The 52657-nt window shown below is 43.6% G+C and carries 59 protein-coding genes, 31 tRNA genes, 1 other RNA gene and 1 pseudogene; 75 read left to right on the top strand and 17 right to left on the bottom strand.

The features are described 5' to 3' along the window. Window positions 1–232: 232 nt before the first annotated feature. The 4 genes from LAY57_RS21360 to LAY57_RS21345 all read right to left on the bottom strand — a co-directional run bounded on the left by LAY57_RS21360 (window position 233) and on the right by LAY57_RS21345 (window position 1773). On the bottom strand, window positions 233–694 hold the full coding sequence (locus tag LAY57_RS21360; RefSeq protein ID WP_249068867.1) for a type II toxin-antitoxin system VapC family toxin: 462 nt from the start codon (window positions 692–694) through the stop codon (window positions 233–235). Further along, a complete protein-coding gene (locus LAY57_RS21355; protein WP_249068866.1) occupies window positions 691–963 on the bottom strand; it encodes a hypothetical protein in 273 nt (90 codons plus the stop codon). The genes LAY57_RS21360 and LAY57_RS21355 overlap by 4 nt, the downstream gene beginning before the upstream one ends. A 78-nt stretch (window positions 964–1041) precedes the next feature. After that, window positions 1042–1432: a transfer-messenger RNA gene (gene ssrA, locus LAY57_RS21350) on the bottom strand. Between the two features lie 140 nt (window positions 1433–1572). After that, on the bottom strand, window positions 1573–1773 hold the full coding sequence (locus tag LAY57_RS21345; RefSeq protein WP_338022460.1) for a hypothetical protein: 201 nt from the start codon (window positions 1771–1773) through the stop codon (window positions 1573–1575). Between the two features lie 235 nt (window positions 1774–2008). Between LAY57_RS21345 and LAY57_RS21340 the strand changes: the two genes are divergently transcribed. The 3 genes from LAY57_RS21340 (at window position 2009) to LAY57_RS21330 (ending at window position 4575) form a co-directional block, all read left to right on the top strand. Continuing rightward, complete coding sequence (locus LAY57_RS21340; protein WP_249068864.1) at window positions 2009–2707, top strand: metallophosphoesterase family protein; 699 nt, start codon at window positions 2009–2011, stop codon at window positions 2705–2707. Between the two features lie 191 nt (window positions 2708–2898). Beyond that, window positions 2899–4218, top strand: a complete 1320-nt coding sequence (locus LAY57_RS21335; RefSeq protein WP_249068863.1) for a serine/threonine protein kinase — start codon at window positions 2899–2901, stop codon at window positions 4216–4218. Between the two features lie 126 nt (window positions 4219–4344). Then, window positions 4345–4575: a hypothetical protein gene (locus LAY57_RS21330; RefSeq protein ID WP_249068862.1), complete on the top strand. Its 231-nt coding sequence runs from the start codon at window positions 4345–4347 to the stop codon at window positions 4573–4575. A gap of 261 nt (window positions 4576–4836) precedes the next feature. Here LAY57_RS21330 and LAY57_RS21325 read toward each other — a convergent pair whose 3' ends face one another. Then, entirely contained in the window at window positions 4837–5103 is a 267-nt protein-coding gene (locus LAY57_RS21325) for a TRADD-N-associated membrane domain-containing protein (protein ID WP_249068861.1), read from the bottom strand. Window positions 5104–5267: 164 nt separating this feature from the next. Here LAY57_RS21325 and LAY57_RS21320 point away from each other — a divergent pair, with 164 nt between their 5' ends. The 3 genes from LAY57_RS21320 to LAY57_RS21310 all read left to right on the top strand — a co-directional run bounded on the left by LAY57_RS21320 (window position 5268) and on the right by LAY57_RS21310 (window position 7243). After that, window positions 5268–6593: a pentapeptide repeat-containing protein gene (locus LAY57_RS21320; protein ID WP_249068860.1), complete on the top strand. Its 1326-nt coding sequence runs from the start codon at window positions 5268–5270 to the stop codon at window positions 6591–6593. A 66-nt stretch (window positions 6594–6659) separates the two neighbouring features. Continuing rightward, window positions 6660–6992 (top strand): DUF6883 domain-containing protein, encoded by a 333-nt coding sequence (locus LAY57_RS21315; RefSeq protein ID WP_249068859.1) that lies wholly within the window; start codon window positions 6660–6662, stop codon window positions 6990–6992. A gap of 17 nt (window positions 6993–7009) precedes the next feature. Further along, the gene (locus LAY57_RS21310) at window positions 7010–7243 is read left to right on the top strand and encodes a DUF4926 domain-containing protein (RefSeq protein ID WP_249068858.1); all 234 of its coding nucleotides are present in this window, start codon (window positions 7010–7012) and stop codon (window positions 7241–7243) included. A 68-nt stretch (window positions 7244–7311) separates the two neighbouring features. On the opposite strand, the gene mutS is transcribed toward LAY57_RS21310, so the two are convergent. From mutS to LAY57_RS21275, 7 genes are all read right to left on the bottom strand, one after another. After that, window positions 7312–10002: a DNA mismatch repair protein MutS gene (mutS, locus tag LAY57_RS21305; protein WP_249068857.1), complete on the bottom strand. Its 2691-nt coding sequence runs from the start codon at window positions 10000–10002 to the stop codon at window positions 7312–7314. Between the two features lie 317 nt (window positions 10003–10319). Then, the gene (locus LAY57_RS21300; RefSeq protein ID WP_249068856.1) at window positions 10320–11963 is read right to left on the bottom strand and encodes an SWIM zinc finger family protein; all 1644 of its coding nucleotides are present in this window, start codon (window positions 11961–11963) and stop codon (window positions 10320–10322) included. A 25-nt stretch (window positions 11964–11988) separates the two neighbouring features. Continuing rightward, on the bottom strand, window positions 11989–12213 hold the full coding sequence (locus tag LAY57_RS21295; protein ID WP_249068855.1) for a type II toxin-antitoxin system HicB family antitoxin: 225 nt from the start codon (window positions 12211–12213) through the stop codon (window positions 11989–11991). A 258-nt stretch (window positions 12214–12471) separates the two neighbouring features. After that, complete coding sequence (locus tag LAY57_RS21290) at window positions 12472–15738, bottom strand: WGR domain-containing protein (protein ID WP_249068854.1); 3267 nt, start codon at window positions 15736–15738, stop codon at window positions 12472–12474. A gap of 303 nt (window positions 15739–16041) precedes the next feature. After that, window positions 16042–16911: a GIY-YIG nuclease family protein gene (locus LAY57_RS21285; RefSeq protein WP_249068853.1), complete on the bottom strand. Its 870-nt coding sequence runs from the start codon at window positions 16909–16911 to the stop codon at window positions 16042–16044. A 2-nt stretch (window positions 16912–16913) separates the two neighbouring features. Then, a complete protein-coding gene (locus tag LAY57_RS21280; RefSeq protein WP_249068852.1) occupies window positions 16914–17156 on the bottom strand; it encodes a YgiT-type zinc finger protein in 243 nt (80 codons plus the stop codon). A 4-nt stretch (window positions 17157–17160) separates the two neighbouring features. Then, window positions 17161–17457 (bottom strand): DUF4258 domain-containing protein, encoded by a 297-nt coding sequence (locus LAY57_RS21275; protein WP_249068851.1) that lies wholly within the window; start codon window positions 17455–17457, stop codon window positions 17161–17163. 322 nt (window positions 17458–17779) lie between these two features. On the opposite strand from LAY57_RS21275, the gene vapB reads away from it, so the two are divergent. The 4 genes from vapB to LAY57_RS21255 all read left to right on the top strand — a co-directional run bounded on the left by vapB (window position 17780) and on the right by LAY57_RS21255 (window position 19365). Beyond that, window positions 17780–18007: a type II toxin-antitoxin system VapB family antitoxin gene (gene vapB, locus LAY57_RS21270; RefSeq protein ID WP_249068850.1), complete on the top strand. Its 228-nt coding sequence runs from the start codon at window positions 17780–17782 to the stop codon at window positions 18005–18007. 142 nt (window positions 18008–18149) lie between these two features. After that, window positions 18150–18485, top strand: coding sequence for a hypothetical protein (locus tag LAY57_RS21265; protein ID WP_249068849.1), 336 nt, complete (start codon window positions 18150–18152; stop codon window positions 18483–18485). Between the two features lie 227 nt (window positions 18486–18712). After that, window positions 18713–18943 (top strand): hypothetical protein, encoded by a 231-nt coding sequence (locus LAY57_RS21260; RefSeq protein ID WP_249068848.1) that lies wholly within the window; start codon window positions 18713–18715, stop codon window positions 18941–18943. Further along, window positions 18940–19365, top strand: a complete 426-nt coding sequence (locus LAY57_RS21255) for a type II toxin-antitoxin system VapC family toxin (protein WP_249068847.1) — start codon at window positions 18940–18942, stop codon at window positions 19363–19365. The genes LAY57_RS21260 and LAY57_RS21255 overlap by 4 nt, the downstream gene beginning before the upstream one ends. A 321-nt stretch (window positions 19366–19686) precedes the next feature. Here the strand turns inward: LAY57_RS21255 and LAY57_RS21250 are convergent, their stop codons facing one another. Beyond that, on the bottom strand, window positions 19687–19980 hold the full coding sequence (locus tag LAY57_RS21250) for a hypothetical protein (protein WP_249068846.1): 294 nt from the start codon (window positions 19978–19980) through the stop codon (window positions 19687–19689). A 161-nt stretch (window positions 19981–20141) separates the two neighbouring features. Next, window positions 20142–20480 (bottom strand): hypothetical protein, encoded by a 339-nt coding sequence (locus LAY57_RS21245; protein ID WP_249068845.1) that lies wholly within the window; start codon window positions 20478–20480, stop codon window positions 20142–20144. A gap of 419 nt (window positions 20481–20899) precedes the next feature. On the opposite strand from LAY57_RS21245, the gene LAY57_RS21240 reads away from it, so the two are divergent. From LAY57_RS21240 to LAY57_RS21225, 4 genes are all read left to right on the top strand, one after another. Beyond that, window positions 20900–21445, top strand: coding sequence for an HNH endonuclease (locus tag LAY57_RS21240; RefSeq protein WP_522729854.1), 546 nt, complete (start codon window positions 20900–20902; stop codon window positions 21443–21445). A 16-nt stretch (window positions 21446–21461) separates the two neighbouring features. Next, window positions 21462–21851 (top strand): alr0857 family protein, encoded by a 390-nt coding sequence (locus tag LAY57_RS21235; protein ID WP_249068844.1) that lies wholly within the window; start codon window positions 21462–21464, stop codon window positions 21849–21851. Window positions 21852–21977: 126 nt separating this feature from the next. After that, window positions 21978–22643, top strand: coding sequence for a PspA/IM30 family protein (locus LAY57_RS21230; protein ID WP_249068843.1), 666 nt, complete (start codon window positions 21978–21980; stop codon window positions 22641–22643). 179 nt (window positions 22644–22822) lie between these two features. After that, window positions 22823–23212: a helix-turn-helix domain-containing protein gene (locus LAY57_RS21225; protein ID WP_249068842.1), complete on the top strand. Its 390-nt coding sequence runs from the start codon at window positions 22823–22825 to the stop codon at window positions 23210–23212. Between the two features lie 25 nt (window positions 23213–23237). Here LAY57_RS21225 and LAY57_RS21220 read toward each other — a convergent pair whose 3' ends face one another. Together LAY57_RS21220 and LAY57_RS21215 are read right to left on the bottom strand one after the other, a co-directional pair. Then, window positions 23238–23681 carry a type II toxin-antitoxin system VapC family toxin gene (locus LAY57_RS21220; RefSeq protein WP_249068841.1) on the bottom strand — a complete coding sequence of 148 codons (444 nt, stop codon included), beginning with the start codon at window positions 23679–23681 and terminating at the stop codon, window positions 23238–23240. Further along, window positions 23669–23884 (bottom strand): hypothetical protein, encoded by a 216-nt coding sequence (locus tag LAY57_RS21215; RefSeq protein ID WP_249068840.1) that lies wholly within the window; start codon window positions 23882–23884, stop codon window positions 23669–23671. The genes LAY57_RS21220 and LAY57_RS21215 overlap by 13 nt, the downstream gene beginning before the upstream one ends. Before the next feature lie 383 nt (window positions 23885–24267). On the opposite strand from LAY57_RS21215, the gene LAY57_RS21210 reads away from it, so the two are divergent. The 7 genes and pseudogenes from LAY57_RS21210 to LAY57_RS21180 all read left to right on the top strand — a co-directional run. Beyond that, the gene (locus LAY57_RS21210; protein ID WP_249068839.1) at window positions 24268–25035 is read left to right on the top strand and encodes a DUF928 domain-containing protein; all 768 of its coding nucleotides are present in this window, start codon (window positions 24268–24270) and stop codon (window positions 25033–25035) included. A 113-nt stretch (window positions 25036–25148) separates the two neighbouring features. Continuing rightward, on the top strand, window positions 25149–25943 hold the full coding sequence (locus LAY57_RS21205) for a DUF928 domain-containing protein (protein WP_249068838.1): 795 nt from the start codon (window positions 25149–25151) through the stop codon (window positions 25941–25943). Window positions 25944–26005: 62 nt separating this feature from the next. Continuing rightward, window positions 26006–28198: a CHASE2 domain-containing protein gene (locus tag LAY57_RS21200; RefSeq protein ID WP_249068837.1), complete on the top strand. Its 2193-nt coding sequence runs from the start codon at window positions 26006–26008 to the stop codon at window positions 28196–28198. A 17-nt stretch (window positions 28199–28215) separates the two neighbouring features. Next, complete coding sequence (locus LAY57_RS21195; RefSeq protein WP_249068836.1) at window positions 28216–30858, top strand: CHAT domain-containing protein; 2643 nt, start codon at window positions 28216–28218, stop codon at window positions 30856–30858. Continuing rightward, the gene (locus LAY57_RS21190) at window positions 30855–31016 is read left to right on the top strand and encodes a two-partner secretion domain-containing protein (protein ID WP_249068835.1); all 162 of its coding nucleotides are present in this window, start codon (window positions 30855–30857) and stop codon (window positions 31014–31016) included. The genes LAY57_RS21195 and LAY57_RS21190 overlap by 4 nt, the downstream gene beginning before the upstream one ends. Continuing rightward, entirely contained in the window at window positions 31003–33462 is a 2460-nt protein-coding gene (locus tag LAY57_RS21185) for a two-partner secretion domain-containing protein (RefSeq protein WP_249068834.1), read from the top strand. Before LAY57_RS21190 ends, LAY57_RS21185 begins: the two co-directional genes overlap by 14 nt. Before the next feature lie 24 nt (window positions 33463–33486). After that, window positions 33487–34029, top strand: a pseudogene (locus tag LAY57_RS21180) (filamentous hemagglutinin N-terminal domain-containing protein); the annotation flags it as partial. Window positions 34030–34187: 158 nt separating this feature from the next. Here LAY57_RS21180 and LAY57_RS21175 read toward each other — a convergent pair. Next, entirely contained in the window at window positions 34188–34382 is a 195-nt protein-coding gene (locus LAY57_RS21175; protein ID WP_249068833.1) for a hypothetical protein, read from the bottom strand. 1255 nt (window positions 34383–35637) lie between these two features. Here LAY57_RS21175 and LAY57_RS21170 point away from each other — a divergent pair. The 54 genes from LAY57_RS21170 (at window position 35638) to LAY57_RS20910 (ending at window position 52537) form a co-directional block, all read left to right on the top strand. Then, a complete protein-coding gene (locus tag LAY57_RS21170) occupies window positions 35638–35826 on the top strand; it encodes a hypothetical protein (RefSeq protein WP_249068832.1) in 189 nt (62 codons plus the stop codon). A 14-nt stretch (window positions 35827–35840) separates the two neighbouring features. After that, window positions 35841–35914: transfer RNA gene (locus tag LAY57_RS21165), tRNA-Asp, on the top strand. A 7-nt stretch (window positions 35915–35921) separates the two neighbouring features. Further along, window positions 35922–35999 (top strand) — tRNA-Glu (locus LAY57_RS21160). Between the two features lie 3 nt (window positions 36000–36002). Beyond that, window positions 36003–36075 (top strand) — tRNA-Cys (locus tag LAY57_RS21155). Between the two features lie 11 nt (window positions 36076–36086). Further along, window positions 36087–36161, top strand: a tRNA-Met gene (locus tag LAY57_RS21150). A 3-nt stretch (window positions 36162–36164) separates the two neighbouring features. Then, window positions 36165–36235 (top strand) — tRNA-Trp (locus LAY57_RS21145). A 138-nt stretch (window positions 36236–36373) separates the two neighbouring features. Continuing rightward, window positions 36374–36445, top strand: a tRNA-Glu gene (locus tag LAY57_RS21140). Between the two features lie 7 nt (window positions 36446–36452). Next, a tRNA-Tyr gene (locus LAY57_RS21135) sits at window positions 36453–36534 on the top strand. Window positions 36535–36538: 4 nt separating this feature from the next. After that, window positions 36539–36625 (top strand) — tRNA-Ser (locus LAY57_RS21130). A 6-nt stretch (window positions 36626–36631) separates the two neighbouring features. After that, window positions 36632–36705: transfer RNA gene (locus LAY57_RS21125), tRNA-Phe, on the top strand. Between the two features lie 7 nt (window positions 36706–36712). Next, window positions 36713–36787: transfer RNA gene (locus tag LAY57_RS21120), tRNA-Asn, on the top strand. 10 nt (window positions 36788–36797) lie between these two features. Next, window positions 36798–36874, top strand: a tRNA-Gln gene (locus tag LAY57_RS21115). Between the two features lie 5 nt (window positions 36875–36879). Next, a tRNA-Gln gene (locus LAY57_RS21110) sits at window positions 36880–36955 on the top strand. Between the two features lie 6 nt (window positions 36956–36961). Next, window positions 36962–37038 (top strand) — tRNA-Leu (locus tag LAY57_RS21105). 6 nt (window positions 37039–37044) lie between these two features. Further along, window positions 37045–37122: transfer RNA gene (locus LAY57_RS21100), tRNA-Leu, on the top strand. Window positions 37123–37126: 4 nt separating this feature from the next. After that, window positions 37127–37199: transfer RNA gene (locus LAY57_RS21095), tRNA-Pro, on the top strand. A 34-nt stretch (window positions 37200–37233) separates the two neighbouring features. After that, window positions 37234–37306: transfer RNA gene (locus tag LAY57_RS21090), tRNA-Lys, on the top strand. A gap of 133 nt (window positions 37307–37439) precedes the next feature. Next, complete coding sequence (locus LAY57_RS21085) at window positions 37440–37691, top strand: hypothetical protein (protein ID WP_249068831.1); 252 nt, start codon at window positions 37440–37442, stop codon at window positions 37689–37691. 84 nt (window positions 37692–37775) lie between these two features. After that, window positions 37776–37849, top strand: a tRNA-Leu gene (locus LAY57_RS21080). A 10-nt stretch (window positions 37850–37859) separates the two neighbouring features. Beyond that, a tRNA-Met gene (locus LAY57_RS21075) sits at window positions 37860–37936 on the top strand. A gap of 4 nt (window positions 37937–37940) precedes the next feature. Next, window positions 37941–38015 (top strand) — tRNA-Thr (locus tag LAY57_RS21070). A gap of 86 nt (window positions 38016–38101) precedes the next feature. Beyond that, window positions 38102–38173 (top strand) — tRNA-Thr (locus tag LAY57_RS21065). Window positions 38174–38249: 76 nt separating this feature from the next. Further along, window positions 38250–38320, top strand: a tRNA-Gly gene (locus LAY57_RS21060). A gap of 9 nt (window positions 38321–38329) precedes the next feature. Continuing rightward, window positions 38330–38401, top strand: a tRNA-Gly gene (locus tag LAY57_RS21055). A gap of 12 nt (window positions 38402–38413) precedes the next feature. Then, window positions 38414–38486 (top strand) — tRNA-Arg (locus LAY57_RS21050). Window positions 38487–38494: 8 nt separating this feature from the next. After that, window positions 38495–38569: transfer RNA gene (locus tag LAY57_RS21045), tRNA-Val, on the top strand. Window positions 38570–38576: 7 nt separating this feature from the next. Beyond that, window positions 38577–38649, top strand: a tRNA-Arg gene (locus LAY57_RS21040). A 319-nt stretch (window positions 38650–38968) separates the two neighbouring features. Further along, window positions 38969–39041, top strand: a tRNA-Ala gene (locus LAY57_RS21035). 6 nt (window positions 39042–39047) lie between these two features. Then, a tRNA-His gene (locus LAY57_RS21030) sits at window positions 39048–39121 on the top strand. Between the two features lie 5 nt (window positions 39122–39126). Then, a tRNA-OTHER gene (locus LAY57_RS21025) sits at window positions 39127–39209 on the top strand. Window positions 39210–39364: 155 nt separating this feature from the next. Then, window positions 39365–39844, top strand: a complete 480-nt coding sequence (locus LAY57_RS21020; protein ID WP_249068830.1) for a hypothetical protein — start codon at window positions 39365–39367, stop codon at window positions 39842–39844. Further along, window positions 39841–40449, top strand: coding sequence for a PIN domain-containing protein (locus LAY57_RS21015; RefSeq protein ID WP_249068829.1), 609 nt, complete (start codon window positions 39841–39843; stop codon window positions 40447–40449). The genes LAY57_RS21020 and LAY57_RS21015 overlap by 4 nt, the downstream gene beginning before the upstream one ends. 552 nt (window positions 40450–41001) lie before the next feature. Beyond that, window positions 41002–41634: a Vat family streptogramin A O-acetyltransferase gene (locus tag LAY57_RS21010; protein ID WP_249068828.1), complete on the top strand. Its 633-nt coding sequence runs from the start codon at window positions 41002–41004 to the stop codon at window positions 41632–41634. A gap of 90 nt (window positions 41635–41724) precedes the next feature. After that, window positions 41725–41934, top strand: a complete 210-nt coding sequence (locus LAY57_RS21005; protein ID WP_249068827.1) for a hypothetical protein — start codon at window positions 41725–41727, stop codon at window positions 41932–41934. 255 nt (window positions 41935–42189) lie between these two features. Beyond that, entirely contained in the window at window positions 42190–42465 is a 276-nt protein-coding gene (locus LAY57_RS21000; protein ID WP_338022459.1) for a BrnT family toxin, read from the top strand. After that, on the top strand, window positions 42428–42706 hold the full coding sequence (locus LAY57_RS20995) for a BrnA antitoxin family protein (protein ID WP_249068826.1): 279 nt from the start codon (window positions 42428–42430) through the stop codon (window positions 42704–42706). Before LAY57_RS21000 ends, LAY57_RS20995 begins: the two co-directional genes overlap by 38 nt. Before the next feature lie 76 nt (window positions 42707–42782). Then, entirely contained in the window at window positions 42783–42962 is a 180-nt protein-coding gene (locus LAY57_RS36570; RefSeq protein WP_420839107.1) for a DUF6888 family protein, read from the top strand. Further along, window positions 42959–43180 (top strand): DUF6887 family protein, encoded by a 222-nt coding sequence (locus LAY57_RS20990; protein WP_249068825.1) that lies wholly within the window; start codon window positions 42959–42961, stop codon window positions 43178–43180. The genes LAY57_RS36570 and LAY57_RS20990 overlap by 4 nt, the downstream gene beginning before the upstream one ends. A gap of 22 nt (window positions 43181–43202) precedes the next feature. After that, window positions 43203–43463 carry a YlcI/YnfO family protein gene (locus LAY57_RS20985; protein WP_249068824.1) on the top strand — a complete coding sequence of 87 codons (261 nt, stop codon included), beginning with the start codon at window positions 43203–43205 and terminating at the stop codon, window positions 43461–43463. 9 nt (window positions 43464–43472) lie between these two features. Next, a complete protein-coding gene (locus LAY57_RS20980; RefSeq protein ID WP_249068823.1) occupies window positions 43473–43853 on the top strand; it encodes a PIN domain-containing protein in 381 nt (126 codons plus the stop codon). After that, window positions 43853–44074, top strand: a complete 222-nt coding sequence (locus tag LAY57_RS20975; RefSeq protein ID WP_249068822.1) for a DUF6887 family protein — start codon at window positions 43853–43855, stop codon at window positions 44072–44074. Before LAY57_RS20980 ends, LAY57_RS20975 begins: the two co-directional genes overlap by 1 nt. 131 nt (window positions 44075–44205) lie before the next feature. Then, window positions 44206–44787: a hypothetical protein gene (locus LAY57_RS20970; protein ID WP_249068821.1), complete on the top strand. Its 582-nt coding sequence runs from the start codon at window positions 44206–44208 to the stop codon at window positions 44785–44787. A gap of 127 nt (window positions 44788–44914) precedes the next feature. Then, the gene (locus tag LAY57_RS20965) at window positions 44915–45106 is read left to right on the top strand and encodes a hypothetical protein (RefSeq protein ID WP_249068820.1); all 192 of its coding nucleotides are present in this window, start codon (window positions 44915–44917) and stop codon (window positions 45104–45106) included. A gap of 225 nt (window positions 45107–45331) precedes the next feature. Next, entirely contained in the window at window positions 45332–45550 is a 219-nt protein-coding gene (locus tag LAY57_RS20960) for a type II toxin-antitoxin system HicB family antitoxin (protein ID WP_249068819.1), read from the top strand. 48 nt (window positions 45551–45598) lie between these two features. Next, window positions 45599–45820 (top strand): hypothetical protein, encoded by a 222-nt coding sequence (locus LAY57_RS20955; protein ID WP_249068818.1) that lies wholly within the window; start codon window positions 45599–45601, stop codon window positions 45818–45820. Between the two features lie 356 nt (window positions 45821–46176). Continuing rightward, a complete protein-coding gene (locus LAY57_RS20950; RefSeq protein WP_249068817.1) occupies window positions 46177–47139 on the top strand; it encodes a GNAT family N-acetyltransferase in 963 nt (320 codons plus the stop codon). Between the two features lie 480 nt (window positions 47140–47619). Next, a complete protein-coding gene (locus LAY57_RS20945) occupies window positions 47620–47820 on the top strand; it encodes a hypothetical protein (protein WP_249068816.1) in 201 nt (66 codons plus the stop codon). A gap of 430 nt (window positions 47821–48250) precedes the next feature. After that, window positions 48251–48315: transfer RNA gene (locus LAY57_RS20940), tRNA-Lys, on the top strand. A 407-nt stretch (window positions 48316–48722) separates the two neighbouring features. After that, window positions 48723–48800 (top strand) — tRNA-Met (locus LAY57_RS20935). Window positions 48801–48953: 153 nt separating this feature from the next. Continuing rightward, complete coding sequence (locus tag LAY57_RS20930; protein WP_249068815.1) at window positions 48954–49691, top strand: hypothetical protein; 738 nt, start codon at window positions 48954–48956, stop codon at window positions 49689–49691. A gap of 96 nt (window positions 49692–49787) precedes the next feature. Next, window positions 49788–49858, top strand: a tRNA-Leu gene (locus LAY57_RS20925). Window positions 49859–49926: 68 nt separating this feature from the next. Continuing rightward, a complete protein-coding gene (rplL, locus tag LAY57_RS20920; RefSeq protein ID WP_249068814.1) occupies window positions 49927–50313 on the top strand; it encodes a 50S ribosomal protein L7/L12 in 387 nt (128 codons plus the stop codon). After that, the gene (locus tag LAY57_RS20915; RefSeq protein ID WP_249068813.1) at window positions 50291–50803 is read left to right on the top strand and encodes a hypothetical protein; all 513 of its coding nucleotides are present in this window, start codon (window positions 50291–50293) and stop codon (window positions 50801–50803) included. The genes rplL and LAY57_RS20915 overlap by 23 nt, the downstream gene beginning before the upstream one ends. A gap of 300 nt (window positions 50804–51103) precedes the next feature. After that, window positions 51104–52537, top strand: coding sequence for a vWA domain-containing protein (locus LAY57_RS20910; protein WP_249068812.1), 1434 nt, complete (start codon window positions 51104–51106; stop codon window positions 52535–52537). Window positions 52538–52657: the final 120 nt, after the last annotated feature.

The raw sequence follows: 52657 nt of genomic DNA, 5'->3' as shown, positions 1-52657 counted from the left end.
GTGTGGTAAGGCCAGGGAGTAAAAGTGAAGGATTGTGAGTAAATGTTAGTAAAGTTACAACTGTTGATGAACCCTCAGTTGTATAGTGAGGGGTGCTTATCTTAATACTCTTTTGGGAGATGGGGAAGTGTGGAGAGGTCTGGAATCGGGTCAGAGTCTATGTCAGAGGTGTCTTTGTTGGTGTCAGCCCGTCGGTCAGCAGGTATGGCTTCCCAGTTGCTAATCTGTTTTTTCAATTCTGGCGGGTGTGCGATCGCGGATCGACTGCTACAATTCCCTCATTTGCATAACGAGCAAAATCAGCCGTATTCAGCGTCAAAATGTGACTAATTTTATTTGCTTTCATCGCAGCAACAAGACGAGCATCATGTACTTGAACTCCTGAAACACCAAAGACGACAACTAATCTACGCCACTCTATATAGATTTCAGGTACATCAACGAGCAATGGAAACAGTCTTTCAATCAGACGCAGTAGCCGATCTGCATCATTAGGGGTAAGTCCAAATCCGTTTCTGTCGATCGGGCGTGTTGCAACATTCCAAAACTCAACGCAATTTTGAGGAGCAATTTGTAATTGATGTCCTTCATCTCGGAGTTTTCGGATTGCAGCACGGATCGTCGTGTGGAGAGGATGATTTCGATCTGCAAAGCGCAACAAGACGTTTGTATCTAAAAGATAGATCGCCGTCATGGATGTTCCTCGTAGATCCCTGCACGACTGACAGCATAATCCGATAGTAATGGTAAATTGGTGCCAACACTTTTGGCGAATTCTTCAGCTAGCCGATCTGCAATATCTTCAAAAGTGGGATTAATTTCTGCTGTGGACTCACTGACATCTAACTGATTTTCGCCTTTTTCTTGCCAAGTCAAGAATTCAACAAAATTAAGCACCTCATTTAATTTGGGTTGAGGCAAATGATGTAATTTCTGAACAATGCTGTCTATTAATGGTTCCATACTCAAATGCCATAAACAATTAAAAACCACCCTTTACCTTATAGTATAGGGTGGTTTTTAATTGTTTTATTAGTATCTGGATGGAGCTGGGCAGAGTCGAACTGCCGTCCAAATCGGGTATTAACTTACCGTTCATTCACAGGTTTAGCCATTCTGATCCTCATGGCGGGAACCATCCATTATCCCGGATGACAGGATGCACTGGTTAAGTCTTAGCTAGCAATTTACCAGAGAAATCTTGCTAGAGCATTCCGTTGGGGTTTTGTCTGTCGCCTTTAACGGAGTCGGACTACAGACGCTCGAACCTTGTTATGGGTTATTAAGCAGCAACAGTGGCTGCTTTACGAGCAAAGGGAACGATGTTGTTCGCATTTACTTTTTTTTGAGCCTTTGATTAACGAGAGGAGACTCACTCTCGACCTGTATCACGGGGGAGCATTCGCCGACCTGTCGAAACCATTACAGCCCCATGTCTTACATTTTTCTATTATAGTTCGTTATTTCAGTTATGTGTGGGGACTGGGGACTAAAAGAGTTTTGAGTTGAAAAATTCCTCTGCTCTTCACCGGCTCCCCACTAGAATCGCGATCGGGCCTTGGTTACATTAAATTATCGCATTTGCCGAGACACCAGTTTTTCAATGTCTGCCTGCGTTTGCTGCAACAGCTGCTTTCGGCTATCTGATGCTTCGCTGAGATTGGGGACTAGGTTACGAGCCTGTAACGCCATGTGAAGCTGAAGGTGAGCGACGTATTCGCTAAAGTCTTCACGAAATGAGTCGTTTGGCGATCGATCTAAATTCAGTTGCAATGTGTTCTCCCTGCCTGTTTTTACGCCGTTCGTCAACATCTGTCAACATCCATAGAGGTTATCACGCAGTTATTCTTATCTTTTACGTTTGTAATCAAGTTTAATGTTTTGGCCTAGATCGTGTTGAGAAAGGTAAACTTATGGCGATCGCGCTTTAGACCTCTTTACCTTCTACCATAGATATGGTATGGGCATTTTGGGCCGATCGGGCTTGATAGTCAAAGCAATCCCAGTCATGATTTTTTTTGGTGGAGATCCTCACGGTGATTTTAGGCCAGTGATTAGAGCGGTGGAGGCTTATTCTCCGCAAGCGGTGATTTTGCTTGGGGATATGGACTTGGAGCGATCGCTTGACGAGGAACTTGCCGCTATACTGGAGAAAACTGAAGTTTGGTTTATTCCCGGCAATCACGACGGCGATCGAGACCATTGGTATGATAACCTGTTTGGGTCGAAGCTGGGCGATCGCAACTTGCACGATCGTATCATTGAGATTGATGGCAAGCGAGTCGCTGGATTAGGCGGCGTCTTCCGCGAAAAAATCTGGAGACCACCAGCAAAACCGAGATTCAAGAGCCACAAAGATTTATTATACTTTTGCGGCAAGGGAGAACGGTGGCGCGGCAACATCCCGCGAAAACATCACGTAAGTATATTTTGGCAAGAGTACGAGGCACTCTGGGACAAACAAGCGGATATTCTGGTAACTCATGAAGCTCCCTCTTGCCATCGCTACGGATTTTCAGCCTTGGATGATTTAGCTCAAGCGCTGGGAGTTCACACAGTATTTCACGGTCATCATCACGAACAGTATAGCGCCACGATATGCGCCGGTAAAATAGCCGTGCATGGGGTTGGTCAAGCTGGAGTGAGTGACGAAGGCGGAAACGTCCTGATACCGGGAAAGCGCGATAAGCAATGCCGCGATAATTAAACTTAACTGAGGTCTTGCACCATTCATTATCGGTAGGGTACTTTAGACAATAGCCGTAACGCACCATTTTCAACAATTTTAGCGGCGTTACACTGTGTTAACGCACCCTACAAAGCTCAGATAGTCTATTACAGTTATTTTTAAATCGAAAGGGCGGGCAATATAAGAATAAAGTATCGAGGCGTTACCAGATGTTGCAAGCAGAACAGATTCTTCAAGAACGCTATCAACTCCAAGAAAAATTAGGACGAACTGCCGCAGGTCGTCAAACTTGGTTAGCAAAAGATCTACAGTTAAATGAAGAAGTAATTGTCAAGCTGCTGGCGTTTAGTCCGCAGATGCAGTGGGAGGAATTGAAACTATTTGAGCGAGAAGCGCAAGTTTTGCAAAATCTCAATCATCCCCGCATCCCTCGCTATCGAGATTATTTTAGCTTGGATAGGGAAACAGGTTCGGGGTTGCCTTGGTTTGGGTTAGTGCAAGATTACATTCCGGGTGCTTCTATACAGGAATTCTTAGAACAGGGTAAACACTTCACCGAAACGCAGGTTAAAAAGATTGCTACCCAAATTTTGAATATTCTGATTTATCTGCACGAACTGAGTCCGCCTGTTTTGCACCGGGATATCAAACCGAGTAATTTGATTTGGGGAGAAGATGAACAGGTTTATCTGGTGGATTTTGGGGCAGTGCAGGATAAAGGTACTTTTACAGGAGTTAGTTTTACTGTTGTTGGTACTAGCGGTTACGCGCCTCTTGAGCAATTCTGGGGACGTGCAGTTCCGACATCAGATTTATATGCTTTGGGAGCAACTTTGATTCACTTGCTAACGGGTATTGCTCCCGCTGATTTACCGCAGAAAGATTCCCGGATTCAATTTGCTAACCAGGTCAGTGTAAGTTCTAACTTTGTGACTTGGATTGAAAAGCTTACAGAAATAGCGATAGAAAAACGATTTCCTAATGCTCAACAAGCGCTGAAAGCGCTGGAATATCGGCTAGCTCAAACTCCTCCGGTTGCCAAATCTCGTGGTTTAAGAAAAATTCTCAAACCTGATTACACTCGCATTAAAATAAACAAGTCTGCGGAACGATTGAAAATTTATATCCCTCAAAGAGGTGGATGGTTCAGTATTACTATTTTTATGTTGATTGAGGCATACTTATTATATACAACAGTAGTGCTAATCATATCGTCAACAAGTTTTGTTATTTTATCAATTATTTTTACAGCCCTCATTGCTGTATTTATCATTTATTCGTGCGAACAAACTCACATTTACTTTGATCGCAATCGTTTTAAATTAAATCGGCAAACGCTTAGGTTTACTTACGGTCTGCAAGAGGGATATGTTGCGGATATTCTGGGCGTTTTTTTGTTGAATAAAAGCCAGTCTTTTGATGTAAGTATTCGTACAAGCAATCGGACTTATCAACTTTGTAGGGGTTTGAGTGATGTTGAGAGTGCTTGGTTGGCTCAAGAAATCCAAGACTGGCTCAACTCCAGGTGAATGTGAATATAAAATATAGCGGTTTCGCTAGAAAACAAGACCATTCATTATTCGGCTGCAATCTGCTATAATTACAGCAGAGCGAAGGTTTAAGCTTTAAGAAAAAGATTAAAAGAGAGACTGATTATGACTTCAACTCAAACTGCTCGATTTAAAACCAAACTTCAAAACTATCCAGACTGGGATAGAGAGCAACAAATTAAACGCAATAATAGAGCTTTAGAAAAGTTAGAAGAACTGCGTCAGGAAAGAATGAATATGAGTGATGAAGAAGCTAAAGCTAGGGAAGATTTTTTTGAAGAATTCAAACAAATTCTTGACAATAACCGTCCTAAAGATGCAAAACTTTATAGCTAAAAATGATTGTTTTTATTGATTCAGGGGTGTTAGGATTACTGACGAATCCGAATAAGGTGGGGAAAACCAAGACAATGTGAGGATAGTTATGACTAGATGACCTACACCTTACTTGACGAGGGCAGAGTAGCACTAAGTACTACTCTACCCTCGCGAATTGAGTGCTGGTAGTTAAGCGTGGGGAACGATGGTTGTTAAACTTTACATCGTGTCCTATTTTGCGCGGATCTCGGCTGTATCCCAATTAGTGCGATAATCGCTCTAGTCATCGTTTAAATCTTTTGCTAGTTCGTCGAGTCTGTCGTTGGCATCTCTTGCCAGTTTAAGACAGTAGACTGTGGCAGACAACCCCCCAGTTGTGGTGATGGTTCCCTCTGGTGCTTTACCTATAAGTACGAGGCCAATTCCACAGAACCCAACAAGGGCGCAGGTTGCAGTAGTTGCCAAAGCTAAGTTGAAACTTAGGCGTGCTTGGCGTAAGCGTTCTTTGATGATGTCTGACTGGTCAGGGGTTAGATTGGTGTTCATGGCTTTTAAAACCGATTAACTTCATACTTCTACTGTGAGGCAAAATACCTGAAACCCTGACTAGGCAATGATTTTGTTGTTTACGTCTTTTGATTGATGTATGATTGCGATATGCCTTAGTTGTGATTGCGTTAAGAATTTACTTGGTGAAATTTAATTAACTTATGATAAACCCTAGCCAAAACAGAAAAAAGAAGAAAATAACCTTTAGTGCCTCTGAAGAAGGTGTAGAGAAAGCAGAAAAAGCGTTGGTAAGGCTAGGATTTGGATCGAAAAGTAATTTTGCTGAGTCACAGTTTTTATCTCGTAGTACAATCACAAAGTTTTTTAATCAACAGCCGATTCAGCTTGATTCGTTCAAAAGAATATGTGAAGCGCTAAAATTGAATTGGCAAGAGGTTGCAGGAATAACCGAAGAAAGCCCAACTTCCAGTCAACTAGAAAAACAAACTAATCTTAGCCTTAGTCTTGAAGAGGGGGTGGAGACAGTGCAAACAATTTTTCGCCAAGTCATTGCTGTTGATGAAGAAAGTCAAGAAATTATTGTTGCTGTAACTTTAGAAGGAGACATTAATTCAGTTCAAAGTGATGCAGCTTTTTTTCAGGGGCATTTTTCAAAGAAATATCCCGGCAGTACTATAAAAGTTGTGGCGATTCAAAAGGGCAGTATCAGATTAATCATCAAGGGGTCTCCAGAAGATATTCAAAAGCTTTTATCTGATTTTGAAGCAGAGAATCTAACAGAAATAAATGGTTTTCCCGTTCAGGATATCCAAATCTTGAGTGAAAGTCCAGAACATGACGAAAGCAGCGAACGAAAATGGCGTTTAGTAGAAGAAATTATTACTAACCCAATTGAGGGACGAGACTTAAGTGGTGCTGACTTGAGCGATGCTGACTTGAGAAATGCCAAACTAATCAAGGCTAACTTGATTGGTGCCGACTTGAGTGGTGCCGACTTGAGTGGTGCCAACCTGAGTGGTGCCGACCTGAGTGGTGCCGACCTGAGTGGTGCCGACCTGAGTGGTGCCGACCTGAGTGGTGCCGACCTGATTGGTGCCAACCTGATTGGTGCCAACCTGATTGGTGCCAACCTGATTGGTGCCAACCTGAGTGGTGCCAACCTGAGAGGTGCCTACCTGAGTCGCCTGAGAGGTGCCTACCTGAGTCGCCTGAGTCGTGCCGACCTGAGTCGCCTGAGTGGTGCCGACCTGAGTCGCCTGAGTGGTGCCAACCTGAGTGGTGCCAACCTGAGTGGTGCCAACCTGAGAGGTGCCGACCTGAGTGGTGCCTACCTGAGTCGTGCCGACCTGAGCGATGCCGACCTGAGAGGTGCCGACCTGAGTGGTGCCAACCTGAGTGGTGCAAATGTTGAAAAGGCTCGATTCAGCAATAACCAAGGAATTTCTGAAAACATGAAGCAAGACCTAATCAAACGAGGAGCAATCTTTGAGGATTCCCCTGGCGATCGTTCTTTCGTTCGGGTTTAGTATTTCCTAAGCATTTCAGCAATGTGCGATCGCTTACAATACTAAATTGCACCTTCGCTCTTTTTTATGAGACTTCCCAATCCTGAAAGAAGTATCATTGATGAACAAAAACTATCTGGTTATTGTCTCAATGCCAGACATTCAGATGGTCAACACAAAGCACGGGTTTTTGAATCAGCTTTAGGGATGGGGATAGATGATTCCCAAGAGTTAAGAGTTGCACTGATGCAAGCTATCGAAACTACTGATGCTGTTCTGGATAAACGCAGTCCATACGGGCAGAAATATAGAGTGGATTTTTTGATTATGAGAGCGGAAAAACAGGCAATGGTACGCAGTGTTTGGATTGTGCGGGATGATGAAGATTTTCCCCGCTTGATAACTTGTTTTGTTCTGTAATTAGGAGGGATGGAAAGATGAATTCACAAATGAAGTTATTGGATGTGGTGGCTTTGATTGAAGATTTGCCAGAATTAGGATTATATCGCGGTCAAGTGGGGACAATTGTAGAAGTGTACGAACCGGGTGTTTTTGAGGTAGAATTTAGCGATCTAAATGGTCGGGCTTATGCTATAGAAACTTTGAATGCCGATCGAATGATGCTTTTACATTATCAGAGATTGTCAGAAGAAATGTTAGTTCAAACTTGAGATTGTGAAAAGGAAAAAGGACTTGAACTTTTTGGCTAGCTGATGAACCTTATTAATCGAGAATTTACTTATTCTTCTGAAATAGAGACATCGGTAGATTTTTTCTTTCGCTTATTGGCCCGATCGCTCTCCACTCCCTTCCTCAATCCTACCGCAATTTTACTATGTTTTTCGATCTGACTCATCACTTGTTTTGCCCTACTAATCACCGATGCTGGTAAACCCGCCAAACGTCCAGCTTCAATCCCATAAGACTTATCAGCGCCTCCCGGTTGAACTTGGTGCAAAAAGATAATTTGGTCGGGCATTTCCTTTACTGTCACTTGATAATTGGCAACATTATCCAAAATTGATGCTAATTCATTTAATTCATGATAATGAGTAGCAAAAATTGTTCTGGCTTTAATTTCATTTGCCAAATATTCTGCTACCGCCCAAGCAATGGAAAGTCCATCAAAAGTTGCCGTACCGCGCCCAATTTCATCCAAAAGAACAAGAGACTTAGCTGTAGCGTGATTGAGAATATTCGCCGTCTCATTCATTTCTACCATAAAAGTAGATTGACCCGTCGCCAAATCGTCTACTGCACCGACACGGGTAAAAATGCGATCGCATATTCCCAGCATAGCCGACTTAGCAGGCACAAAACTCCCTACCTGCGCCATCAACTGAATCAACCCAACCTGCCGCAAATAACAACTCTTCCCACTCGCATTCGGTCCAGTTAGAATAATTAAATCGGGACGGCCATTTGTCAGTTGTTCGTTGTCAGTTGTTTTGCTTGCGACTGACAACTGACTACTCACCCCTGACTCTTGACCCAACCAACTCGAATTCGGCACAAAAAACCCCGATGGCAAAGATTGTTCAACAACAGGATGACGCCCATCAATAATAGTAACTTCCCGACCTTCCACCATATTAGGGCGGCAATAACCCTGATGAACTGCCATCTCTGCCAAACCGCACAAAACATCAGCAGCAGCAACAGCGCGAGAAATATTGCGAATTATTTCCCCCTGTTCCGCCACTTCTGCCCTTAAACCGACAAAAATCTCGTATTCCAGCCGATTCAGATCGTCACGCGCTGTCAAAATTCGCGCTTCTCGTTCCTTTAACTCTGGCGTGATGTAACGTTCCTCATTCGTCAGAGTTTGTTTGCGGACATAGTTATTTGGAACTTGATCTGCTTTGGAACGAGAGATACTGATATAATAACCAAATGATTTGGTGTAACCTACCTTCAGGTTAGAAATACCAGTTCGCGCTTTCTCAGTTGCTTCCAAATTAGCTAGCCATTTGCGATCGTCTTCTGCGCCGAGACGCATTTCATCTAGTTGGGGACTTATTCCCTCTCGAATCAATCCGCCATCAGTAAGATGAATGGGAGGCGATTCTACTAGATTGGTGTGCAGTCTCTGTGCCAACTGTTCCATAATTGGTGGCACTTTCTGCAAAGTTTTCAGATATGGAGAACGAACATCAGCTACTAATTTAGCTAATTCTGGTAAGCGGGAGAGAGAATCAGCTAAAGCGACCAAATCTCTGGCGCTAGCAGTTCCCGAACCAGCACGACCTGTCAGCCTTTCTAAATCGTAAATCTGGCGCAGCAGTTGTCGCAAGTCTTGGCGAAGAGAGGTATTTTCTACTAATTCTTGAATAGTATCTTGTCTGGCTCGAATACCTTTAATATCTAATAAGGGTTGTAATAACCAGCGACGCAAGGCACGTCCACCCATTGCGGTACTGGTTTTATCTATAGCCCACAGCAAGGAACCGTGAAACGTGCCATCTCTTACGGTTTGAGTAATTTCCAGGTTGCGGCGAGTTTGGTGATCGACGATTAAGTAGTCAGTGAGGCTGTAGGTGCGTAGTAATTGGAGAGGAACTGGATTGCTTTTTTGGGTGTCTTCCAGATATTGCAGCAACCCACCAGCCGCACGAACGGCAAGGGGGAGATGTTCGCAACCGAAACCTTCGAGCGATCGCACTTTAAATTTTTCCACCAATCGCTGCTTTGCCTCACCTAAAGTGAAAGGAGTTTGGGGACGAAAAGCATAACAAAATGATAGCGGCAAACACTCTGGCAAATACTCTGATTTTTCACCCGGTCGCAGCAAACCGCCCAAATCTGGAGCATTAGTAGGCACCAGCACTTCTGAAGGTTGCAAGCGCATCAATTCTTGCGATAAATGCTCCAAATTGTCTGATTGAGTTGTCAGGAATTCGCCTGTTGAAATATCTGCATAAGCTAAACCCCAATGATTACCCGCCATCACAACAGCTGCTAAAAAGTTATTGCGTCTAGCATTCAGCATCCCCTCTTCCAACAAAGTACCAGGTGTGAGAACCCGCGTTACTTCCCGTCGCACCAAACCGACAGCATCGGCAGAATCTTCAACTTGATCGCAAATAACAACTGCATACCCTTTTTCTACTAGCAGGGTAGTGTAGCGTTCCCAGGCGTGGTGCGGCACACCAGTCATCGGCACCCTACCAACTTCGCCAGCGTGTTTGCTGGTGAGGACGAGTTCTAGTTCCCGCGATACGGTGATGGCATCTTGGAAAAAAGTTTCAAAGAAATCTCCCACTCGATATAGCAATAGTGCATTAGGATATTTATCTTTTACCTCAACATAATGATGGTACATTTTGCTGAGTTTGTCTCTATCCAGCAGTCTGCAATCAGCGTTTGGGATATTGGATTGATGGGAATTGGCAGCGGTGGGGGTTTTCGGGGTAGATGTGGAATAAGTCATAGATGCGCTGGCTAGAGGCGTGAACCTTTACTGACTTTACCACAAGGGTTTTTATATACCGTTAAATAAAAAAATACGCGCTATTGCCAGAAGGTTGCCCCTTCGTAAATACCCCAGGACTAGACTGCTCAACTCCAGCTTAGTACAGGTACTGAAGCTCATTAGTTTCTAGGAAACCAAACCGTAATAGCTTCAGTACCTGTACTAAGCACAGTAAAGAGCGGGCTAGTGATGCGTGAGCGGACTAAGCGCATGGACAGCGATCCACTGCCCGGATTGCAAGGCTGTTGGGCCTTCTGGCGTAGCGCGTAAAGAAATTAACTGCTTTGGCGTTGGTGCTGAGTTTTCAGTGCCAAAATGTGTTCGCAGGGACCTTTGAACAACTTGTTTTGGGAATGCCAATTGCAGGTACATTCTGCCTGAATTATACGACGATCTGAGTCGATCGTCAAAGAGGGAGTGTAAGTTTTTCCTTTATCCTGGACACTCCCTTGCAAAATCAGCACTTCAGACGCATCGCCAGTGCAGGAAGTCACCCGCACCGCATTCTGACTCAAGAAGCGAGATGCCTTTTCTTCGCGATCGTTCGCAAAACGCAACTTATCGATCGGTAGCGGTTCACGACTGAGTTCTCGCACCCGATACACTTGCTTATTTAAGTCATAAATAGCACTACCAGCTTGCGTGTAAGCACTTAGAGCGCTAAGAACTACAGAACGGTCTAAGTTGAGGCGACGGGCGATAAAATCTGGCGTTTGTAACCAATCCCGCTTAAGCATCTCGAAAATAGATATTTTTGTGAGGTTGTCTACCTCGGTGCGGGATGTCATAAGGTCAAAATTGCCCGATCGCGACCAGTCGTTCGCAGTCCATCCCGATAAGCCCAGTGTGAAGGACATATCGCCCAAATCTGCTACGTAGAATGAAGGCATACCCGTGCCGAGAAGGTGGACGGTGAACTTTTTGGCGACGGGGATGAGACGTTCCAGGATGTGTAGGCGGCGGCGTCCCCAGACGCGGATGACTTGTTCTGAACTGCCGGTGTAAGGCGATCGCGGACAAACCACTTCGATATCCCACGGCTCAAACACCACCCGCACAGGCTGACCTGGTGTAAGATGATACCGCATACTGCGTGGCCCTTGCTTTTCCTTGTGGCGACGCAAAACCAAACACATATTGTGAATATCCATCGGGTGCAAATCGAACCGTGTCGCCGGTAAAGACATTGCGGAACTTACTTGCAAAAATCCTCTTACCCAGCTATCCGGTAAATCGATTTTGACTTCTTTGAAAGTTTCTTCGTTAGTAGTTTGAACTTCAAAACCTGACGGATCTACTTCTAATCTGGTAGTCTTGTAATTGCGAATTTTCTGAAATTCGTTATACAAGTCGTGGGAGTAGTCGATGTTAGTTGTACCGCAGGCAAATTCGTCGATATTTTTGAAGACTTCGTAACTCGCGCCCAGACGCCCATAACTAGATTCATCGACGCTGAAGCACTCAAAAAATATCTCGTCGGGATGAACTGTGATGACTGGATCGAACAGAAATAAAATATCTAGTTGTTTTTGCCAAGCGTAATGGTGAAAGCGATTTCTGGCATCGTAATATGGTTTGAGACGCTGGTAACTGTTGTTGTTAAGTTGTTTCAGTTCGTCTCCCAGTTCCTTCATGCGGTTAGCGACTTCTTGTTTTTGGACAGCTACCAATTGCCAGTCAATTTGCAACTGTTTCGCCGCCCATTCTTTGTAAGCGGTTTTGTCTTTTGGTTTGAACCGCAGATCGGAAACAACGACATCGTGTAAGGCGCTGATTGCTTCCCGAAATGCGATGTTTTGACGCAGTTCGCCGATGAAAAAAGTGGGTTCGCGCTTGGTGTCGGGGGAGAAGGACATCTGAGTGCGATCGGCCCTGTCAATTACAGCGGTACTTCCTTTGTAGGCGTAGTTTACTTCCATAATTTGTTATCCCTTGATTGTTATTTTAAGCAACCTGAAGCAGCTTTCCAAATGTTATAGGTTCTGGCAGAGGTTTACCGTCTTCTAATGACGATTCTACTAAAAGTTCTAACACTTCGTGGGCATTTTTAATAGCTTCTTCATAAGTATCTCCATGTGTGTGGCAGAATTCTCCCCATTCAGGAAGACTGACGATATAACATTTATCTTCTTCAGACCATTGAATTATTATGGTATAACGATAATTCATTCTCCTTTCTCCTGCTTTTGATTTTTTTTACCACAGATGAAGACGGATGAACACAGATGAACACAGATAAGATTTTCATTGCGTTTATCTGCGGTTCTTATTTCTGAGATGGGTTTGACTTGAAGACCATTGGATACTGTATATTTCATTTTTCTATTTCCTCTTTTTGTTTGGCATGAGTACGATCGCGTTACCTTCTCGTCAGTTGGAAAGGATTTTTTTACCACAGATGAAGACAGATGAACGCAGATAAGATTTTTATCGGCGTTTATCTGCGCTTCTGATTTCCGAGATTGGTTTTACCTGAATTGGTAAGGAAATATGGGGATATGTTTTTTTGATTTTCACCATACTTTCGATCGCTGTCGCTTTATCGCCTATTGCCATAGTAGCAGATTGGCGGGTGAGTATTTCCGCTACTATCAATGCAGCTTCCTCAGTCTTTTGCGCTTCTTTATCCAAAAAACTAAAGATGCGCTTTTTGGCAACGCGACTCCGATTTACTCGCGACAATACACTTATAAAGTATGGCATCAATTCTTGCAATCGTTCGGGATTATTAACTGAGTATGTTTCTAGATAGTTAGTGGCGAATAACTGCATATCTGTTGACGGATGTTCGCTGAATTTCAGCAGATATTCTTGTCCATTCGCTGCTTTGAAATGGCGAATGACTAAATTTCGTCCAAAACTGCGGACATCTTCACGAACACTATCGCAGAGGGTAATTAAAACGCTGGGTGTCAAGTCTTCGGCGGTGAAGAATGTACTAAATAACCTCACCCCAAATTCTCGCGAATCATCCCATTTACATTCAACTATCCTTACTGCGGATAACATTTCCTGTTCGTTTCCACGCAGGCGATTGAGGTTATGCAGAAACATTTCTCGCGCTGCTTGTCGTACAGACAAGATTTCGTTATCCGCAAGTTTGACTATCTCTATTGTCTCAAAATCATTAGCCCAATTTTCCTGATTTGCACTCAGCACATAACCAGCTAATTCCTGAGAAGCTGAAGATTTGGCTTTTAGCAATCTCAATGCTGTATCTTTGGTTACACCCGTCATCCATCCCGGCAAGTCTTCTTTCAGCAAACGCACGATCGCAGCGTGGATACCTTCCTTTGCTTCTGGTGTCATCAAAATATCGATCGTCGCTGTTGCCAATCTGGCGGCAAAGTCGGGGTAATCTGCCGAAAGTCGCCGCACGGTTGGGCGAATCGCATTACGTATATCTGCGAGTTCGTGAGTTAACATTGCTACTAGCAGCGAGGATTGACTCAACAGTGTGGGGTCGGGAAGTTGACCGAATATCCGAATACCAATTCCGCGTACAGATTCGTGGGGAGATGCTATTAAAAAATCGATTAATCCTGGCGGCAAATCTGCGGCAGGGATTTCGTGATTTAATAGAATACGAGTGCCGAATTCTTGAATTTCAACTAGAGGATGTTCCAATAAGTCGCGGATAACGGAGATTCCCAAGGTGCGTAGTTGGGGAGTAAAGCAAGTTAGGAGAGTTTCGGTTATATCTTTAGCTTTTTCGGCAATATTGTCTTGGTAAGTTGGGTTGATATCCGATTTCCTAGATAATTCTAGTAGTTCGCTGATGATTCGCGCAATAAGTAACTTTGCGACATTATCGCTGAGGGTTGAGGAACTCAGGAGTCGGCGTGCAAATTGTCTGGTGTCGGCATAGCAACTGGTGACTAAAACGGTGATAAAATTGATGTCGGAAAGGTAGCGATCGCGTCCTTCTTCAATCCACCGATAAGCTTCTGCACGCGCTTCCGCAACTATACAATTTACCACAGATGTAACCAACTCTCGCTGAGGTTCGGCAGAGTTATATAAATTCCGCGCCAATTCAAACCCAAATCGTACAGTCACATCATAAAGTTTATTCAGCAGCTTGATTACAGTATCTATCTCTAATTCAGCGCAAAACTGCGGACACGCACGCAATGCTTTAACTGCAAAATGATGAACTGGACTACAACTGCTTTCCAAAAGCAAATGCAAAAGTTCATCTGGTTGTTGTTCCCAAAGTTGCGGAAAAGCTTCTTCCCGCACATCCGGTTCTGCATCTCCCGGTTTATAGGAATCGCGACAACGCCACGCCGTTGAATTCTCCTTTAGTTCGTAGCGCGGACTATTTTCGTAAAGGATATGATTAAATGTTAAATAGCCTGCGTAACTATCCCAGTTACGTTTGGAAGAGATGCGCTTCCAGTTATTAGCGCGATCGTATCTATGAAAAGTAGTTTCTCTAACTGGTTCGGCATCCGCATTAGAATGCTGAAGTAGAACGCTTACAGCCATTTTAACATAATTGCGATCGCATAATTCACCCAACTGCCGAAGCGTGTGCCAGGTTCGCCGACGCAGATAGTTGCGAGTATTGGTACTATAAGCAATCCTTGAGTTAGGACGCTTTAGTTCTTCTTCAATTTGATTGCCAGTATGTTCATTGCGCCTTGTTTTAGGGTTATAATTATAGGCGTTCTTCATTAAGTACCCGCCGCCTTCTGGAAGCATTACATAATAACTGTTACTACGGAACCTCGCCTCTGTTTTCTCAAAGCGATAAGTAAGAATGCCAAATACTTCGGCATCTTGGCGATATTCAGCCATTTTGAAAATGTGCCGATATCGCTGAAAGGCATTTGGTAGAAACCACCCAGCGTGCAATATTTCTAAAAGTGCTGGACGAACATACTCGTTATCGATTTGATAAATAATATCGAGGACGGCAAAACGCTGGTAATCTTTACTAACCAGTGCAATAACTGGTGGTGAAGAAGATTCTAAAAAGCGATATTCTAGATATTCGCGCAAGGCGTTGGCAAATTCATCTGCCGAACCATTTCTAGCTTTTTCGCGCAACTCAGTTGGCAATTCTGCTATTTTTTCAGTACGCAATCTTGCTTTTGTCGCTTCATCGGAAAGTTTGAGTAAAGCTTCCCATGCAATGCGGCGAACAAAGTCGGGTGTAGAGGTATTTTCATATAACTGTGTGAGGGTTGGTGAAATTTCGCGATCGCCACACCAACCCAAAGACCATACAATACAGTAATCTCTCAGAGCGTCGCCAGTACCGATGAGTGGGAGAAGTAAAGGGACAGCTTCGCGAATTTTCAACTCCCCTGCACGCCAGATTGCCCGTTCTAGAGGCCATTTCGTTGTATTTTGGCTCGCAAGACGGTTTAAAATAGCCTGTCTGCGTGCGTCTGGGGAACTCTCCCGAACTGCTTTTGGTGCAGGGGTTTGACTCGCTGGCGAGGTGCTGACATCCCTATAACCTTTGTTTACCTTTTCCGCAACTAACTTGTCGAAGATTTTCTGTGCTTGGGGTAATGGGACAGCTTGTTCTGTTTTCACACCTTCTTTAAGGTTGCTACCCCGGCGTCCATAGCGAAAGTTGACCGCGTATCGGTCTTCTCCAGTTTGACACAAATCGACTTCGTACACTTTGTCTGAACTGCCTTCCTGGTAGTGGAGGGTGGTTCGTTTGATTAGTTGCATGGTAGTTACCGCCTGGAAATTGCGATCGCAAGCTTCGTTTCTTTAGTTTGCCATATTTTGAGGAAACATAGACTGTGAGATTAAGTGCAGTTTATCTATAATAATAGATTGCTCGGTCGCTTGACCTGGTAAAATCTGAATGTTAAACTTATAAGATAAGTTTAGAGTAAAGTGTGTCAAAAATTCCCACGCCAGAACAGAAAACACAATGCTTCAATTTATCTGTGTGGTTCAGCAAGCTGTATTTGCCGATCAACAACAGTTTGGAGCGACTTCTTAATAAAGTTATATTTACAATAAATTTTACCACATTATCTGCTGATTTAAATTTATGTCAGCAGGCAAAGTTTGTAAATTCCCACAAATACTCAAAAGATAATCTTGCGCTGCACTACCTCGTTTAAAAGTTGATTTTTGTAAGGCGGACATTAATAAATTCGGATTAATTAGTTTCTTAACCATTACTCCAGCAATTTGAAAATCCACTAAGTTAGGATAAACCTCTTTGAATATTGGCTCTGCCAAATCGGGATCGAACAACTCTACAAACACCAAAATTGCTTGTCTAGCATCAAATAAATAACAAACTGATAAATACTTAGAATCTGTTTCTATGTAAAAACGTTTTTTGGTTCGGTCGGATGAACTCTTCCATAAAATAGATCCCATGTTTTGTTGGCATACTACTATAATGTGAGGCTGGTTTTCTTGATATACACCTGCAACAAAACCCCGAAATAAAGCCCAAGCTTCTCTAGGGATTGTTTCTCCATCTCTGCTTGTGTAGAGTACTGAAGGGAACAGGGGTTTACTGGTAAGTTTAAGTAAGCGTTGTAATTCTGAGAACCTGGGACTTGTTTTAGGAAGATATTGTTTAACTTTACTATCATTGAGCAAAGGTTTAAACCTGTCGATATACTCTCGCTCTAACCTATCAAGTTCTGAAACCGAAGTTAGAATATATCTAATAACAATCTTGTCTAATCCTTTTCGAGAAAATTGCTTGTAACGGTGATGTATTCCTCCAGACCAACGACTTTTTAAACTTTTAGCCTGACCAATATAAAGTAATTGATCACGTTCATCAATAACAAAATAAATACCTGGATTATCAGGAAGTTGATGACGTTGGCGTAAAGTAAACTGTCCTACAAAAATTGGAAAATTAGTCATAACTATGCAGACTCTAGATGAGTCACTGGAATCTGTACAGTTTTTTCCGGTCTTTTTGCACCAGTTGCAACGGCATGAACTGTGCGAAGAATATCAGCTGAGTAGTAACGATTGCCACAACAGTCACAAACCCCAATCGTCACATCTTCAAGAATAACAAATCCATCTCGGTGTTTGAATGCTTCATGCTTGACAGTTCGGGGTTGAACTGTTCCCTCGCAGTACTCACATTTGTATCCGTACATAGAATTAACCTTCAAACTCAGTGACTTCATAAACTGTAATGATGAGATAACGTCCGCTACTAGCGAAACGTCCGACTACTCCCACAGAAGTTTGTCGATCGAGTGCCTTCCCCACTACTACATATTTTGTACCTCTGGGGTCGTCTTTCTCCACTCGGATGACCTGACCGCTTAAAACAGCCTCTTCCACATCCAGAATAGTCAACAAATCTTCTGCCATCTCTTCCATAGCATGGGCTGACATATCATATTGGCAAAGACGAATCTTTTCCCTGATGCGATCGATGTCTTGACGAGGCACTTGTGAATCTCAAACACAGTCATTGCATGATACCAAGTTTAGTATGCTGACTTCCGGGGCATCGTTGGTAGATGCCCCGGATAGAGATAAATCGCGATCGCAAGCTTCGTTTCTCTAGTTTTACACATTTTGAGGAAGCAGAGCCGCTGGGATGGGGTTTCCAGGTAGAATCCGGGGAATGGCGATCGACCTGGTAGAAGCCGAATGTTAGAATTATACCAATGAGTGTAGAGTAGAGTTTGTCAGCTGGGAGTACTATGTTGCTGACGTTGAGTGTTGGTGCTTTAATGGGGTGGATGGGTAGCGATCGCGAGAAGAAACAATGATCCAGCCAGTCATTTTAGAAAAATTAGAAGAACTCCCTGAGTCTCTTCAGACAGAAGTGCTTCATTATATAGAGTTTTTGATAGAAAAGCACGCTAACAACTCTACCCAAGAAAAGCCGACAAAGAAGCGTCGTGTTGCCGGAACGATGAAAGGAATGTTTGTTCTACCACTGCCTGATGACTTTGATGAGCCGCTTGAGGATATGAAAGAATATATGGAATGAATAGATTACTATTGGATACTCATACTTTTCTTTGGTACTTGCAAGACAGTAAAGAATTCATGCAACTGATAAAAAACGATTTCAAAATATTCAGGATTACATAACTTTTTGTGAGAGCTACCTAAAATTTATTGAGACGGGTTTGCAAGCTAGAATTGTTTCGCAGAACGAGAATCACTACCAGTTTTATCAGTATCAGAGTGATGGCTATTACAATATTACGCGCCCAATTAATACATCTTTGATGTATGAGGAATCTGTATTTGAAACTAATTCTGTTCAGTTTTTACAAGCTCTTGAACAGTTGCGCGATCGACAGTTACCTGATGATGGATTGAGGCAAGTTTTAATTTGTACTATCTACACGATTCAGCAATCTATCGGCGCTGCTCTCGATGCACTACCTTCAGGAAGATCTAATCAAGCTCGCAAAGTAAATGGGGATATTTTTGAGCGTTTAATCCGTCTCATAATTTAAGAGCTAAATATAGATTGTGTCGCTGGAACAGCACAAGTTCCAATTAAAGACGAAAACGGTAAAGTTTTGTTTCATGCCAGTTATCAACACGATTTGTTGATCAGCGAAGAAGATTGCCACACCTCTGTCTCGCAATTCTGGCTCATCTAAAAGCAATGATTCAGGATAAATAGAGCGCACGATCGTTCATACTGGATAGTAGACACCTTCGATCGTAAGAGCCATCTATGTTGCGACAAGAATTGAAAGAGCAAGTCTTCAAGCTACCACCCAGCGATCGCCTTGCACTGGTGAGCGCTATTATTGAGTCCCTACAAGACACACCAATTTCTGAGTCCGATCGTTCTGGCGCGATTAGACGAATGCGAGGCTTGTTAAAAACAGACCTGTCAGCACCGACGGATGAAGAAGTGGCTGCGATGTTAGAACAGCGCCGGGTGGAGAAGTTTCTTCAGTGAGAGTCTTAGTTGATACCAACATTGTCCTAGATTTTCTGTTGCAGCGAGAGCCGTTTTTTCAGGAGGCGGAACAGTTGTTTCAGGAGATCGATTCTGGTCGTGTCGTTGGATATGTAACAGCGACAACGCTTACAGATATTTTTTATATTTCCCGAAGACACACTCGCAGTGTCTCGCTAGCGCGGCAAGCAGTTTCAGAAACAATGACTGCTATGGTGATTTGTCCAGTTAATCGAGCAGTCTTGGAATCAGCGTTCAGATCTGGTTTAGTTGATTTTGAAGATGCTGTTCAAATTGCTTGTGCCGTTATACAAGGATTAGATGGTATTTTGACACGCGATACACAAGGATTTTTGAATTCGCCTGTACCTGTGTTGTCAATTCATGAGTTGTTGCAGCGATCGCGGGCGCAAGATAGATAGTAGTCGATCGGGACGCAGACAACTTAGACCTCGAATTCGATTACAGAAACAATGGCAACAGCGATCTCTGACATCGTAAGCTCAGATACATTACCCAGTCTGCGGATGAATCTTTGTAAATCTACACCTCTCAGTTGCAGAGTGTCAATTGCAGAAACTGGCTCTTTCGGAGTTGCTATGCTTTTGTTCACCTAAGAACATTTTTATTTCTTTTCTCCTCTCCCACTCTCCCCCTCTCCCCCTTTCCCACTCTCCCCCTCTACTCAAATAGCATAGTAAGTACGGAAGAGCCAAATTTCTCCACGTTTAGGTAGATCGGAGCTAGTAGTCAATGATGTCACCTGACATTAACTCCTTCCAATCAGAATCTTGTTGATAGTGAGCAAGCATTGTCTCGGCTTGACTTTCGAGAATACCTCTGCGTTCAGCCATTGGTAATTTTAAGAAATCTTGACGTTGTTCTAAGGAAAGATATCGATCTTCAACAGAATCAGGAGTAGGTTCTGGAACTAGAATAACTACTTCGACAGTTTCTCCCACCGAAAGGCTGGGAGATTGAATTTCAATTCTGTTTCCTGGCAAAACTTTTGCCGTTATATATAAAGTTGATTTCACGACTTCAATTTACCCCTATCGTTCGCGTAGCGTGCCGGAGATCCATTTAGATAGGTTTGCCTGTGTTCCCAGGTGGAACCTGGGAACCAGAGAAACTAGAAAACGCTATGTGGCGATCGCGCCTTGTGGCGATCGCGCTACTCCTAAACTTACGACAACCTTTAACTGGCTGCCAAACTTTCCACACTGAGAGGAACCAACTCTCCGTGGCCCGTGAGTCCCAGGAACATAGGTTCTTGTGGTCGGATAAACTGGCCTGTGAGGACGCAACGTTCTTCTCGTTCCGCTGTAGCTGGAATACTTGCCCGAATGTCAGATCTCGAAAACTGGGGTTTATAGCCACCCGATTTCTGTTGGACGTAATTCCACAGGACTTCGCGAATCAGCGCTTGATAGCCTTGGTTGCCAGCCAAGTCTTTGAGTCTATCTTTTAAGTCTCGTTCCAAGCGTATGCTGGTAACGTCCATGTCGGTGGTGGCGGTACGGGTTAAGGCGTGCATAATTTTTCTCCAGATGGGTGGACAAATCTATAATACAAGTGTAGTATTTTAAAAGTAAGATTTAAAATTTACAGCCTTCAACAATTACTCCTGTGAACAACCAACAGTCCCTTTCCAGTCAAATGCCCCCGGCCAATCGCTTCGGCGTTGGTAGAAGTGCCTCATGGCGCTTAGGCGGGGGTATTGGCGTGCATGGCCTGTTTAGGGTGATCTATGGTTTAGGAGAACAAGGAACAGAGATAAAAGACGATTTTTCGATCGGCAATCATCGGCCCAATCTAGCCGGAGATCCAATTAAACGAAGCGGGAGGTACAGACTCAGAGTAACTGTACCTATATAGGACAAGAAGACCCCAAAGCCTTCCAATCCCCGCTTCTAACCAAACAGAGGCGGGGGTTTTTGTATAAGGAGTGAAGTCGTGACGATCGCATCGCAACCTCATAGGCGTAGCCCAACTGATGTCTTAACTCAGTCGGTAGTAGTTTTTTCCAAGAACTACCTGCCAATGAGTCGAATCAATATCAAGCGTGCAATTGTTTTGCTGGTGAGTGGGAAGGCGGAACCGCTGACTCATACGGAGGAGAAAGGATGGCAAGTACGATCGCCTTCTGTGGTGTTCGACGTACCAAAACAGATCCGTCTCACTTTCTCTGGTAACGAACGACTCTGGAATGTCCCGCCGGTGAATCGGCGTGAGGTTCTGCGGCGCGATCGTTACACCTGCCAATACTGCGGTAGCACCAAAAATTTAACGCTAGATCACGTAATTCCCCGGTCAAAAGGCGGAAAACACAGTTGGGATAACGTAGTTACTGCCTGCGAGAGGTGTAATTCTCGGAAAGGCGATCGCACTCCTGTACAAGCCGGAATGCCACTCCGTACCCAACCGAAAGCACCAATGCACCCAGTTGTCACTTTTGCCGAACAGTTCTGGCGCGAACAACAGCAAGAAAATCTGGAGTAGCGGGAGATACCCGATCATGCTGAAACTCACTTACACCGAAAATAGCTTTCAATTAGAGCGTCTGGCTCAATTTGTCGAAGATTGGGTCACGGCAAGAGTGATTCTGTCGCTGCGAGCTGGTTGGCATATCTGTGTCGAACCTAGCACGGCTTCGTTTTTGCTGCCTGCCGACTTACCAGGGATCGATCGTCTGGAAGCTGAGGCGCGGCGCGAAGACTCTGAAATCATCTCTCTATGTGCTGGTGATGCAGAATATGTCGAAGTCAGCTTGCACGGAACTTGGGTTTCGGCGGGTACTGACAAAGATGAAGGTGTGTTCGTCGTCTCGATGAGCGATCGAACGGAGTTCTTCTTGTTCAAACTCTGGCAAGAAGCGCAACTTGGAGCTTCTTGCGTGAAGGAATAATAACTCAAGTTGTGGGGGTGGGCATCTTGCTTACCCCTTTCTGTTGGTTTCGCTTGGTAGCCAATCGAGAATCAGAGTATGGGATAATTCAGTAAAATGACTTATTAGCACAAATCATACTGAGCTATGGACGCTAGTGAATTGCGATCGGCCCTTGCTGGAAACATCCACGCCCTCACAATTGCTGAACGAGATTATAAAAAAGCACAAGCTGAAGCAGATAAATGGGAAAGCCTATATCAACGTACTTTAAAGGTAGGAAATGATGAATCAGCCCTTAACGAAATTCAGTTTTATAAAGAGGTATTGACTAAAAAGGCTAGTAATTTGAAAGCACTGTTAGATGAACAAAAAGAGAGGATCGCTAACCTCAGAAGGAACTTTAACGGTCATAGTGATACACTAAATAATACGCTTACTAATAGTATTAACTGTTCGCCCGAACAAAAAGCTAATCAGCTAACATACATTTCTCAGTCTATAACTAATTTATCTTACACTGATTTGGAAACTCGAATACGTAAGCTAGAACGCGATCTGGAAAATATGAAATCTCAACTATTTCAACAGCAAACAGCTATTGTGCAAATGATCGAATTAAATGCAGCAGCTTTAGAAGACGTAAGGCAAATTCTGAAGCAACCTCGTTGCCAAACAGGTCAAATGATTGATTTTCATGTGCAAAGCCAATCTGAAATACAGGAACTAGAAATTGACATTGATGATGAACTTATGAAAATGAAAGAGCAGTTATCCATATCTTCTCCAAATAGTGAGCAATCTGCTGTTTAGTCATTTTATTCGCCATCCAATTCAATTTTTGACAAAAATTTAGAAGAATTCAGAAAGCAAATGGAGCAGTTGTAGAAGATAAGTCATCAGCCGTAAAGCACTTGTTGAATTTAGTAAGATTTATGGAGTTTTAACCTACACAGAATATAGCGATAAAAATGGAAGGAATAACTAACACAATGAATAAGGAAGAGTACACAAGACTACTAGCTGAAACCTTGCCAAGAGTTATTCATACAGAAGATGAGCATAAGCGCCTCGTAAAAGAGGTGGAAAAGCTCATGGATTTAGGTGAGGAACTGACAGATGAGCAAGCCGAAGTGTTTGATTTGCTGGTAACCCTCATTGAGCAATATGAAGATAAACACTATCAACTAAAAGCTGCAACACCCCATGACATATTGAATGAATTGATGCTAGCCAAAGAGCTAAAACAAAAGGATTTGATAGAAGTTTTTGGTTATAAGGGTATCACTTCAGAGGTGATTAATGGCAAAAGAAGCATTAGTAAGAATCAAGCCAAAGCACTAGGAGAATTTTTCCACGTATCACCTGCGCTCTTTTTGTAAAAGAATTGCACTTCAGCTAAATCGCTCAAACTCTCAGTTGTTCCAAAACTAAAACTGTTAGCCCCGGTAAAGAAGGTAAACGTGCATCATTCGTCAAAAAAAACGAAGCACCCCCATTAATAGCCGTAGCCATTTGAACTGCATCTGCTGTTCGCAAATTATGAACAGCCCGCAATTGTGCAGCTGCTTGAGCTATATCAGAAGTAACTTCAATGGTACTCAAACCTTGTTGATAGAAAAGAATATCAAGATATTCCTGCGCTAACGCTGCGTTACCTTGTCGCAAAGGATAGACAAGCACTTCCGATAGAGTTAAAACAGATGTGACAACCCTAAACTCACCGCGATTCAACGCCTCAAAGAAAGCGTCTGCTATCTGCAAATAAATTGGATTTTCCTCAATATAGTAAATTAGGGGCGCACTATCTAATCCAACTATTTGCCCCTGTAGCTGAATTAACCATTCCATGAATCGCGTTCCTGATTTACATATTCTTGAGCATCAATATCTTTCCAAACTTCCTTACCCAACCCCCGCAACTCCAGAATACTACGCCTTGGTCTAGCCATAACTTGATGACGAGCTACTGATATCAAATCGTTTATCAGCTTCAGTTGCTCCTCTGGAGTGAGTTCTCTTGCTTGTTTCAAGACCTCTGTATAGTTAGACATTGACTGTCTCCTGTGATTCTCTTACCCTGAGTCTAATATACACAGAGCGAGTCGCTACCAAGGAGTGATGTTGCCAGAGCGATCGCGTTTATCTTCCCCAAAATGCGATCGCGAAACTCTCGAACAAATCCTGGAAGCTCATCCACGGTTCGTTAATATACTGAATACTAGTATAATTTATAGCTTTATTTGCCGATAAAAATACGTAAAAACCGATTGTGACAGTTGAGGTACGGAATGTGAGTTTTGGTTGGTTTGGCTGGTAGCTGGGTAAAAAATCTTCACGAATTCTTTACTTTTATATTTTACAATGTATCGAAAAGGTTAAATTTAACTTAACCAAGTCGGGAACAAGCTTTCTATCATAAGTGAAAGGCCGTTTTATGCTGAAACTCAATCCGCTTTCAAGGGCCATAGCGCTCGGAGTCACCTCATTTAGTTTGCTAAGTAGTTTTACCATACTTAGCAGTCTTAGCAATATTTCATTTAAGAATTCTTTTTTACCCCAACTGACTGGACATGGATCGGTAGCGAATGCAGCCGAGGTAAAACAGTACGTTCCTCCCAGCGATCGATCTCGACCCCAAAGAACGGAAGGTAGCGGTTCGCGAGGATGTACTAATTCTGTTCCCGTATCTTTAAACCTGCTCACACCCAACGACCATATTGCACAAACAGTCTCAGGTCGCCCGACATTCTTTTGGTATGTATCAAATGCTGCAAACGTACCGATGGAGTTTAGTTTGGTAGAGCCAGGAGCAACTCAACCGATTTTCCAACAACAACTCAAAGTTGACAAAGCTGGCATAGTGAAGGTGGAAATTCCGGCGAATGTTTCAGAACTGGCGGTAGGTAAGCAGTATCGCTGGACGGTTGCTTTACTTTGCAGCCAGAAGCGTCCTTCGGAAAATATTTATGCTCGTGCGTGGATCGAGAGGGCTTCTATCTCACCTGTATTAAATCAAAAGTTAGCTGCTGCTGGTGACGATCGCGATCGGGCCTTGGTTTATGCTCAATCGGGTATTTGGCAAGATGCAGTAGCTACCCTTTACAAGTTTCATCTTGCTAACCCAGGGGAAAGACAAGCTTTGGATATGCTGAACACACTGCTCAAGCAAGTTGGTGTGGCACAAGTAGCAGCTAATAATTGAGAAAAAGCCGACTCCTGAATAAAGTCATATTCCCTCAACCAGAGCAATTTTTAGCTGGCAAATTCGGTTGAGGGCAAGGAAAACAATTTGCGATCGCACCAATCCCATTACTTATGGCTAAGACTAAATTTTTCACCATAGTTGCCGGAACAGGCTTTCTCGCACTTCTCCTATCTGGCGGTATCTGGCACGAAGATTTCTTGACAAAATGGGGGCAATTGAGCGTTTTGAGTGCCAAAGCCTCAGCGAATAACTTTTCAGATTATGTCCCCCCAGGCGGTCGAGACCGCATCCAACGCACCGACGGAGCCGGATCGCGAGGATGTCCCACAGGCTCTTTTGGATCGCTCACATTACTAATTCCCAGCGATCACGTCGGATTGACAGCTACAGGTCGTCCCACCTTCTCCTGGTACGTCTCATCAGCGTCATCAATGCCGATGCAGTTTGCTTTAGTAGAGCCTGGAGTAGCAAAACCCTTGCTAGTTAAGCAGTTCCGCAGTGATAAAAGTGGCATTGTCCAGCTGGAATTGCCCCAAGATGCGCCGGAGTTGTCCGTCGGTAAAGTATATCGCTGGACAGTATCCCTTCTGTGCAACGATAAGCGTCCCTCCGAGAATATATATGTACGGAGTTGGATTATGCGAGTTGCCAATCCAACGCCAACAAATACCCAGATGATATCTTTAAACTCAGAACACACTTCTTCTGCACAAATACTTCGCCAAAGCGCTGCTATTTATGCACAGTCAGGCATTTGGTATGACACAATTGCCACTCTTTCTAAAGCTTATTTTGCAGACCGGAAAGATGAATTGAATTATCAGTATTTTCGCTTTCTCCTCGATCGAGTAGGTTTATCTCAAGTTCCCATCTCCGAACCACAACTTCTAGTAGCTAATGAGTAGTGGGAATTGGCAGGGATTTCTGATTGCATATTACTCCTGTCACTATTGAGAACGACCATCCCATGAATAATTACTTATATAAAGTATTTCATAATTTTTCGATTGCCTTACCGTTGCAATCCCTAACTCGGCTGAAAACGCAGTTAAAACAGCTAGTTTGGCAATGGCGAGGGGTGACGCTCGTAACCTCTGGAGTAGCAGGAGTCACCATTGGAATCAGGCTTTTGGGATGGCTCCAACCTATAGAATTAGCAGCCTTAGATCTGCGTTTTCGCCTGCGTCCACAAGAACCGCTTGACAAGCGTATCTTGATTGTCAGCGTCGAAGAATCGGATATTACTAGGCTGAAAAAATGGCCTTGTTCTGATGAAATTTTAGCACAATTGTTAGAGAAAATCAAGCAACAACAACCAAAAGCAATTGGGCTGGATTTATATCGAAACTTGCCTGTAGAAACGGGTTACAATCGCTTAGCTAAAGTCTTTAAGACAACACCTAATTTAATCGGAATTCAAAAAGCGATCGGAGATAAATATAGTTCTACGATCGCACCTCCTCCCATTCTTGCCAAATTGGGACAAGTAAGTGCTAACGATGTGGTTGTAGATTCCGATGGAGTTATCCGTCGTGCAATTTTGTTTCCCATGCCTGAAGGTAACGAAGGATTACCAAGTTTGGGATTAGCTGTAGCGATGCTTTACTTAAAAGAGCGAGGAATTACCCCTAAAGCAGACCAAAATGGCTTTCTGCAATTAGGGAAAACTATTTTTGCTCCTTTTGAGAAGAATGATGGCGGCTACGTCCGTGCAGATGCGGGAGGTTACCAGATTTTACTAAATTTTCGGGGGCCTGCCCGCACATTCCAAACCGTATCGATAATGGATGTATTAGATAACCGAGTTCCACCGGATTTGATTCGCGATCGCATAGTTTTAATTGGTGCCAAAGCAAATAGCCTGAATGATGTTTTTTACACGCCTTACAGTGCCGGTTTCAGCAGCAGTCCGGTGCGGACTTCTGGAGTTGAAATTCAAGCAAATATAGCCAGTCAAATATTGAGTTCGGTGTTAGACGATCGGCCCTTAATTCAAGTTTGGCCTAAACCAGTAGAAAACTTATGGATTTTAGTTTGGGCTGGGATAATTCCTGTCTTTGCTTGGAAATGGCGACACGACAACGGGAACTTTTTTATTGGCAAAGTTACCGCACTTGTCTTGGGGGTAGGTATCAGTATATTACCCATCAGTTACTTAAGCTTTTTAGCAGGTTGGTGGATTCCTGTTGTCTCCCCATTGCTAGCTTTACTGGCATCAACGATAGCAATTGGATGTGACATTTATGTCAGCAAATTGCAAGAAATGAATGCCATTTTAGAGCAAACAGTAAAAAATCTGGAACAAGCTTTAGAGGAATTACAGCGATCGCAATTGCAATTAGTTAATAGTGAAAAAATGTCAGCCCTCGGTCAATTAGTATCGGGAGTTGCTCACGAAATCAATAACCCGATCGGTTTTGTTTCTGGCAATCTCACCCATATGCAAGAGTATGTCCAAGATTTGAGCGAGCATTTAAAACTATATCAAGAAAAATTTCCCAATCCCGGCGCAGAAATCGAAGAAAATGCTACCGAAATAGAGCTTGAATATACGTTAGAAGATCTTCCCAATCTAGTTAAATCAACCCAGGTTGGTATGAACCGAATCAAGGAAATCAGCGTATCGCTACGGACTTTCTCCCGTAGCGATACAGCTAATAAGGTAGCGTGCAACATCCATGACGGGATTGATAGTACCTTGATGATTTTAAAACACCGTCTGAAGCCTAATAGTAACGGCTCCGAAATTAAAGTTATTAAAGAATATGGCGAACTGCCTGCGGTAAGTTGTTACTTAGGTCAATTAAATCAGGTAATAATGAACTTATTGAGTAATGCGATTGATGCCTTTGATGAACTAAGCCAAGGACGATCTTTAGATGAAATTAAAGCCAATCCCAATATGATTACAATTAAGACAGAAATGTGCGAAGATAATTCTATGGTAGCCATCCGAATCAAGGATAATGGCCCTGGCATACCGGAAAGCGTGCAGCAAAAAGTATTTGAGCAATTATTTACAACTAAAGGAGTAGGCAAAGGCACGGGTTTGGGTTTATCAATCAGTCGCCAAATTGTGGAAGAAACCCACAAAGGCAAATTGAGTTGTATCTCTGCCCCTGGAAAAGGAGCAGAGTTTATAATTCAAATACCAATTTAAAATTAGGGAGTACGATCGTGAAATCAAAACAGTTCTCAGGGTATTTACCAAAATATATCAATATGTTTAAAATTATCTGCGTACATCTGCGTGTATCTGCGCTTCATCTGCGTTTAAAAATAAAAAGATTTCCCATAATCACAAAAATATTGTTATTTGCTATTAGTTTGATTAGCTGTTTATTGGGGCATACTTTAACCACTCACTCAATCGCGATCGCCATAGACAAAGGCGTTGCCCAAAACAGTTATCAATTAATTGCTGCAAACTCAGAAAATAGCTTAGGAGATGAAGGCAGCATTCGCTACAATGCCGGACAATACCGAGAAGCGATCGCACTTTGGCAGGAATCACTAACCCAAACATCCGATCGAAAACAAAAAGCGATAATTCATACCAATTTGGGGACTGCTTATCGCCAAATTGGGGAATTAGGAGAAGCGATTTCTAACTGGGAAAAAGCAGCCAAAATTTATCAATCTTTCTCAGATTCAGAATCTCGCCGTTTCTTGGCGCAAGTATTAACCGAACAAGCACAAGCTTACAACGCTTTGGGACAATTTCGCCAAGCAATGCCAATTTTGCAGTCTGCTGTGGATTTAGCGCGTAAAAATCAAGATCGCACAACCGAAGTAGCCGCACAAGGAGCATTAGGAAATGCCTATTCTGCTGCTGGAGAATTGGACAAAGCGATCGCAGCTTACCAAGCTAGTTTAAATTTGGCAACCACATTAAAAAATTCCAGTTTAATTGGCGCAAACTTAAATAACTTGGGAAGTGTTTTTAATCGTCGCTATCAACGGTATTTATTACAAGCTAATGCAGCCGAACGAGAAGGAGATGATAAAGAAAAAAACCACCTGATGGATTTAGCCCAACAAGATGCAGCATCTGCTCGATCGAATTACGAACGTGCGTTAGAAGCAAGTAAATCATTAGGTGGAATACCGCACGCCAAAGCCTTATTGAATTTAGCTCAATTCTTACAACAATTACCAACACCAAAAACAGATGCGATCGGCAATTATTATACGCAAGCGATCGCACTTTTGGACGCAACACCAGACTCTCGTCCCAAAGCCTACGCGCTAATTAGCGCGGCTGAAATCATCGGAAATGCAAATCGCAATAATCAACAACTGAAAGCTCAAACCTTACAAAAAGCGATTGGCATTACCCGAAACATAGGGGATAAACGCGCTGAATCCTTTGCTGTGGGAGCATTAGGAAAAGTTTACGAACAAGCCCAAAACTGGGAAGCAGCAATGCAACTCACCCAGCAAGCTGCATTAGCCGCCCAACAAGCAAATGCCGCCGATAGTCTATATCGTTGGCAATCACAAACGGGACGAATTTACAAGGCTCAAGGACAAAACGAACTAGCAATTGCATCTTACAAAGAAGTGATCGTGACGCTTCAAAGTATTCGTAGCGACTTGGCTGCTGCTAGCAAAGACTTGCAATTTGACCTCAGAGATTCGGTAGAACCAGTTTATCGAGAATTGATTGCTTTGCTATTAAATGAAAGCGAAAAATATTCCGGTGATGATGCCAAATCCAAAATAGAAGATGCGTTGCAAGTTGTAGAATTATTGCAATTAGCTGAATTGCAAAACTTTTTCGGTGATGAATGCACGGAAGTAGCGCGAGATAAAAGCGATCCGAAGTCCGTAATAGCCAAAACCAACACCGCCGTTATCAATTCGATTATTTTACGCGATCGCACATATCTCATTTTGAGTTTACCAGATGGCTCTGTTAAACGATATGAGGTAGGGATCTCGCATCAGGAAATGGAAAAAAAAATCGATCGTCTCCGATTCACCTTAGAAGATATCTCAACTGATGAATATTTACTAGAAAGCCAGAAAGTTTATGATTGGCTGATCGCACCAATGGCGGCAGATTTAGAAAAAGCCAAACCCAGTACGCTCCTATTTATTAACGATGGCGTTTTGAGAAATGTACCGATGGCAGCTTTGTACGACGGCAAGAAATATTTAGTTGAAAAGTACGCCATTGCTACCACACTAGGTTTACACCTAACTTCTAATAAAAAATCAGACCTAGCTAATGCCAACGCTTTAATATTTGGATTGAGTGCCGAAATACCTCCTTTCGCTCCCTTACCCAACGTTCCCAAAGAAACTCAAGATATCCAAGAGATTGTGGGAGGAAAGAGATTTTTAGATAAGGATTTCACCTTAGCTAATTTAGAAAAGCAAATTAACAAAGGCAACTATCCAATAGTTCACTTAGCAACTCACGGTAAATTTGGTGCCGATCCTAATAGTACATTTCTGCAAGTTTTCGATCGAAGAGTATCCCTAAACGAATTTGAGAAAGTGCTACGCCAAAGTAAACATCCGATCGAACTGCTCACCCTAAGTGCTTGCCAAACTGCGGCGGGAAACGATCGCTCTACGCTTGGTATTGCTGGTGTTGCATTGAGATCTGGGGTACAAACCACCTTTGCCAGTCTTTGGTTTGTCAACGATGCCGATACCTTACCGTTAATTGAAAACTTTTACAAACTTCTCCAACAACCAGGAGTTACGAAAGCAGAAGCATTGCGACAATCACAAATGAAATTAATTGCCGATCCTAACGGTCATCCAGCAATTTGGTCGCCCTTTGTTTTAGTTGGTAATTGGCAGTGAGCCGCGCTGGCGGTAACTTGTTTCACAGCTTTCAAGAATTCGCTGTTCATATAGGTAGAGAAGCTTTGTTCAATAATGCGATCGACCTGCAGAACATTTTCAGTCGCGTCACTGGTGGCAATATTTCTAACAAGGAACACTTCTATGAAATTAAGTAAATTATGCTCGATGTGGTTTTGGCTATTGCCAGTGGAGATTTTTATCGCACTGCCAAGTTTCGGTCAAATCGTACCCGATCGCACGGTCGGAACTACAGTCACGCCAAATGTGGAAATTAATGGCTTACCGAGCGATCGCATCGATGGCGGCACCATTAACGGTACTAATTTATTTCACAGCTTCCAAGAATTCAACATTCAATCTGGCAGGGGAGCATTCTTTACTAACCCAGAAGGAATTACCAATATTTTCACCAGAGTTACAGGTATTAATCCTTCCAACATCAACGGCATTTTAGGCATATTAGGTAATGCAAATCTATTTTTTCTTAACCCGAACGGGATTATTTTTGGTGCGGGAGCGAGACTGGATCTCAAAGGTTCGTTTGTAGCTACCACAGCTAACAGCATTTTGTTTGACAAAGGTTTTACCTTCAGTGCTAATAATAACCAAGCTCCTTCTACCCTACTGAACATCAGCGTGCCGATCGGCTTACAATTTGGTAGCAATCCGGGAGCGATCGTCGTGCAAGGAACAGGACACACTGCACAATTTACTTTTTTTACCGACGTTTCCGGCTTGAATCCCGACTCATACAACTTAAAAGTTAAACCTGGAAACACCCTTGCCTTAATCGGTGGCAATTTGTCCTTGGAGGGGGGATTGCTCTCCGCATCTGGAGGGCGCATTGAATTGGGCAGTGTCACAAATGGCAGCGCCATTCTCAATCCCCATCCTCAAGGATGGACAATGACTTATCCAGCGACCAACCGCTTTGGCAACATCCAGATGAACCAAAACGCCCTTGCTGATGTGAGCGGCTTCACGGCCGGCTCAGTGCAAATGCAAGGCCAACAAGTCAATATTGAAAGTGGCTCAATTGTCTTACTACAAAATCAGGGAAATCAGCCAGCTGGCAATATTACAGTTAACGCGACCGAATCGTTGCATATTAGCGGAATTGCCCCAGACTTAAGCAACCCTAGCAGTGTCATCAGTGAAACACAATCAACGGGAGCGGCGGGAAACATTACCCTGACATCTCCTCTGATCCAGATTAAGAATGGAGGTGTCGTCCGCAACCGTACCTTTAGCGATGGCCGGGGGGGTGACATCATTTTGAATGCTACCAACGAGTTAAACGTCTCAGGTCGATCGGGGATAGGAAGCTTTGCAGGAAGTAGTCAAATCTTTGCAACAACTCATGCCGATGGTGTTGGAGGTAATGTGTCCATCACCACCCAAAACTTTTCTATCACCAATGGCGGCCAGGTGGGAGCTAGAACCTATGACTTGGGGCCGGGTGGCAATCTTATGGTTCAGGCAGATAGCATCCTTATCGTTAGTCCGACTCCTCCGCCTGGAGATGTATATGGACTGACTACACCCCCTTCTCTACTCTCAGTTTCAACCTTTGGCTCTGGAAATACAGGCAACCTCACAATTAACACCCGCACTTTGTCAGTTCAAAATGGTGGAATTCTATCAGCCTCTACTTTGGATCGAGGAAATGCCGGCACGCTCAGGATCAATGCGTCTGAGTGGGTTGAAGTTAAGGATCGAGTCTCCACTCAAGATACTAGCTATATTGGTGCGGCTGGGCTTAGTTTTAGGGGTTTTGGAGGGGATCTCCGTGGAGATGCCGGTCAGGTGACGATCAACACACTGGTTCTGAAAGTGAGCAATGATGCCAGAATTTTTGTGCAAAACCAAGGACCAGGCAATGCCGGCACTTTGAGGATTAATGCCGATCAAATCCAACTGGAAACCGGTGGCAACATTTCAGCCTCTACCAAAGTCGGTGAAGGCGGCAACATTGACCTCCAGATTGCTGACCTTTTGCAGATGCGTCATGGTAGCTTTATCAGTGCAGAGGCAGGTGGTAGTGGCAATGGCGGCAATATTACACTCAACGCTGGTACGATCGTCAACTTAGAAAACAGTAACATCACTGCCAATGCACTACAAGGTCGAGGTGGTAATATTCAAATTGCTACTCAAGGTATTTTTCGCTCTGCTGATAGTAACATTACCGCTTCTTCCCAACTGGGAGTAAGTGGCATCGTCGATATTTCTACTCCCAATTTAGAGCAGAATCAACTTCTGGTAACATCTACAACTAATTTTCTTCAAGAAGACCAAGCGATCGCCAGCAGTTGCCTGACTGGGCACAACGCGCAGCAAGGACGCTTTGTAGTCACGGGTAACGGTGGTTTATCAGAAACGCCGGAAAATTTGCTGATGCCCTACGAAGTAGTACAGGTGAGAGCGGTGGGTCAGTTACAAGACACAGCAAATCAAATACGAGAAATTACAAATTCCTCATCCCCAAATTACTCAATTCAAGAAGCAACGGGATTTTCCTTTAGCCCAGATGGAACAGTATCGCTGGTAGCTGATTCGGGGCAATTAAAGAATGCTGAAGATTTGATTTGCAGCAAATAAATAGTAAGTAAATAAATAACCATTATGAATTCCTTTCTTTTCTGGTTCATTTTCTCTAGCGTGTCGATCGTTTCAGGTTGTCTGCTAGCGGCTTCTACTTCGGCACAGATTGTCCCAGATGCAACTTTACCCGTTCGTTCCACTGTTACAACCAATGGCGATACCTTCAACATCGAAGGCGGTACTCGCGCTGGCGACAACTTGTTTCACAGCTTTCAAGAATTCTCAGTTCCTACAGGTAGGGAAGCTTTTTTTAACAATGCGATCGACGTACAAAATATTTTCAGTCGAGTAACAGGCGGCAATATTTCTAATATTGATGGACTAATTAAAACCAATGGTAGCGCTAATTTGTTTCTGCTCAATCCGGCTGGGATTCTGTTTAGCCCCAATGCTCAGTTGAATATTGGTGGCTCGTTTGTCGGTACTACGGCTAATAGTATTCGGTTTGCCGATGGAGTGGAATTTAGCGCCATCAATCCTACCGCCACACCCTTGCTGACTCTCAGCGTTCCCATTGGTTTACAGATGGGACAAAATCCAGGGAATATTACCGTCCAAAACTCAGGGCATCGTTTGACTTTGAGTATATTCACCCCGATCGCACCATTCAAGAAGCGACGGGATTGGCGTTTACCCCAGATGGAAAATTAGCACTGGTGGTAGCTAAAGGCCAGATTGCTTCTCCTACAGAGTTAACTTGTAGTAATGGTTTCAAATAGTAATTAAGCTGGCGGAGTGCGATCGCGATTTCCGCTCACATCCGCTGAAACGCCATCGTATTTACGTGAAAACGCACCCGCAACAGATCCAGTCAGCTTCCAAATTCCCCAAACTCGTTTTTTACAGGTTTTCAGCGGTAATTGACCGCAAACCTCTTTCGGTGACCAAAAATGGTCGTTAAAATCGTAGTATCCCATAATATATCCTCCAAGCTTTCTAATTCTAGACCTCTCAAAAGTAAGAATTTTTCCTACTTTTGTTTTTAAATGTTGAATGAGATTTGCACTTAAAGAAAGAGCGCTATGTCACAAATTCCGGATTTTTTGGCCTCTTTTTTGGTCAAAAGCCCTAAATAGGGAATTTCATCCCCCCAAGGTATTATCCCCAAGGATCGGCAAAATCAATTCAATGGGAATTTTAATACTTTTTGGTCACAAATCTGCCTCTTACTGGGCAAAAGCCTTTAAAACGCTGAGCTTCGTAGTTTCAAATCCTATTAAATTTTCCAAAATAAGCTCGATCGCAAACGCTAATAGCGTAGCGTTCAGAATATTGATCTCTTCATCACCACCCGCACATACCAGAATTATAAAAACATTTCTCGTAAATTAAATGCGAATTTACACTGAATTAAAGAACTCAGTATTATCAACAAGTACCCACAGTGAGTTATAGCTGCAATTTAACAATTATCTGATTTTTTAAGCGATCGCCCTACCCGATCGCCTATTGGGCCCTGTCCCACAGCGCGATCGCCCACTTTCTCAACTTAGCCTACTTCTTATATATAGTGCGATCGCCTTGGCGGTTAGGACATTCTCAATTCCTGAAACCCTTGATTATAGAACCTTCTGACCCACGCCCCTAGCTATATATAGTGCGATCGCCCTACCAACCTATTGCCCCACTCCCTTGTAGTATCCCTCCGTATCGTCAGAACCCTCTCGTGAAACCATAAGGTGACTAAAGCTTGCCTTCTTGTAGTGTGCCGTAACCAGATCGATCGGCCCATATATTACCCCCAAACCCTTGCAATTACTAGGTTATAGCCAAAATCAACCCCTTCATCAAAAAAATTTTACCAAAACCCTTGACACTTTGTAGTATAGTATGTAGTATAAATATATGGCGAGGGAGAGAGAGCCAAAAGCCTCACCCCAAGCCCAACCGAACCTTGAAAACTGAATAATTTCACCCATTTCATTGTTTAAGCAAAGAAGTTAACAGTGGAGGTACACAATACCTAGCTGTAACAAGTGCGGTTAGCTTGTTTTCTGAACCAGCAACTTAATTTAATCTCTTATTAAGTAGTTGATTCATAAAAGATAGTCTAATGCCAAAAGATTTAAGCTCAGTGAAAGCAAAGGTAATCCAACTGCGAGTGAAAAACACCTATCACTTAGGGAAATTCACCAGCAAACTGGAGTACCGAAAGGAACACTGAGTAATTGGTTGAAACCATATCCTCTCCCAGAGGAGATCGGGCAAGCCAAACAAGCTGTTGCTGATGAAAAGCTGCAAAACTACATTAAAACTGTACGCAAGCGTCAGAGGTCAACAGAGTTTAAATTATACAAGGCATTAGGCGATCGCAAGATAACCCCACATCAAAAGAGCAGTATCGCTGAAACTGCGGCATAAACTGCTCGATTTATGAGACTGTAACTCAGCGGTCTAGAGTGCCTGTCTGTCTAACAGGAAGTCGCGGGTTCAAATCCCGTCAGTCTCGCTTAAATAGTCCCGTAGGCGAATTGGTTTAAGCCGTCACCCTCTCAAAGTGAAGATTGCGAGTTCAAACCTCGTCGGGACTACCAAATGGTCAGGTCGCCAAGTTGGTAAGGCGTCGGTCTGCAAAACCGACTAGCGTGGGTTCAAATCCCACTCTGACCTTGGCACGACATAGCAGCGTAGCTTAATGGCAAAGTCCCAAGCTCATACCTTGGTTAATGTGGGTTCAAGTCCCGCCGCTGCTACCAAATGCAGGGATGGTGTAACGGCAACATCTCGATCTCCAAAATCGATGTTCTAGGTTCAAATCCTAGTCTCTGCGTTCTACTGCGTGACCTCATAGTAGAAGCTTACAAACTTGGTATTCAATCTTCGGATTGGAGTAGGTTCAAATCCTACAGCCTCCACCAACTTGGGGGCTGAAAAATAAGCTTCTCAAACTTGCACGGAGTAGATTTTGCCCCCGTGGACAAATGGTTAAGTCGCTGTTCTTTCAAAGCAGAGATTGCGGGTTCAAACCCCGTCGGGGGAATCATTCTGGGTTGGCTCACCTATTGGCGTAGGTATCTGTCTGTAAAACAGTAGCTTAAAGCGTTGCAAGTTCAAATCTTGCCCGACCCATTGTGGAGAGGTGGCCGAGTGGCTTAAGGCGCTTTCCTGCTAAGAAAGAGCGGTGTAATAACCGTCGAGGGTTCAAATCCCTCCCTCTCCGTTTTATCCCCCGGTAGCTCAGTTGGTAGCAGCGCTTGTTTGAAGAACAAGAGGTCGTCAGTTCGATACTGACCTGGGGGGCTGGCATTGCCTCATAGCTCAATGGCAGAGCAAGCGGCTGTTAACCGCGCGGTTGTAGGTTCAAGTCCTACTGAGGCAGCCATTCATTTTATTGCCGGGTAGACGAATCGGTAAAGTCGCATGGCCCTGACCCATGAGATTGCAGGTTCAAGCCCTGCCCCGGCAGCCAATCATTGCCCTGTGGTGTAACTGGCAACATTTCGCGCCTTGAACGCGAAGATTCCAGGTTCAAACCCTGGCGGGGCAGCCAAATTTTGCTCCTGTAGCCCAACTGGAAGAGGCGGCTGTCTCAAAAACAGTCATGTGTGAGTTCAAATCTCACTAGGAGTACCAAAGTTCGCTCCTGTGGTGCAATTGGTAGACGCGGCAAACTTAAAATTTGTTTTTAAATTGTGGGTTCGAGTCCCACCAGGAGCATCAACGGGGTGTAATTCAGCGGCCAGAAGCCATGCTTTGGGAGCATGGAGTCGTTGGTTCAAATCCAACCATCCCGACTTTGCCCCTGTGATATGGGGCTATCTTGTGTATGGGGTATTGGCATAGCGGCTAGTGCATCAGACTTTTAATCTGACTCAGATAGGTTCGACTCCTGTATACCCCATAAATTTACTAAAATGAGGAGAGTAAGAAAGTGAAAATGTCTGGGAAGCGATCGCAATTCCGAAATCTGCGAAACGATGACTTTCAAAGTTCTGTCAAAACAAACACTGCCCTGTGAACTCTGCGAAAGAGAGATGGAACGTTTAACCGCCCATCACTTAGTTCCCAGACAAAGCACCAAACGCCAGAAAGTAGAAACAAGCCCAACGATCGATATTTGTTCGGCTTGCCATCGCCAAATCCACGTTTTATTTGACAACAAGTATCTTGCCAACGAACTAAACACCCCGGAAAAACTGAGAAACGAACCTCAGATGCAGAAATTCCTTGCTTGGGTCAAGAAGCAAGACCCCGGTAAGCGGATAACAGTTCATCGGCAAAAATAAAAAAGGTTTACCTTAATTGAATTGATTTAAAGAAGGATAAAGATATTTTTTCAACCTTTATCCTTCATACTTTAAACTTTTGTTGCCCTTGTAGCCCAACAGGAAGAGGTGCCTCGCTTAGAACGAGGAGGTTACTGGTTCAAATCCAGTCAGGGGCATTGGTGCCAACGCGGGGATGGAGCAATGGCGGCTCGTCAGGTTCATACCCTGAACATCGGCAAGTTCAAATCTTGCCCCCGTCACCAAAATGCAGGTGTGATGTAATGGGTAACATAAGGCTTTCGTAAAGCTTTCTTGCGAGTTCAAATCTCGCCGCTTGCTCCAAATAATGCAGATGTGGTGTAACGGCAACATAAGGGTGTGGTATGCCGTCGATGTGGGTTCAAATCCCGCCTTCTGCTCTCAAAAATGCAGGTGTGATGTAACTGGCAACATGAAGCTCTTGTAAAGCTTTCTTGTGAGTTCGACTCTCACCATCTGCTTGTTAATTTTATAGGTTCCATAAAACCTTGAGGTTTCCACTGGCTGAGCAATCGGCATTCTAATCTTTTCAAATATGCGGATATGGTGTAGCGGTAGCATCTGAGTCTTCCAAGCTCTAGGCACGAGTTCGATCCTCGTTGTCCGCTTTCAAAAATGCGGGTGTGATGTAGTGGCTAGCATCTGAGTCTGCCAGTCTCAGCGCATGGGTTCGAGTCCCGTCATCCGCTTCAGAACTATTTGGGAGTATAGCTCAATGGATAGAGTTTCAGGTTTCGACCCTGAAGGTTGTAGGTTCGAGTCCTACTACTCTCGCTGTTCTCAGTCCTGTAGCTCAATGGTAGAGCATTTGCCTTACAAGCAAGGTGTTGCAGGTTCAAATCCTGTCAGGACTACCAAATTTATGGGAGTGTCGCCTAAAGGATTGGGCATCGGTCCTCTAAACCGATTTGTGTGGGTTCAAGTCCTACCATTCCCGCTGGAAACTTTAGTTTTGTTTAAAAGAGGTGAGTTAAATTGATTTATTAATTTTTGCACCAATGGCATATCGCATTTTACAGCGTGCCCTAACTTCCGAGAGCCTACATACTTTAGTACGAGAGGAAAAGTAACACTGTCAAAAAGCAGTGGGCGTGTGCAAACGGGGAGTGCAAAGAACCCGATAGGTGGGCTTGGAGGTAGCCATCCTTTAAAGAGTGTGTAACAACTCATCGGCGGAGTCCCTCTAGTAGCTGAGAAAACGCAAAATGCTCTGGTAACTTGCACGCTATTTTACCTAAGTGCGATCGCTAAAACATGGGTCTGTAGTTCCAATGGGAGAACGCTTCTCTTGCAAAGAAGAGGCTGTGGGTTCGACCCCCACCAGATCCACTGATGGTGTCTGAAGCCAAAGCGGTGGCGGCGCTGGTTTGTGGAACCAGTCATAGCGGGTTCGACTCCCGTCAGATACCCTTATGGAAGATGCCGCTGAATGGACGGCAACTGGTCTTGAAAACCAGGGCAGGGTAACACCTGGGGGTTCGATCCCTCCATCTTCCTTTATCCACCGGAAGCCGAGAAGCGAGGCACTGTGCTGATAACGCAGAGGTAGAAGGGGCAGTACCTTCCCGGTGGATCGATCGTAAGTATATGGCTTTATGCTAGAGGAATGAAATTGTGCGCCAAAATAGTGGTATTGAGTCAAATTTTGAACTATGCCCACACAAAGTCAACGAATTACTGTCTGGGGTTTGGCAGGTTATGACTGTGAAGGTCAACTGATACTTGTGGTTGAAATCAAGAGTAAGCTTCATACTTCGCCAGAGTGGGTAGCAAAATTTCGTCGAAATATTCTTGCTCATGGAGTTTTTCCAAAAGTCCCTTATTTCCTGATGGTGTTTCCCGATCGGATTTATTTGTGGGCTGGTAAGGAAGCAAGACTGGATGAAAGTGAACCTACTTATGCTATTGATGCACGTCCTATTTTTCAGCCTTATTTTGAGAAAGCTGGTATCAAGAGTGAGCAAAAAATAAGCGCGGAAAGTCTTGAATTAATTTTTTCATCTTGGCTTACAAGCATCATTTTTTCAAGAGAACTACCTAATGGGGCAGATGAATCTCAGCGATGGCTAATTGATTCTGGTCTTTATGCTGCTATTGCTGGAGGTAGTTTACACCACGAGGCTGTTGCGTGAATATTTACGTTGAAACTAATTTTGTCTTGGAGTTAGTTTTTCAGCAGGAGCAATGGGAAAGCTGCGAACAGATTTTGCAAATTTGCGAAGCCGGACGTGCAAAGCTTGTCATACCAGCATATAGTTTGGCTGAACCTCACGAAAAATTAAGCCGTCAGGCAAAGAATCGTAGAAATATTCAGCAATTGCTTAATACAGAACTCAGTCAATTAATACGCACAGCATCCTATACGGCTCGTATTCGTAGTATCCAAGAGATCGCAAGTTTGCTAGTTCAAAGTAATGAGGAGGAACGCCAACGTTTCGTGCAGTATCGCGATCGTTTGCTCAATAGTGCAGAAGTGATTGCGCTTACTGTTGATATCATTTCCGAAGCAGCAACGTATGAAGCTCCTTACAACTTAAAACCACAGGATGCTCTTATTTATGCGTCAGTTATTGCTCACCTTCGTCAGTATCATCCCTCAGTAGCTTGTTTTCTTAACCGGAACTCCAGAGATTTTGATAATCCTGATATTGTTGAGGAACTAAATAATTACAATTGCCGGATGATATCGCGATTCGATCATGGTTATGGTTTTATGCGATCGCAGTTACAGCCATAGTACCAGTCGAGTTACCACATCTTCCTTTATCCACCGGAAGCCGAGAAGCGAGGCGCTGTGCTGATAAGCTGCTACGCATTTAATTTGTATGTTTAGCGGGAGTGGGAGAGTGGGGGAGTGGGGGAGTGGGAGAGGAATTGAAGGTTTGATTGCCGGATTAGAAATATCCGAATTAGATGCGTGTTAGCTTAACGCAGAGGTAGAAGGGGCAGTACCTTCCCGGTGGATTAATATGATCGCGTTATGGGGAGGTCGCCTAAATTGGAATGGCACCGTAGAAACTAGGGAAACGGTTCTCAAAAGGACGACTGGGTTTGCCGAGTAGGGTAAAAAGTTGCTTCGCGACGTTCCCTGAAACCGCAAACGGGCAACGGGTTGCGGAGGCACTGAAAGGAATTAATAGTCCGAGATGGGGGTAGTTCCCATCTGCCTACGGGTAGTAAGAAAGCGCGTTTCCTAAAAGTTGCTGTCGGTCGATGCGGGTTCGAGTCCCGTCCTCTCCATTTTTGTTATTTTATAATTGACCATGAATTGCAATTTTGAGGTGTGGCGATGCAATATCCAGATCCGAAAGTTTTACATCCAATGGCGGGATTTCCTCAAGTTTGTTTCATCAAAAATATTGTTTCAAATCCTAATATTATCATTGGGGACTACACTTATTACGACGATCCAGAAGATTCAGAATATTTTGAACGTAATGTGCTTTATCACTATCCCTTTATTGGTGACAAGTTAATCATCGATAAATTCTGCGCTATAGCCAAAAATGTAAAATTTATCATGAATGGTGCAAATCATAAAATATCTGGGTTTTCTACCTATCCATTTAACATTTTTGGTAACGGTTGGGAGCGTGTTAAACCTGAGCTTAGTGAATTACCTTTTAAAGGCGATACCGTAATTGGGAATGATGTGTGGATTGGATATGAAGCTGTGATTATGCCAGGTGTAAAAATTGGCGATGGGGCAATTATTGCTGCTAAGTCTGTAGTTACCAAAGATGTTAAACCTTACACTATTGTGGGAGGGAATCCAGCACAGGTAATCCGGCAACGTTTTGCTGATGAAATAATCAATGTTTTGTTAGAAATTGCCTGGTGGAATTGGGATATTGAAAAGATTACGATAAATTTGGAGAAAATTGTGGGTGCAGATATTGAAGCATTAAAAATTTGTGTGTGAACGTCAAACATTATCGGGTTATTCCTGGTCTTTTATGTTACAACCTTGCTGAGTGGGGTTCAATGTGGAGTTAGGCGGTAAGAGGTATTAATGGGCTACGAAGTGCCAATGCAGGCGGACATTTTGGCTTTGCTGCAACTGTTCCAAGGTCGCGTTCCCGACCCTGAGTCGCACGGCTGGGTCGTCGAACTGGTGAACGATCGCAGTAGGTGGCAAAAGGGACATGACCTATTCGATCGAGTTCGCACGCGGAACCACAAAGCGATCGACTCTAGCGATCGTGTCAGGGTGTGCCAGTAAGCCTTTGAGGAGGTTTGCCTCCAGAGCCTCTACAACGCTACGCACCCCCGCGATCCGTTCGATTTGTGTTCCCCGTACTGGGTCATCAAAAACGCGATCGTGTTGGCGCGTGCCGTCGGGGTGTCGGTGCAAGATGTCTTAGCGATCGTACTGGGAGAAAGTGGAAATTAGAGGTTGAGATGAAACCAATAATACAGAGGAACTTTTAACTGGCGGCGAGTTGCTGTAACGACAAATTGTAGTTACAATGGCGCTATCGAATTTGAGTGGGATGAAGCCAAGCAACTTGCTAATCTTCGCAAGCACGGCATTGACTTTGTTGATGTTCCGGCAGTTTTTGATGGAGACATCGTGACTGTTGAAGACGATCGCTTTAGTTATGGAGAGCAACGTTTCATTACCCTTGCCTTGTTGCAAGGGCAAGTCGTTGCTATTGTCCATACTGAAAGAGACGATATCACTCGCATTATTTCGGCAAGAAAAGCAACTAGATATGAGCAACGAACCTATTTCGAGCAAATCTCAAACTGATTGGCAACGCCTAGATGCCATGACTGATGAAGATATCGATTTATCTGATTGTCCAGAAATCACACCAGAAATGTTTGCCAAAGCAGTAATTCGACGCGGATTACCATCTGCTAAGAATAAATCTCAAGTTACCTTGCGGATCGATAGTGATGTTTTGGAATGGTTCAAATCTCAAGGGCGCGGTTATCAGACCCAAATTAATGCTTTGTTACGAGCTTATATGGAAGTCCATCGGTGTTAGCAATATAAAGTGCGCTCGCATATTGCATAACTGCCAACTATTTGCTAAAATAACATAACGGTGTTTTGAGGATAAGATAATTTTTCCCACAGGCGAACAAGGAAAATCTTGCATTAGAGTTTGTCAGTACCTAACAAACTTCTATCGTTCTATAGATCTTGTTCGTTTTGATGAGCGTACAGGCATTGTATATATTTTTGTATCTGAAGAACTGCAAGTTGTTATTTACCGTGATGGAAATTGGAGGTTTAGATGAAACCAGATTTTGACACGATGAGTATTGCCGAACTACGAGCTTACTTTCTTTCACATCGCGATGATAACGAAGCATTTTACAAACTGGCCGATCGCATAGAATCGAGTTCTGAAGATACTGAACTTTATCCCTGTCCAGATACTCCTGAGAATATCGCTATTATGGAAACAGCTATTAGGAAGCAAATTAATAAATTGGAAGATAAGCGCAAAGGATAAAATAAGCAATAGGAGATGGAAAATGAGTATAAGTGTTGATCTACCACCAGAATTAGAGAGTGAACTTTCTACAGAAGCTTCTCAGCTTAACCTGCCCTTGTCTGAATATATTTTGCGTGTTCTGTTGATAAGGCAAGGTGTGGCTAATCCTCCCAAAAATGGAGTAGAACTGGTTGCCTATTGGCAAAGTGAAGGTGTGATTGATTCAAGCTCTGATATTACTGATAGCCAAGAGTATGCTCGCAAGTTGCGGCATGAAGCCCAAACACGCGATCGGCTATAGGTGAAATAGATGTATTTGTTGGATACCGATGTTTTGATTGATATTCAACGCGGTCATACGCCTGCGATCGCGTGGTTTGCTAGTCTGTCCGAAATTCCTAGCGTTCCTGGTTTTGTTGTGATGGAACTCGTTCAAGACGCTCAAAATAAACAACAGGTTCGCAATGCCTTAAAGCTGGTTGCTCCATTACCTATTATTTGGCCAACTGAGGCTGATGGCACCCGCGCTTTATCCGATTTTACTGCCTATCACCTATCCCATAATTTAGGTCTGATTGACGCACTGATTGCTGCTTGTGCTGTTGGGAGAAGTGCAACGCTTTGTACTTTTAACGTCAAACATTACCGGGTTGTTCCTGGTCTTGTTATGTTACAACCTTATACGCGCTAATGAAACCAGATTTTGATACGATGAGTATTGCCGAACTGCGAGCTTACTTCCTTTCGCATCGCGATGATAACGAAGCGTTTTACAAACTTGCCGATCGCTTGGAGTCTCGTGCTGAAGATACTGAACTTTATCCCTGTCCAGATACTCCTGAAAATATCACTATTATGGAAACAGCAATTAGGAAGCAAATCAATAAATTGGAAGAGAAGCGCAAAGGATAAGGTGGTTGTAGTGTTTATTCGCTACTCCTGAACTTTGCCGTTAGTGTACAAAATATCTGATTGCCTACTTTGCTAGTTTGTGCTAATTTTATAGTGTTCCTATTTTTCTGGTGATTGAGGAGTAAATTTCTATGTTTTCGATTGATATATTCCTCACGCATTATGGTCGTTCAACTGCATTGGAAAATTCTCTGAAGTTTGCTCAGAAACACAAAACACAGTTACTTAATGTTCTTCGTATTGACAAGTTTAGCAGAAGTTCTGACAATGGCCAAATTTTAGGAGATCATATTTTCTACCTAATTTTTGCCAATTCCCAAAGTCTAGGTAAATTATTTGTCTTGGGTTGCGAAGCAAAGAGTGGTTATGGCGGTGCTAGTCCAGCGGACTTCAAAAGAATGATGGATTGGCTAACTGCTCATGAAATTGACATTTCCTATTACTCGCCTCATTCGGATGATGAACATCTCAAATTTTGGGGAACTGAACTTAACGAGTATGGTGAGGAAGTTCCTTCCGCAAATGGGCTACACAGAAAGCATGGTCCTAGCCCTTGGGACTACGGTGACTTGTTCTTCGTACAAGGAAAACGTTCGGAAGTATCTCAAGGATTGTGGAGAAAAACTGGTGGTACAAAACAAAAGTTGTATTTTTCCACTCTTGAATTTTTACTAGAGGAGTTAAGCTTAGGTGAATTTCTGAACTATTTGTAAATAGTTAGCCTACTTTGTCGCATCGCATATCTTCAGAATCAAAGAGGTTACTTTGATGAAATTAGACCATCGCATTGTCTAACTACCTACAGCCATTAAATTGTTGATTTATCAATGACTCCCAGCCATGAATACTCAATTTCTCAAATTAGAATTAATCCAATGGATTTTGTCATTAAAAGATTCTGAAGTCTTAAACGAAATCCAAAAAATGAAGGAAAATTATGATGAAAATGCTCCTGCCGTCCAACCTCGTCAATTTGGCTGTGGCAAGGGAATTTTTACTTACAGCGGTTCCCGCTCTTATGAGGTACAGTAGTAATTAGTAGACCAATTTATTACAAACCGCTAAAGAATATTTAGTGTACCTCATTACAGCGGGAACCGCTGTATGTGGCAGATGATTTTGATGAAACTCCTCCCGGTTTTGAAGAAAAACGCTTACTATTCCAGGCAAGGATGGAGATGATGTACCGATCTACCTAGAAAAGCAGTTAGTACAATTATTAACAAAACTGGAAGACTTAAGGGAGGACGATAATTTATGAGTCAATACAGCATGATGATTCAATGGTCTGATGAAGATGGGCTTTTCTTAGTTACTATTCCAGAATTTGCCGATCGCGTTGTCATGCCTTGCACTCACGGCAAAACTCGTGAGGAAGCAATTCGTAACGGCGAAGAAGTGATAGAAATGTACTTGGAAGGTTGGCAAGTAGAAGGTGAACCTATCCCTGAACCTAATACGCTTCAAGCTGTCTGATTACCATAGTCTTAAAAGATATGACTCACAACAGAACTTGAAGACGATATGAATGAAATCTCACAAGACTGGAAAGAACGAGCGATTGAAGATTTGCGAGTTATCAACTCTGAAGAATTCGTGAATGATGACGGTGAGATGTGTCATTGCATCTATAGCTTCAGCCTTGATGCGGTGACATTTGTTGATGATGCAGTCATTCAGCTATTGAAAGATCGAGGAATCCAAGAGTTAGAGGAATTGCCCGATCCATTGAGTGAAGGAGAGTAATCGGATTTCTTTTAAATTGTCAATTTTAGACTTAGAGTAAAGAATTGCAGATTGAAGTTTATTCTTTGAATTTGAAATTTGCAATCTCCAATTTGAAATTATTTTTCCCTTGCCTGCGGGATGCAGCCCTATTTTTCCTAAAGATGGGGGTTCAAGTTCGACTCTTGAGCAAGGGGTTAATTCGAGGTATGTTGTTGCGCTTGGGCGCTAAAGGGGCTAAAGCCCAACAACATACAAGTAATTTTTTTTACCACAGATGAACACAGATTTGGGTTCACCTTGATGACTCACCTGACTGGGTGAGGTTAGATCGCTATTTTATTTGTAGTATATAAGTAGTATTAAAGGCGATCTTTATGATTACTCTGACGATGCGCCCGTTGGCGATCGCAACTGAAACTGACTTGGAAGCGATCGCACATCTTCTGAACACCTGCGAAGAGGTCGATCGCCTAGATGAAGGCTCGTCTGTCTCGGAACTGCGGACAGAATTTGACGTACCATCTCTAGATAAAGCGCGAGATATCCGTCTTTGGGAAGATGCAGACGGCAAGTTGATTGGCTTCGGTGAGTTGGGGATACCTGAGTCAGGCGAGGTAATCGATGGCTGGCTCTGGTATCGCGTCCATCCTAGCGCTCGTGGTAGCAGTCTGGAAAGGCAGATCGTCGCTTGGGGTGAGCAGCGAATGCGCGAGGTTGGATTAGAGCGTGGTGTGCGTGTGCAACTGCGCTGCGGTGTTCGCGATGACAAACCGTACTACATCACAGTAGCAGAAAGTTGTGGTTTCAGGGCCGATCGCTATTTCTTGACAATGGAACGCAGTCTCGCCGAACCGATTCCAGAACCGCAATTTCCAGCCGGTTTTACTTTACGCCAAGCAAGTCATCAAGACGCCGAAGCTTGGATGGAGATGTACAACCAAACCTTTATCGACCACTGGAATCACCATGATATAACAGTTGAGCGCGTTAAATATTCACTGACTACACCCAACTACAAACCCGAATTGGATTTGGTTGCTGTTGCACCAGATGGAACCTTCGCAGGCTTTTGCTACTGCGCCATTCATCCAGAAGATAACGATCGCACCGGACGCAAAGAAGGCTGGATAGGCATTCTGGGTACGCGGCGCGGTTTCCGCAAATTGGGACTAGCACGAGCGATGTTGCTTTCGGGAATGCAGCAATTGAAAGCTGCCGGAATGGATACGGCTAAACTTGGCGTGGATACCCAAAATCCCAACAATGCTAGCCACCTTTACGAGTCCGTTGGCTTTCGCAAGCTTTACAGTTCGATGTCTTACGTTAAGGATGTTTAGCGATCGGGCGATCGATCGCCCAGAAAAAAAACTTTTCCCAACCCCTTGACACTTATGTAGTATGCAATGTAGTATTAATGGTATGGGAATCAAATCACAGGCAAAAACCCTTGCCTGAAATGCCCAATCCGAACCTTGAAAACTGAATAGGAATTTAAAATTCCAGCCAACGTTCATCAAAAAGTCTCGTAACAGAGACGGTCTTATCATGTTGCTACTTTACAACAGACTGTTTGGTTTGTCCAAGCCTCCGTCTGAATCGAAAACAAAGCCGCCTCTGATTAGTTCCAACCCATCTGAAACGGAATTAGAGCAAGAAAGTTCTGCACAACTCAGATAGACAAAAGTTACTGAGTCAATCCGTAAAATCAGACAGGAATATCATTTGGATCGGCGTTTCTTGTTGTAAAAATCATCAGCGAATCTGTTGGAAAAAGAATTGCAAATCTAAAATCTAAAATCGATAAAGGAGGTACTCAGATGGTTCACATTCGCTTTGAAGGACGTTCCTACGATATTGCAGAAAATCATCTGGGTATCGCACCTGGGATGAACGATACTGCTGTCAAAGAACGCCTCTCACAACACTTTGACGTAAATCGCGATCGCTTTGTGCCTTACATAGTCGATCGCAGACCGGGCGGCGATTTAATTGTACGTCCAGAGGCTGTTTACGGCTAACAACAGGCTGTTCCGCACCCCGACATCAAAAGCGCTACACACATTTAGGTCTAGCTCCGAAAGGATTGTGGGTTCGATTCCCACTAAAGACTACGGTCTTTATGGCGGAATGGTAAACGCACTAGAAGTTGTTAAAAGCTTTTCTAACTTGTGCGGAACAACATTTTAAAAATTGTGATTTTGAATTCAACAATTAATTCAAAACTCAAAACTCAAAACTTTTCTTCTATGCCGCACCCTAACTACTGAAGCGTACATACATCTGGTCTACGTAACCGGAGGTTGTAGGTTCGACTCCTACCAGCTGCACCAAATGCGGCTGTAGCTCAACGGATAGAGCGCTAATGTCAAACGCTTTATTGACTTGTGCGGGGTAGATAGAAAGGTAGTAAAAAGTTTCACTTCGCGCCCTAACTCAGGAAGCTTACATACTAGCTCATTGGTAGAGCAATCGACTCTTAATCGATCTGTAGCGGGTTCAAATCCCGCGTATAAACAAACAGCTTTCTTGACTTGCGCGAAGTGGCTTTAACTGCCATAACTATGTTTATTCTGGCTTTTTGCCATTATGTTTTCTGTTCCGCGCCCTAATGGGCAAAGCATACACACATCCAGTGCCTAGCTTTGGCAACTTGCACGGAACTTAATATTTCCAAAATTCCCAATTTCCACTTCGCACCCTAACAGAAGAAGCATACACACTTTTCGTAACTATAACGGTCATAAGGTAGCGATGTTCGAGCGATCGAACAAGTGAGCTTTCCAAGTCTCTATGAGATAAGGATCGCGTGCCCACTGCCAGGTAAAAACTGGTAAGAGCGGCAGTTGTGCCATCGCTTTTTCAACTTGTGCGAAGCAACCTTAAAAAATTTTTCCCGCGCCCTAATGGAGAAAGCTTACATACTAGCCTAGTGGTTTAAGGCACTTGACTCATAATCAAGCAACCCTTGCGGGTTCGCGGGTTCAAATCCCGCGTGTGAACACACAGCTTTCTCAACTTGCGCGGGGTGTTTTTAATCATAACTAATCTGAATAAAAGGAGAGCAAAATGCTTTTAAATTACTTGTCAATCAAAAACTTTTACCAAAATTCAACTCAAAAGTGCAATTCACATAAATCGAAAAGGTTGATTGATGAGCGAACATCGCTTGGGTGAAATTGTCATCGAACGCCCTCGTGGAGGAATGAGGATAAGTGCAAAGAAGCTGACAGGCTACAAGAAAGAACTTCAAAAAATTACTGAAGAAGCAAGTGAAGATGGATTGTTGTCTCCTTATTTGATAAAGATAAGGAAACGCACGAAGCACTTCTCAGACCATCTGGGGCCATTGCGTCGCTGGTTACGTTCTAAAGTAGGACAAAATTGGGATGCTGTCTATAAGGAATTATGCCAGCAGATTGAAACCAAAACGCTAATTGGGCAACATCTTCTCGTTCATGTATGGCAGTTTTTGGAACGAGATGTTGAGTTAATTGATGAAGTTCCTTACAACAAAAAGAGGTACTCATACTCTGAAAGGCGTCAGCTAGGTTATTGGCGAGATGAGCTTTATGTCCATCCAGATACAGGAATTGTCTGTTTAGCCAAGAGAAAACCGAATAAAGATATCAAAAAAAAGCGTCACAACAAGCGAGATGATTTGGTGGTTATCGATCCATATCATCAATATCGCAAACTGGATGATTTGTGGTATTTGGTCACGCTGCAAGATATTCCACCTATGGGGAAACCTACGGATGTTGTACTGAAAACCAGCATCCAAACTGGGATAGCATGGCAGGAGTATGGTAGGGAAGTTTATGCTGTCAGCAAACAGCAGTGTGGTAAGAAGGAAATCAAGTTTATCATGCAGCAACTGGATAAAAATTAAGCCTAACGACTAAAGTCGCGGCTACACAAACTCATACCGCCTGCGCGGTCTGAAATGCCACAATTTTTCACTTCGCGCCCTAACTGAGAAAGCTTACATACTAGCCAAATGGAAAAGGCGCTTGATTTAGGTTCAAGTATATGCGGGTTCAAATCCTGCGTATGACAACACAGCTTTCTCAACTTGCGCGGGGTGTTAATTTTTTAATTTTGTTTATTGTGTATAGGAGGTAGCCATGTCTGCCAAAACTATGGTAATTCTGGAAGAGTTAAAATCCCTGACAATGCTGGAAACTTCCGAACTGGTTAAGCAGATAGAGGCTACTTTTGGTGTTGATGCTTCAGTTCGCGAACCTATCATCATTAAACGCGATCGAATTGATAATGATGAAGGTGATGAAGCAGTACAAACTGAGTTTGATGTGGTGCTGGAAGAAGTTCCTGCCGATCGGAAGATTGCTGTTCTTAAAATGGTACGAACTATCACTGGTTTGGGTTTGAAGGAAGCGAAAGATTTTGTTGAGTCAACGCCGCAAGTTGTAAAATTTGCGATCGCACTCTCCGACGCCCAGGATCTCAAACAGCAGCTAGAATCACTCGGTGCAAAGGTTTCTGTCAGGTAAGGCAACTATGAGCGATCGGCCCTCGACATACCAAACGCTGGGTGAGATAGAAAGTCTTGTCCGCGCATTCAAAGAATGTAAACTACCGCAATGGGAATGGAATCATCAGGCACACTTAACTGTTGCACTTTGGTTTCTCTTTCATTACTCCGAACAAGAAGCAACACATTGCATTCGTGTTGGCATCATGCGGTACAACGCTGCTGTTGGTATTCAAACAACTCCAAACAGCGGCTATCACGAAACCATAACTCTATTTTGGATTCGGATAATCAGCGAATATCTTGCTACTGAAGGTGCTTATTCCACAATGGTAGATCTTGCTAACGGACTTATTCAAAGTTACGGAAATAAGAATCTGCCTCTTGAATATTACAGTCGCAAGTTGCTTATGTCCTGGAATGCTCGCCAAAACTGGGTTGAGCCTGATTTGAAATCTATAGCTAATTGCAACGCTTGTAGCCCGCCTGCGATTCAAATCGCAGGCTAATAGCTAAAGCAGCCCGCCTGCGATTCAAATCGCAGGCTAATAGCTAAAGTCCACTTAAGTGGACTAAAGATTTCTTTCCAGTCCATTAAAATGGACTTTCGCTATTAGCTGGGGGTTTGAACCCCCAGCGGGTATGGGCGACTCAAGTAACACAATGGCAGTTATCGCCGCGCCCTAACTTGGAAAGCTTACATACCCTTCCACGGTAAACCTAAAGCTTTCCGAACTTGTGCGGTTTTTAATTAATTATTTGCGTGCGATATCTGCCTCCTTAACTCACATAATTATAAGGAGGTTGCCATGAATACAGCAGAACGTGACTTACGTTTGGAAATGCTTAATAGCTTACTGACTACACCTCACCGCAAGCTGGAACAAGTATCGGAAATTCACAAGTTAATTGTAGAACTCGATCCGATTTTTTACGGGCATTTAGCTGTTTGGTATCAGCAAAATGGTGATGTGCGCGATCATAAGGAAGTGTTTGTTGGTAATTTGCTTACGGGCAATTTAACCGAACACCGCGATGCTGGTTTTGTGATGTTGCAAGAATTTCCGCCTTATGAAGTATCGCGCATCGTGGACTTTATGAAGGAGCATCGGGGAAAAGTTCCTCGTTCTGCACGCACAGCAGTAACGCGCTATCTGAAGACACGGGAAAAGAATCCAAAGTTCTTTGACAGTGCTGCACTGCGGGGACGCAAGGCGATGAAGCACTTGTATGCGACATTGCACATTAAGCCTAATGAGCGTGCTAATGCAGTGTTGTTCAAGGATGCACCTCCAGAAGATAGTCTTGCTTTTATGCTCAAGCAATTGGCAAAAGCGGCAACTCCCGCCGAACAAGCAGCGTTAATTGTCGAGCATAAAATTCCTTACACTGTTGCTGTTGGTGCGGTAAAACAAGTAACGCCAACAGTGTTGGTAGCGCTGATTAATTCGATGTCGCCGCAAGAGGTAATTAATAACATCAAGTCGCTGAAAGAACGGGGTGTAATGGATCACCCAGATGTGAAGGCGCTGATTGATGGGAAACTGGAAGAAGCGGCGAAATCCGATCGGGTATCGGCGTTTAAGGCAATGAAAGCAGCTGAAGTAGCGGTTGTTGATGAAGCAACAGCTACTAAGTTGGAGCAAGTTGTCGATATGCAGGTGAAGCAGCGGGGTAAAATTACCAAGACTACTGCTTTGCTGGTGGATAAAAGCGCGAGTATGACGATGGCGCTGGAAGTTGGCAAGCAAATTGCGTCGATCGTATCTGCGATCGCACAAGCAGATTTGTTTGTTTATGCTTTCGATGCGATCGCTTACCCCATTCAAGCACAGGGTCAAAACCTCTCAGATTGGGAAAAAGCCTTCCGCCATATTTTCCCAAACGGCAGTACCAGCATCGGTGCGGCGTTGGAAACCATGCGGTTGAAGCGACAAGCGATCGAGCAGATTATCATCGTAACTGATGAAAATGAGAATACCGCTCCTTACTTCAACACCGTTTATCCTCGCTACTGCGAAGAGTTGAAAGTTACACCAAATGTAGTTCTGGTCAAAGTCGGTCAGCACAACGGCTATTTGGAACATCAGCTACAGCAGAACAAGGTAACTTTTGAAACCTTTACTTTCGCGGGTGATTACTACGCGCTGCCAAACTTGGTGCCTTTGCTATCCCGGCGTTCTCGTCTAGAATTGCTGATGGAAATTCTGGAGACACCTTTGCCAGTAAGGGATGACAAGTGAGGTAATCGGGGAACCCCACCGGGTGTGGTCAAAACCCGTTGGGGATGTAGGGGACAAGGAGGAGGGTGTGGTCAAAACCCGTTGGTGATGTAGGGGACAAGGAGGACAAGGGGGACAAGG

This window comes from Argonema antarcticum A004/B2 (genome assembly GCF_023333585.1).
Classification (GTDB): Bacteria; Cyanobacteriota; Cyanobacteriia; order Cyanobacteriales; family Aerosakkonemataceae; genus Argonema; species Argonema antarcticum.
This window is presented reverse-complemented; position numbering and strand designations above follow the sequence as displayed.

Coding starts and splice junctions, on each gene's coding strand:
- LAY57_RS21360 (WP_249068867.1), bottom strand. CDS start 694: ATGACGGCGATCTATCTTTTAGATACAAACGTCTTGTTGCGCTTTGCA.
- LAY57_RS21355 (WP_249068866.1), bottom strand. CDS start 963: ATGGAACCATTAATAGACAGCATTGTTCAGAAATTACATCATTTGCCT.
- LAY57_RS21340 (WP_249068864.1), top strand. CDS start 2,009: ATGATTTTTTTTGGTGGAGATCCTCACGGTGATTTTAGGCCAGTGATT.
- LAY57_RS21335 (WP_249068863.1), top strand. CDS start 2,899: ATGTTGCAAGCAGAACAGATTCTTCAAGAACGCTATCAACTCCAAGAA.
- LAY57_RS21330 (WP_249068862.1), top strand. CDS start 4,345: ATGACTTCAACTCAAACTGCTCGATTTAAAACCAAACTTCAAAACTAT.
- LAY57_RS21325 (WP_249068861.1), bottom strand. CDS start 5,103: ATGAACACCAATCTAACCCCTGACCAGTCAGACATCATCAAAGAACGC.
- LAY57_RS21320 (WP_249068860.1), top strand. CDS start 5,268: ATGATAAACCCTAGCCAAAACAGAAAAAAGAAGAAAATAACCTTTAGT.
- LAY57_RS21315 (WP_249068859.1), top strand. CDS start 6,660: ATGAGACTTCCCAATCCTGAAAGAAGTATCATTGATGAACAAAAACTA.
- LAY57_RS21310 (WP_249068858.1), top strand. CDS start 7,010: ATGAATTCACAAATGAAGTTATTGGATGTGGTGGCTTTGATTGAAGAT.
- mutS (WP_249068857.1), bottom strand. CDS start 10,002: ATGACTTATTCCACATCTACCCCGAAAACCCCCACCGCTGCCAATTCC.
- LAY57_RS21300 (WP_249068856.1), bottom strand. CDS start 11,963: ATGGAAGTAAACTACGCCTACAAAGGAAGTACCGCTGTAATTGACAGG.
- LAY57_RS21295 (WP_249068855.1), bottom strand. CDS start 12,213: ATGAATTATCGTTATACCATAATAATTCAATGGTCTGAAGAAGATAAA.
- LAY57_RS21290 (WP_249068854.1), bottom strand. CDS start 15,738: ATGCAACTAATCAAACGAACCACCCTCCACTACCAGGAAGGCAGTTCA.
- LAY57_RS21285 (WP_249068853.1), bottom strand. CDS start 16,911: ATGACTAATTTTCCAATTTTTGTAGGACAGTTTACTTTACGCCAACGT.
- LAY57_RS21280 (WP_249068852.1), bottom strand. CDS start 17,156: ATGTACGGATACAAATGTGAGTACTGCGAGGGAACAGTTCAACCCCGA.
- vapB (WP_249068850.1), top strand. CDS start 17,780: ATGATCCAGCCAGTCATTTTAGAAAAATTAGAAGAACTCCCTGAGTCT.
- LAY57_RS21260 (WP_249068848.1), top strand. CDS start 18,713: ATGTTGCGACAAGAATTGAAAGAGCAAGTCTTCAAGCTACCACCCAGC.
- LAY57_RS21245 (WP_249068845.1), bottom strand. CDS start 20,480: ATGCACGCCTTAACCCGTACCGCCACCACCGACATGGACGTTACCAGC.
- LAY57_RS21235 (WP_249068844.1), top strand. CDS start 21,462: ATGCTGAAACTCACTTACACCGAAAATAGCTTTCAATTAGAGCGTCTG.
- LAY57_RS21230 (WP_249068843.1), top strand. CDS start 21,978: ATGGACGCTAGTGAATTGCGATCGGCCCTTGCTGGAAACATCCACGCC.
- LAY57_RS21225 (WP_249068842.1), top strand. CDS start 22,823: ATGAATAAGGAAGAGTACACAAGACTACTAGCTGAAACCTTGCCAAGA.
- LAY57_RS21220 (WP_249068841.1), bottom strand. CDS start 23,681: ATGGAATGGTTAATTCAGCTACAGGGGCAAATAGTTGGATTAGATAGT.
- LAY57_RS21215 (WP_249068840.1), bottom strand. CDS start 23,884: ATGTCTAACTATACAGAGGTCTTGAAACAAGCAAGAGAACTCACTCCA.
- LAY57_RS21210 (WP_249068839.1), top strand. CDS start 24,268: ATGCTGAAACTCAATCCGCTTTCAAGGGCCATAGCGCTCGGAGTCACC.
- LAY57_RS21205 (WP_249068838.1), top strand. CDS start 25,149: ATGGCTAAGACTAAATTTTTCACCATAGTTGCCGGAACAGGCTTTCTC.
- LAY57_RS21200 (WP_249068837.1), top strand. CDS start 26,006: ATGAATAATTACTTATATAAAGTATTTCATAATTTTTCGATTGCCTTA.
- LAY57_RS21185 (WP_249068834.1), top strand. CDS start 31,003: ATGAAATTAAGTAAATTATGCTCGATGTGGTTTTGGCTATTGCCAGTG.
- LAY57_RS21175 (WP_249068833.1), bottom strand. CDS start 34,382: ATGGGATACTACGATTTTAACGACCATTTTTGGTCACCGAAAGAGGTT.
- LAY57_RS21085 (WP_249068831.1), top strand. CDS start 37,440: ATGGAACGTTTAACCGCCCATCACTTAGTTCCCAGACAAAGCACCAAA.
- LAY57_RS21020 (WP_249068830.1), top strand. CDS start 39,365: ATGCCCACACAAAGTCAACGAATTACTGTCTGGGGTTTGGCAGGTTAT.
- LAY57_RS21010 (WP_249068828.1), top strand. CDS start 41,002: ATGCAATATCCAGATCCGAAAGTTTTACATCCAATGGCGGGATTTCCT.
- LAY57_RS21005 (WP_249068827.1), top strand. CDS start 41,725: ATGGGCTACGAAGTGCCAATGCAGGCGGACATTTTGGCTTTGCTGCAA.
- LAY57_RS20995 (WP_249068826.1), top strand. CDS start 42,428: ATGAGCAACGAACCTATTTCGAGCAAATCTCAAACTGATTGGCAACGC.
- LAY57_RS20990 (WP_249068825.1), top strand. CDS start 42,959: ATGAAACCAGATTTTGACACGATGAGTATTGCCGAACTACGAGCTTAC.
- LAY57_RS20985 (WP_249068824.1), top strand. CDS start 43,203: ATGAGTATAAGTGTTGATCTACCACCAGAATTAGAGAGTGAACTTTCT.
- LAY57_RS20980 (WP_249068823.1), top strand. CDS start 43,473: ATGTATTTGTTGGATACCGATGTTTTGATTGATATTCAACGCGGTCAT.
- LAY57_RS20975 (WP_249068822.1), top strand. CDS start 43,853: ATGAAACCAGATTTTGATACGATGAGTATTGCCGAACTGCGAGCTTAC.
- LAY57_RS20970 (WP_249068821.1), top strand. CDS start 44,206: ATGTTTTCGATTGATATATTCCTCACGCATTATGGTCGTTCAACTGCA.
- LAY57_RS20965 (WP_249068820.1), top strand. CDS start 44,915: ATGAATACTCAATTTCTCAAATTAGAATTAATCCAATGGATTTTGTCA.
- LAY57_RS20960 (WP_249068819.1), top strand. CDS start 45,332: ATGAGTCAATACAGCATGATGATTCAATGGTCTGATGAAGATGGGCTT.
- LAY57_RS20955 (WP_249068818.1), top strand. CDS start 45,599: ATGAATGAAATCTCACAAGACTGGAAAGAACGAGCGATTGAAGATTTG.
- LAY57_RS20950 (WP_249068817.1), top strand. CDS start 46,177: ATGATTACTCTGACGATGCGCCCGTTGGCGATCGCAACTGAAACTGAC.
- LAY57_RS20945 (WP_249068816.1), top strand. CDS start 47,620: ATGGTTCACATTCGCTTTGAAGGACGTTCCTACGATATTGCAGAAAAT.
- LAY57_RS20930 (WP_249068815.1), top strand. CDS start 48,954: ATGAGCGAACATCGCTTGGGTGAAATTGTCATCGAACGCCCTCGTGGA.
- rplL (WP_249068814.1), top strand. CDS start 49,927: ATGTCTGCCAAAACTATGGTAATTCTGGAAGAGTTAAAATCCCTGACA.
- LAY57_RS20910 (WP_249068812.1), top strand. CDS start 51,104: ATGAATACAGCAGAACGTGACTTACGTTTGGAAATGCTTAATAGCTTA.